This window comes from Lactobacillus ultunensis DSM 16047, from assembly GCF_001436305.1.
Taxonomy (GTDB): Bacteria; Bacillota; Bacilli; order Lactobacillales; family Lactobacillaceae; genus Lactobacillus; species Lactobacillus ultunensis.
Window position 1 is genome coordinate 1 of record NZ_AZFO01000019.1, and the last position, 42,641, is coordinate 42,641.

General features: G+C 34.7%; 36 protein-coding genes, 2 tRNA genes, 5 pseudogenes and 1 other annotated feature. Of the genes and pseudogenes, 17 read left to right on the top strand and 26 right to left on the bottom strand.

Annotated elements, in window-relative coordinates; genetic code table 11:
* Positions 1-40: 40 nt before the first annotated feature.
* The 7 genes from FC57_RS06430 to FC57_RS06460 are packed head-to-tail and all read right to left on the bottom strand — an operon-like array spanning position 41 to position 6,771.
* Positions 41-862, bottom strand: coding sequence for a triphosphoribosyl-dephospho-CoA synthase (locus tag FC57_RS06430; RefSeq protein WP_040529817.1), 822 nt, complete (start codon positions 860-862; stop codon positions 41-43).
* Between the two features lie 8 nt (positions 863-870).
* Complete coding sequence (locus FC57_RS06435) at positions 871-1,671, bottom strand: alpha/beta fold hydrolase (protein ID WP_007126581.1); 801 nt, start codon at positions 1,669-1,671, stop codon at positions 871-873.
* A 1-nt stretch (position 1,672) separates the two neighbouring features.
* Positions 1,673-2,293 carry a malonate decarboxylase holo-ACP synthase gene (locus FC57_RS06440; RefSeq protein WP_236695710.1) on the bottom strand — a complete coding sequence of 207 codons (621 nt, stop codon included), beginning with the start codon at positions 2,291-2,293 and terminating at the stop codon, positions 1,673-1,675.
* Positions 2,271-3,902 (bottom strand): biotin-independent malonate decarboxylase subunit beta, encoded by a 1,632-nt coding sequence (mdcD, locus tag FC57_RS06445; RefSeq protein WP_007126583.1) that lies wholly within the window; start codon positions 3,900-3,902, stop codon positions 2,271-2,273. The genes FC57_RS06440 and mdcD overlap by 23 nt, the downstream gene beginning before the upstream one ends.
* Positions 3,892-4,191 carry a malonate decarboxylase subunit delta gene (locus FC57_RS06450; RefSeq protein ID WP_007126584.1) on the bottom strand — a complete coding sequence of 100 codons (300 nt, stop codon included), beginning with the start codon at positions 4,189-4,191 and terminating at the stop codon, positions 3,892-3,894. The genes mdcD and FC57_RS06450 overlap by 11 nt, the downstream gene beginning before the upstream one ends.
* 19 nt (positions 4,192-4,210) lie before the next feature.
* The gene (mdcA, locus tag FC57_RS06455) at positions 4,211-5,854 is read right to left on the bottom strand and encodes a malonate decarboxylase subunit alpha (protein WP_040529820.1); all 1,644 of its coding nucleotides are present in this window, start codon (positions 5,852-5,854) and stop codon (positions 4,211-4,213) included.
* Between the two features lie 2 nt (positions 5,855-5,856).
* Positions 5,857-6,771, bottom strand: a complete 915-nt coding sequence (locus tag FC57_RS06460; RefSeq protein ID WP_236695711.1) for an acyltransferase domain-containing protein — start codon at positions 6,769-6,771, stop codon at positions 5,857-5,859.
* A 103-nt stretch (positions 6,772-6,874) separates the two neighbouring features.
* On the opposite strand from FC57_RS06460, the gene FC57_RS06465 reads away from it, so the two are divergent.
* On the top strand, positions 6,875-7,750 hold the full coding sequence (locus tag FC57_RS06465; protein WP_007126587.1) for a LysR family transcriptional regulator: 876 nt from the start codon (positions 6,875-6,877) through the stop codon (positions 7,748-7,750).
* 83 nt (positions 7,751-7,833) lie between these two features.
* Positions 7,834-8,943: an acyltransferase family protein gene (locus FC57_RS06470; protein ID WP_007126588.1), complete on the top strand. Its 1,110-nt coding sequence runs from the start codon at positions 7,834-7,836 to the stop codon at positions 8,941-8,943.
* Positions 8,944-9,004: 61 nt separating this feature from the next.
* On the opposite strand, the gene FC57_RS06475 is transcribed toward FC57_RS06470, so the two are convergent.
* Complete coding sequence (locus FC57_RS06475) at positions 9,005-10,309, bottom strand: PTS sugar transporter subunit IIC (protein ID WP_007126589.1); 1,305 nt, start codon at positions 10,307-10,309, stop codon at positions 9,005-9,007.
* A gap of 171 nt (positions 10,310-10,480) precedes the next feature.
* Between FC57_RS06475 and FC57_RS06480 the strand changes: the two genes are divergently transcribed.
* The gene (locus FC57_RS06480) at positions 10,481-11,236 is read left to right on the top strand and encodes a MurR/RpiR family transcriptional regulator (RefSeq protein WP_007126590.1); all 756 of its coding nucleotides are present in this window, start codon (positions 10,481-10,483) and stop codon (positions 11,234-11,236) included.
* A 44-nt stretch (positions 11,237-11,280) separates the two neighbouring features.
* Here the strand turns inward: FC57_RS06480 and FC57_RS06485 are convergent, their stop codons facing one another.
* From FC57_RS06485 to argS, 5 genes are all read right to left on the bottom strand, one after another.
* Complete coding sequence (locus tag FC57_RS06485; protein WP_007126591.1) at positions 11,281-11,907, bottom strand: GyrI-like domain-containing protein; 627 nt, start codon at positions 11,905-11,907, stop codon at positions 11,281-11,283.
* An 11-nt stretch (positions 11,908-11,918) separates the two neighbouring features.
* Positions 11,919-12,122, bottom strand: a complete 204-nt coding sequence (locus FC57_RS06490) for a hypothetical protein (RefSeq protein WP_007126592.1) — start codon at positions 12,120-12,122, stop codon at positions 11,919-11,921.
* A gap of 27 nt (positions 12,123-12,149) precedes the next feature.
* Positions 12,150-12,686: an NUDIX domain-containing protein gene (locus FC57_RS06495; protein ID WP_007126593.1), complete on the bottom strand. Its 537-nt coding sequence runs from the start codon at positions 12,684-12,686 to the stop codon at positions 12,150-12,152.
* Between the two features lie 54 nt (positions 12,687-12,740).
* Positions 12,741-13,658: a class II fructose-bisphosphate aldolase gene (locus FC57_RS06500; protein ID WP_007126594.1), complete on the bottom strand. Its 918-nt coding sequence runs from the start codon at positions 13,656-13,658 to the stop codon at positions 12,741-12,743.
* Between the two features lie 108 nt (positions 13,659-13,766).
* Complete coding sequence (gene argS / locus FC57_RS06505) at positions 13,767-15,452, bottom strand: arginine--tRNA ligase (protein ID WP_007126595.1); 1,686 nt, start codon at positions 15,450-15,452, stop codon at positions 13,767-13,769.
* A gap of 363 nt (positions 15,453-15,815) precedes the next feature.
* On the opposite strand from argS, the gene FC57_RS06510 reads away from it, so the two are divergent.
* Together FC57_RS06510 and FC57_RS06515 are read left to right on the top strand one after the other, a co-directional pair.
* Positions 15,816-16,376, top strand: a complete 561-nt coding sequence (locus FC57_RS06510; RefSeq protein ID WP_040529898.1) for a phenolic acid decarboxylase — start codon at positions 15,816-15,818, stop codon at positions 16,374-16,376.
* A gap of 53 nt (positions 16,377-16,429) precedes the next feature.
* Positions 16,430-16,954, top strand: coding sequence for a PadR family transcriptional regulator (locus FC57_RS06515; RefSeq protein ID WP_040529826.1), 525 nt, complete (start codon positions 16,430-16,432; stop codon positions 16,952-16,954).
* A 48-nt stretch (positions 16,955-17,002) separates the two neighbouring features.
* Here the strand turns inward: FC57_RS06515 and FC57_RS06520 are convergent, their stop codons facing one another.
* From FC57_RS06520 to FC57_RS06530, 3 genes are all read right to left on the bottom strand, one after another.
* On the bottom strand, positions 17,003-17,677 hold the full coding sequence (locus tag FC57_RS06520) for a L,D-transpeptidase (protein ID WP_007126598.1): 675 nt from the start codon (positions 17,675-17,677) through the stop codon (positions 17,003-17,005).
* 122 nt (positions 17,678-17,799) lie between these two features.
* On the bottom strand, positions 17,800-18,648 hold the full coding sequence (locus tag FC57_RS06525; RefSeq protein WP_007126599.1) for an NAD(P)H-hydrate dehydratase: 849 nt from the start codon (positions 18,646-18,648) through the stop codon (positions 17,800-17,802).
* Between the two features lie 2 nt (positions 18,649-18,650).
* Positions 18,651-19,949, bottom strand: coding sequence for a serine hydrolase (locus tag FC57_RS06530; protein WP_007126600.1), 1,299 nt, complete (start codon positions 19,947-19,949; stop codon positions 18,651-18,653).
* Between the two features lie 88 nt (positions 19,950-20,037).
* On the opposite strand from FC57_RS06530, the gene FC57_RS06535 reads away from it, so the two are divergent.
* From FC57_RS06535 to FC57_RS06555, 5 genes are all read left to right on the top strand, one after another.
* A tRNA-Leu gene (locus tag FC57_RS06535) sits at positions 20,038-20,121 on the top strand.
* A 151-nt stretch (positions 20,122-20,272) separates the two neighbouring features.
* Complete coding sequence (locus FC57_RS06540) at positions 20,273-20,590, top strand: PspC domain-containing protein (protein ID WP_007126601.1); 318 nt, start codon at positions 20,273-20,275, stop codon at positions 20,588-20,590.
* A 72-nt stretch (positions 20,591-20,662) separates the two neighbouring features.
* Positions 20,663-21,367, top strand: coding sequence for an NUDIX hydrolase (locus tag FC57_RS06545; protein WP_040529829.1), 705 nt, complete (start codon positions 20,663-20,665; stop codon positions 21,365-21,367).
* Positions 21,368-21,484: 117 nt separating this feature from the next.
* On the top strand, positions 21,485-22,918 hold the full coding sequence (locus tag FC57_RS06550) for a nicotinate phosphoribosyltransferase (RefSeq protein ID WP_007126603.1): 1,434 nt from the start codon (positions 21,485-21,487) through the stop codon (positions 22,916-22,918).
* A 9-nt stretch (positions 22,919-22,927) separates the two neighbouring features.
* Positions 22,928-23,473, top strand: coding sequence for a cysteine hydrolase family protein (locus FC57_RS06555; RefSeq protein WP_007126604.1), 546 nt, complete (start codon positions 22,928-22,930; stop codon positions 23,471-23,473).
* A gap of 339 nt (positions 23,474-23,812) precedes the next feature.
* Here the strand turns inward: FC57_RS06555 and FC57_RS06560 are convergent, their stop codons facing one another.
* Positions 23,813-24,073: a bacteriocin immunity family protein gene (locus FC57_RS06560; RefSeq protein ID WP_040529831.1), complete on the bottom strand. Its 261-nt coding sequence runs from the start codon at positions 24,071-24,073 to the stop codon at positions 23,813-23,815.
* A gap of 487 nt (positions 24,074-24,560) precedes the next feature.
* On the opposite strand from FC57_RS06560, the gene FC57_RS06565 reads away from it, so the two are divergent.
* Positions 24,561-24,649: transfer RNA gene (locus tag FC57_RS06565), tRNA-Ser, on the top strand.
* Positions 24,650-26,020: 1,371 nt separating this feature from the next.
* Here FC57_RS06565 and FC57_RS06570 read toward each other — a convergent pair.
* On the bottom strand, positions 26,021-28,504 hold the full coding sequence (locus FC57_RS06570) for an SEC10/PgrA surface exclusion domain-containing protein (RefSeq protein ID WP_040529833.1): 2,484 nt from the start codon (positions 28,502-28,504) through the stop codon (positions 26,021-26,023).
* Positions 28,505-28,749: 245 nt separating this feature from the next.
* On the opposite strand from FC57_RS06570, the gene FC57_RS06575 reads away from it, so the two are divergent.
* From FC57_RS06575 to FC57_RS06590, 5 genes and pseudogenes are all read left to right on the top strand, one after another.
* A complete protein-coding gene (locus tag FC57_RS06575; protein ID WP_007126608.1) occupies positions 28,750-29,580 on the top strand; it encodes a hypothetical protein in 831 nt (276 codons plus the stop codon).
* A gap of 761 nt (positions 29,581-30,341) precedes the next feature.
* A pseudogene (locus tag FC57_RS11505) lies at positions 30,342-30,685 on the top strand (IS66 family transposase zinc-finger binding domain-containing protein); the annotation flags it as partial.
* Positions 30,686-30,853: 168 nt separating this feature from the next.
* Positions 30,854-31,015, top strand: coding sequence for a hypothetical protein (locus FC57_RS10870; RefSeq protein ID WP_007126610.1), 162 nt, complete (start codon positions 30,854-30,856; stop codon positions 31,013-31,015).
* A 975-nt stretch (positions 31,016-31,990) separates the two neighbouring features.
* Positions 31,991-32,769 (top strand): annotated as a pseudogene (locus tag FC57_RS10680) (IS5 family transposase).
* Positions 32,770-33,305: 536 nt separating this feature from the next.
* Positions 33,306-34,178 (top strand): annotated as a pseudogene (locus FC57_RS06590) (transposase); the annotation flags it as partial.
* Between the two features lie 266 nt (positions 34,179-34,444).
* Here FC57_RS06590 and FC57_RS06595 read toward each other — a convergent pair.
* The 8 genes and pseudogenes from FC57_RS06595 to FC57_RS06630 form a co-directional block, all read right to left on the bottom strand.
* On the bottom strand, positions 34,445-34,711 hold the full coding sequence (locus FC57_RS06595) for a hypothetical protein (RefSeq protein ID WP_007126617.1): 267 nt from the start codon (positions 34,709-34,711) through the stop codon (positions 34,445-34,447).
* Between the two features lie 676 nt (positions 34,712-35,387).
* Positions 35,388-35,543, bottom strand: coding sequence for a hypothetical protein (locus FC57_RS10875; protein ID WP_007126619.1), 156 nt, complete (start codon positions 35,541-35,543; stop codon positions 35,388-35,390).
* A gap of 240 nt (positions 35,544-35,783) precedes the next feature.
* Entirely contained in the window at positions 35,784-36,050 is a 267-nt protein-coding gene (locus FC57_RS06600; RefSeq protein ID WP_007126620.1) for a hypothetical protein, read from the bottom strand.
* An 898-nt stretch (positions 36,051-36,948) separates the two neighbouring features.
* Positions 36,949-38,170, bottom strand: a pseudogene (locus tag FC57_RS06610) (metal-dependent hydrolase family protein).
* Positions 38,171-38,186: 16 nt separating this feature from the next.
* A complete protein-coding gene (locus FC57_RS06615) occupies positions 38,187-39,818 on the bottom strand; it encodes a peptide ABC transporter substrate-binding protein (RefSeq protein WP_040529835.1) in 1,632 nt (543 codons plus the stop codon).
* A gap of 68 nt (positions 39,819-39,886) precedes the next feature.
* Positions 39,887-40,136, bottom strand: a binding site (T-box leader).
* Positions 40,137-40,371: 235 nt separating this feature from the next.
* Positions 40,372-40,659 (bottom strand): hypothetical protein, encoded by a 288-nt coding sequence (locus FC57_RS06620; RefSeq protein WP_148449502.1) that lies wholly within the window; start codon positions 40,657-40,659, stop codon positions 40,372-40,374.
* A 65-nt stretch (positions 40,660-40,724) separates the two neighbouring features.
* Positions 40,725-41,702, bottom strand: a complete 978-nt coding sequence (locus FC57_RS06625; protein WP_007126625.1) for a metallophosphoesterase — start codon at positions 41,700-41,702, stop codon at positions 40,725-40,727.
* A 3-nt stretch (positions 41,703-41,705) separates the two neighbouring features.
* Positions 41,706-41,975, bottom strand: a complete 270-nt coding sequence (locus FC57_RS06630; protein WP_007126626.1) for a hypothetical protein — start codon at positions 41,973-41,975, stop codon at positions 41,706-41,708.
* A 521-nt stretch (positions 41,976-42,496) separates the two neighbouring features.
* On the opposite strand from FC57_RS06630, the pseudogene FC57_RS10685 reads away from it, so the two are divergent.
* Positions 42,497-42,641, top strand: a pseudogene (locus tag FC57_RS10685) (helix-turn-helix domain-containing protein); the annotation flags it as partial.

Consider the following 42,641-nt stretch of genomic DNA (forward strand, 5'->3'; position numbering starts at 1 on the left):
CCACTTTAGTGGGATTGTATCATTTAGAACGACGCTTTTTCTAAATAATATCTTTTTGTAAAGCCATAAAAATAGTAATAATTAATAAGTCAGCACTGCCACCAAGACTATAATTCCTCTTTTTAAATATCTGATTTAAATTTAGAAGAAATTCTTTACCATTTTCAGTTTGATAACCACCTAAAGTTAAATACTTCTCCGCCTGCTTATGTGCCCATTGAATAACTTCGATACCACCGGCACGTTTGATTAAATTTGAATCTTCAATTTGACTAACAATTTTCATCAGCGTATCTAACAAACGCGTATTCAAGTCACCTGTCGTTTGGGCTAAAAACGGCAAAGCAATCTCCTTCACCAACGGGTATCCTGCTTCCGCTTCAGCACGTACTCCACCTTTACCGTATTTCAGAAATTGACGTTCACCTGCGGTTTCATTTTTTTGACCTAAATCGTGTTTAACTAAACCACGTGTCATTGCTTGAATTACGGTAAATTCATCAATATCAGAATGCTTTTGACAATAACTACTTGCACAGACAAACAATCCTAAGGAAAAGATTGCACCTTTGTGCGTGTTAATGTTTTGAGTAGCTTTGAACATACTCTTTTCTGCTTTAATTCCAGCTTGACGTAATAAGATAAACATTTGTCTTAAATCATTATTGTCAAAATTATAACCAATTTTAGCGGCTTCTTCAAAATAATCATCCAAGCTCAAGCTACTATTGATAAATAAATATACATTCATATCAGGATGTGGGCCATTATCTACGGGATCAACCAATCCTGGTTTTGGATTAGTAACAACTTCATATAAAAGTGCTTTTTCAGCATTCTGCGCAATTTCGTGTGGTGCCATACATTCCCTCATTCTCTGGCTAAGTACCGATTTTTTAGTAAAAAGTGACGTATCAATTGATTAGTTCTTTGAGGAACTTCAGCCATAATATCATGACCGGTATTCTCTAATACAACTGTTTCTATCTTATCATTTTGTGCTTTCATCCATTGACCAAAATGCCAATCATAATATGGACTGGACTTGGCTGCAATCACCATCAATGGTCGCTTTTCTCTTTTTATTACCTCACGCCAGTCTAATTGAACATGATCTCTTAATAAATCCAGATTAGACTTACGACTAAAAGGATATTTAACTTTAACAAACGATAGTTTGCCAGCTACTTGGGATGAAATTCCATTGATGGTTTCATGAACCTGGGGAGTTTTCTTGATCTCACTAACAAAATTATCTGGCGTATAATTCATAAAACCATACGGCCAATCAGCAGTATTTAACATATATGGACTCTGATCAATAATTATGCCTAATTTTATCAGTTCTGGTTTAACAGCCAATAAATTATACAATATACTACTACCCATCGAATGAGTAATCAAAGCAACACTTGAAATATCTAAAGCAGCACTTAATTCTAATATATCTTCAGTAAGGCGCTTTAAAGTGTGTCCTTTAGACGTCCGCTCACTTCGTCCCATATTTCTATGATCATAAGTTATTACTTGATATCCCATGTGAGTTAAATAGTCTACTTGAGCAGTCCAAATTTCTTGATAGCCGCCAAAACCTGCAATTAGAATAATTGGTCGTCCTGAACCATAGATATGATAATTAAGTTTAACCCCATCATCCGTTTTAAAAAACATGCTATCCTTCTTCGATATAATGCCATGGATCAGCGCTTAGCTGTGGTCCAGCATTAGTTTTTATTAAGATTTGTGCATCCCTATTCATCGCATATTCCTCAAGAGCAAAACCGCGATCTCGGTTAACAACTTGCATATCCGCATGCACATTAAACTGATTCAACTGCTTGAGTAAAAGCTGAGCTTGCTTGATACTCATCGGCTTTACTTTCCAAGCAATAATGTCTATATCGCTTGTTTGATGAACCATTTCTATTCCAGTGGCCATTTCATACACTAAAGATCCTGACACTCCCCAACGCAACTTAGTCAACAAGGGGACTATTTTAACTAATGCCTGAAAAGCAAGCATTGCTTGTCTATCATGAGGTAAATTTCTCCATGACTGATGTGCAATAAAATAGTCGGGATGATAGTGCTTCAATATTTTGTCTTTTGGTAAAAAACAGCCCCAACGTTGATTCTTTTGCTTTCCTCTAATTCCAATAGGAATCAGGTTATTTTTTAAATTTCCTCGTCTGACTACAACTATTTTTGCTTTAGACAAAGAATCCTTTGCCCATTCAGGTAAAGGATTCTTTTCTAATATTAAGTCATCTTCATGAGCAAAAGTTACGTCCACTCTCAATTGCAATAGGTGTTTCATAGCGGAAATGAAGGTCAGTTGGTTGATCTTTAGTACTTTCAATTGCTTCATCAATCAATTCATGAACTTTCTTAACTGCATCATCATTTGCATCCCAAGAAGAAACATCGTGAACCAATTTATACAAAGCACCTAGTTTTTCATAGTTAAAGATATCATAAGCCATTGCTGGAACATGCTTGGTAGCTTCTTCCAATTCTGAAATTGTTCTTTGAGTAATTCTTGCAGCAGAAGCTTTAGACATAGCTTGAATAGTAATAGACTTATCAGCTAATGCAATCATGCGATTAGATTGCAAACCATGAGCTAAGAAACCACCTGAGACAGCATCCCCAGGGATGAAGTCGATAACGGGATGCCCAGCTTGACGAGCTCTAGCATAAGCTGCTGCACTTGAAGCTAAGCCAATATGGATACCAATCAGCTCTTCTTTATAGCCATATGCTTGACTAGGCACATCAACAATCAGGATAATTGGTCGTTTAACTTTTTTGTCTTGATCCTCGTCTACAATCTTATTCACAATCTTTGAAATGACAAATCCTTCTTGTAGACCTACTTCACCATGTCTAACTCTTGGGAAACGATTATTTTCATCCGGAACAATTGCAATATATTCTTTGCCATCAACTTCAGCAGCTAAAACTGTAGAATACTTTGATGTTGCATTTTTTATTCCGGTTAATTTTTCAAACCATAAGCGTCCTCTACTCTTAGTTCCCGGCTTTTCACCAGATACAGTAGCTGAAATATCATGCTTAACCGCTTGAGTCTCGCTGTATACTTTACGATATTCTTCTGTATTCAATGGTTTGTTAAAATCAATCTTATCAAACAAGGTTAAATAGAAATCTGCTCGATCTGTCCGATGAGCATCCTTTTTCTGATCGATAGCATTTGAAATTGATTCTTTAATAGTAGCGATATTGTCTTTGACAACTTCATCAACAATGCCAGTTTTGACTCTTTGCTTCGTACCTAAAGTATTCCAGATCAAATCCTTATCGCTAGAATCAAACTCGCGGACACCTGCTTCTTGCTCAATAACTTCTGGGCCGTTTAAAGCTACACGTGCCTTGGCAGTAGTAATGAGGTAAGACAACACCGCACTAGTAATTGACATACCACCGAAACTACCAACTCGTCCAGGAACTACCCCAATAACTGGAACATACTTCTTTAAAGCAATAACTGCATTTTGAATCTCAGAGATAGATAACAAGCCATAGTTAGCCTCTTGCAGACGAACACCACCAGTATCGAGAACAATAATTGGATAAATGGTATTGCCATTTTTATTATCTTCTAAGGCCTCTTCAAGAGTGGCGACAATCTTAGCACCTGAGACTTCACCAATACCACCGCCTTGGAATTTGCCTTCAATTGAAATGATGACTACTTGTTTACCATCCAAGGTACCTTTAACAACGATAACACCGTCATCACTTTCAGGAACAATATTTTGTGGTTCTAGGTGTGGTGAAATCATATCATATTCTGGACCAACAATTTCACGACCAGAGTTTGAGTCAACCAATGCAAAAGCACGCTGACGACCATTTAATTCAACAAAACTATCTTTCATCTTTCAATGCCTCCATTGCTTGAGTCAAACGTAAATTTACCACACCCGGAGTTGCGCCAAAGTCATGAATAATGAATTTACCATTTAATGGGTAACGGGCAAAAAAGCGGTCTAACACATTTTGCCAAATTTTCTTAAAGCCATCGCTCCCAGTAACAATATCTAAAGTGGTTTTTTCACCATCTGTCGGATAAACCAAGATTTCAAGGTCACCAGAGGTAACAACGCCAACATGTGCAAACTCCTTAACAGGAGTAGAGTTTTTATATTCAAAGTGTAATTTTTCCATGATTCTTTTCCTCCTCAAATTATGACCAAGATCTAAATTTTGCAGGTGGATTATACAAACCATGTGACCACTCTACAAGATCATCCATAGTTTGAGCAGCAAGCAAGGAACGTTTTGCATCTTCACGGCGAACACCTAAGTCTTCTGGCAAAGCGACAATGCCTCTTTCACGCAAATCCTTCACTTTTTCAGGATTTGAACGCAAACCAACTGGAGTTACACCAGCAATAGCTTCAATAGCGGCTTTTCTTTCTTCCATGCTATCAGTCTTATAGAGGTAAGCTATTCCTTCTTCAGTTACAATATGCGTCGTATCTTCTGAATAAATCATAATTGGAACATTAGCAAGCTTAGCTTCTTTTCTTACTTCTTCTGCATCCAAGTGGTCGACAAAGACAGGTTTCTTGTTTGCACCAAAAGTTTCAACCATTTGAACTACCAGTTTTTGGCCTTTAGCCAATGGATCGTCGTCTGGCTTCAAGCTTTGCCATGCTGGCGTTGAGTGACGACGACCAGTAGGATTAGATCCCATATTAGGCGCACCACCAAAACCAGATAAACGACCGTTGGTTACAGTTGAAGAGTTGCCCCATTGATCAATCTGCAAAGTGGAGCCTACGAACATGTCTAGTGCATATTGGCCAGCTACTTGTCCTAAAGCACGGTTGGAACGCATCGTACCATCTTTACCAACAAAGAAAACATCGGGACGTGCAGCAATATACTTTTCCATTCCTACTTCACCACCAAATGAGTGAATAGATTGAACCCAGCCACTTTCAATAGCAGGAATCAGAGTTGGAGTTGGATTTAATTCCCAGTTGCGACAAATTTTACCCTTTAAGCCCAGTTGTTCACCATAAGTTGGCAACAAAAGTTCAATTGCAGAGGTATTAAAACCAACACCGTGATTCAAAGTTTGTACATGGTGCTTAGCATAAATACCTTTAATTGCCATCATTCCCATTAAAATTTGCAATTCTGTAATAGCTTGTGGATCTCTTGTAAATAATGGCTCCAATTGATATGGCTTATCAGCAGGAATTACAACATCAACCCAGTCACCTGGAATATCAACGCGTGGAACCTTGTCAACAACTTCATTTGCTTGAACAATTACGATACCATCATGGAAAGCTGCAGCTTCAACAATTGTTGGTGTTTCCTCAGTATTAAAGCCTGTGTACAGATTACCTTCTTTATCTACTTTATCTGCAGCTACTAACACTACATTTGGAATCAAGTCAATGAATAGACGACCAAATAATTCCAAATAAGTATGGATATCGCCAACTATCATTGTTCCATCTGCAATCATTTGAGATACTCGAGTACTTTGAGGACCGGCAAATGAAAAATCCATCTTTGAAGCAATACCCAAATCAAAAATATCCAAATGCTCTGGACGTGAAATACTCGACATAATCATATGCAGATCATGAACACGTTCAGGATCGACTTTAGTCAAAGCTTCTGACAAGAAGGATGCTTGTTTCTGATTATCACCCTCAAGTACAACCTTATCGCCAGGTTTGATTAAATTGCTTAAAACTTTAACTACATCTTCGGTTTTAGCAAATTTTCCATCCAACAAAGAACTTATACTTGCTAAGCGAGCATTCTTGGCATCACGATGCGTGTGCCAATTTTTTGTTTCTGCCATTTTTATTTCTCCCATTTATTAAACAAGTAGTCAGCATCATCGATTGATATTTGTGACAATGTGACCATATGTAATTGATCTGTCTTAGCTTTCAACAATTTGGTAAAAGCTGAACCAGGTGAAAACTCACAACTAACTGTAGGTTGATATTCAAGTGCAATTTGCATCATCGTTTCCCACAGCACTGGATAAACTAAGTTGTTGCCTAAATCAAAAACTACTTCTTTCAAATTCCTAACGGCATGACCATTGTAATTAGCTAGGTAAATACAGTTAGGTTGATGTAATTTTAATTGACCAATAAACTGGTTCAATTGCTCAGCCGCTTTTTTCATTAATGGTGAATGAGAAGGATTAGGTACACGCAGCAGCTTAGCCTTAGATGCTCCATTATCTTTAGCTAGTGCTAAAACTTTTTTGATTGCGGTGATTTTCCCTGAAAAGGTATTTTGCAACTCTGAATTTTGATTAGATAAATAAACTGGATCACTTTCTGTAAATACTTGTTCAGCTAATTTCTTAGCTTCTAAACGACTAAGTCCTACGACAACTCCCATCCCATATCCTTCGGGATAAGACTGTTGCATTAACTTAGCTCTAAGAGCAACTAAACGAAAAAGATCTTTTTTCTCAATTACTTCAGCCGCATATGCCGCTGCAAACACTCCTAATGAATGTCCGGCAACTAAAGTTGGCTGCCAGTGCAATTTCTTTAATTGCTCTATTTGATCAATTTGTAAAAGCAAAATACTTAATTGAATTTGCACAGAATCTTGATAGCCTTCTTGAGTATCAAGTAATTTTACTTTGGTCCATTTTTCTACCTGATCTTTTAATTCAGAATCAACATTTTTTAACATCCCAGCCTTTTGTCCACCTTGACCGGGAAATAACCATAAGCTTCGCAAAACAATCACCTCTTTGGACCTCACATTTTTTATGTTTAAAACGTTTTGATGACAATTTATAATATATAAATAGAATAATACTTAACCAAATAGTTATGAGTGAGGAAACAAATTGAATTTAACTACTCTTAAATATTTCATAGAAGTTGCTTCTTTAGGTTCAATCACTAAAGCAGCTAAAGAAGCTTACGTCAGTCAATCTGCCGTTAGTAAAACCATTAAGCAACTAGAAAACGAGATTGGCGTGAAGCTATTCGACCGCGAAGGAAGAACCATTCAGCTGAATCAACAGGGGAAACTTTTCTACTCTTATGTATCGGATAGCCTAAATTTATTAAATCGAGGAATTAAAGCAGTACAAAACTCTAAGAACATTGATGAACAGCCTCTTAATGTTTTATTTACCGTTGCGTCTCCATTAATTTCAAAAATAGTTTTGAGAATGCAAGATGTTTTGCCTAACATTAGTCTTAACATTCACCAAAAAAATAGTTTTGCAAAGGATTTAGAACAATTCGACTTCATTATTTCTACAGAAGAAATCCCCCATTTTAACAGCATCCCGATCATAACTGAAGAAATCATGATCGGTGCTAAAAAGGGACTATTACCTAACAAAGATTTTATTAAAACCAAAGATCTCAACCAATTTGTTTTCATCGGATTAGATAGTGAAACAGAATTACAGCAAACGATTGATCAATTTCTAACTGCACAAAAAATCAAGCTTAATTATCAATATCAATCAGATGAACCGGCTACTGTCCGACAATTGATTGTAAATGGCTTAGGAATTGGGTTCGTACCTGCAATTAGTTGGCATAGTTTTGATTCCAAAAATATTAAAAAAGCTCACATTGTACCTGATCCACCCTATCGAACTATTTATCTAAATACGCCACACAATAATTTAACCGATTCCCAAAGACTTTTTAGTAATGAAATAGCCAATGTCTTTTTGGAAGAACGAAATTCTGAGCCCAAATAATTCATTGCATTTTTCAAAAAATCCATTTAAATTAGAGTTGAACTTCTTTTGGATCTCACAATTCAAAAGAAAAGAGTACTCAAATGAAACAATATAAATCTAAAACATACAATATTGCTGATATCGGCGATTACTTAAAAGTTTTTGCCTGTACAGCAGTTATGTCGCAGCCGATTATGTCGATGATTATGGGACTTAATCAACCCAATCCAACACAGGACATCTTTGGAGTTTTCTACAATTTAGTCAAGTATACGGCTCCCGCCTTCATTTTTGGTATTTTATATACCACGATTCGCAGCAATGATGAACAAGGCAGTTTCTCTTACCAAAAGCATATGCGGGCTAATTGGTCTAACCTGTTTGTACCCACTATTTGGTGGACGTTAATCTACTTATTAGGGATGCCGTGGGTGCAACAAGTCAATCGATTCCACGATTTCGGCTCATTCTGCTGGCACTTTATCAACGGTAATGCAGCACCACACTTGTGGTACAACACAATGATGCTTCAATTCATCATTCTAATGCCGCTTTTTTGGGCTATTAGTCGGTATGTTGGGCAGAATGCTAAACGTGGGATTTTAGTCGCTGTCATTACGTTTATTCTTTATTTTGCCTGGCTATATTTTTACGACTATTACGTTTTCCATGGTATCCACGAACATGATTGGTATTTACTTGACCGTGTGTTTATCTCCTTCTTTATCTATGGAGTTTACGGCGTATTAGCTTGGCAATTAAGAAGCTATTACAATCAACTAGTCACAAAGTTCTGGTGGTTAATCTCTCTTGCATTCATTACCTGTTTTATCTGGACTAATATTGAATTGCAAAAGTTTGGTCATCCTATCAACTTCAACAATGCACCTTACTACAAACCATCAATGACGCTTTACTGTTTAGCTGTAATCGCCCTTGTTTCTGCATTTTGCTTGCATCAAGTAAAGAAAAACTCACAAACTAGTCTAAAAGCATTTCACTTTTTAGCTACATATGCTTATCGTGCATATCTATCCAACGTCTTCTGGAATCAACTGGTTTGGCGCGGACTTAACATGCAATATCACGCTGAATTTCATCCAATCTTAACTTTGTTTGGTACCTCGATTTTAACTTGGATTATGTCATTCACCTCTGCTTACTTCTTACATATCTGGTGGATAAAAATTAAAAATAAAAACTTAATATAACTAAAAAAGCTTGAGATAACTCAAGCTTTTTCTGTAGGAATCAATATTGTATTCTAATTAATTATGCCTTTTTAGTATCTTGTTGTTCTTGTGCAACAGCCTTATTATCAGCAATCTTAAAGAATGGGAACCAAATCAAAGTACTTAAAACTACAACTACTACAGCGATAATAAAGAATGGAATACCACCTGAGAAGAATGCCTGTACAACACCTGGCATAGTCCATGGTAATTGAATGAATGGATTTACCGTGGCATGGAATAAATCAATCAAGCCCCAACTTACTAATCCATTAATAATAGGTTCAAACAACATAGGCAGGAAGAATACTGGGTTCAACATAATTGGCATCCCAAATACCAATGGTTCATTAATGTTAAATAGCGCAGGAATACCAGCCAACTTTAACATTTGTTTATACCGATCAGATTTTGCTCTGAATATTGAAATAATCAAACCAATAGTAGCTCCCTGGTCACCAAATGCACTATTTAAAATTACGGAAAGCATAGCCATTGTTACATATGGCATTGGTTGACCGGCCTTGTAAGCATTTTGGTTAACAATACCATTAGCAATAATAATTGGCATTACAATACCATAAACCATGTTAGGGTGAATACCAAAGAACCATAAAACATTAGCTAAAGTGTAAATAGCAATAATACTGATTGGTGAAGCAGTAAATGTTTGTAGTGGTGTTTGAACCAACTTGGTAATACAATCAAAAACATTTCCAAAGCTAGTGTAAGAAAATGCACCTCTTACCAAAATCATAATTACTAAAATAATTCCAGCAATTAATGATGGTTGGAGTGAAGCCGCAACATTAGGTGGAACACTCTCTGGCAATTTAATTACGATGTTCTTCTTATTTAAAAAGACATACAACATGCCTACTACCCAACCAACTAGAATGGCTACGACCATACCAGATGAGCCAAGATAATTTGTACCAAAAGCGGTTATTTGAGTTAATTTAGCATGCGTGCCAAAAGCTCTAGCCATATAATCTTGTGGTGCCAGAATCATAAAGCTTGAAGCAGCTAATAAACCAGCAGGTAATGGATTATATTTACATTTTTCCGCATATACATAAGCAAAGTTAAAGACAACGAATAAAGCCAATACATTCATCGTTGCATTTTGAGCAGCATTGAACTGAACAGCCCAACCAATCTTTTGTAAGAAATTTGTCCATGCAGGTATTGGAAAATTACCAATCAACAGTACAAAGGCACCACCTAAAGTAATAGGCGTAACCTTCATAAAGGCATCAGCTAATGATGAAAAGAACAGGTTGTTCCCCATCCATTTAGCAACGGGTGCCAAGAATTTATCTAAAAACTTTTGAAGACTATTCACGATTTTTCCCCCTCGTATCTCAAATCACTTTCTATTTTATGTAAGCGCTTAAAGGAGGGCAATAGTTTCAAGCCTATCTGGTAATAACTAAGAATTAAGGTGCGTGTTCTTTTCATCGAACACATTGTTCTTTATAATAAAAGTATATATTTATGAGAAAAGGTAATAATCATGGCTCTTTTTAATTTCACTGACCTTTCGTCATTATCTGATGTTGAATTAACAGTTTATCGTTTTGTTGTCAATAATCCAGAAAAAGTAGTTTATATGCGCGTGCGTGACATAGCTAATCAAACTCACGTTGCCAATTCTTCTGTTATGCGTTTTATTCATAAATTAGGATTTGGTAGTTTTCCTGAATTCAAAGCCTACTTGAAGAATATTAATCAAACAGTAGCTACTCGTCATATTTTTACTTTCGTGAATCAAAATAATTTTCTTCCAGATATTGAAAATAAGATTCGCCTTGTTGCCGATCTGCTTTATCAATCAGATAATATCCCTCTACTAGGGATTGGCAATTCTGCCTCAACTGCTATGTACGCTGCAAGAATATTGGCTTTATTAGGCTTTAACGCCTTTCCTATTACTGACCCATTTTATCCGTTAAATAAACAACTCGAAAATACCAGTAATAACACTATTTTATGTTTTTCAGTATCTGGCGAAACTGAGGAGTTAATTGAACAACTAAACTATTGTACCAAGCGGCCAGATAACCAAGTAGTTGCAATCACCAGTAATCCTACCAGTACTATCGCCAATATTAGTAAATATGTGTTGGCCTACAAAGAACAAAAACAACGTCTCTTCAAATATTGTGATCTGTCTTCACAGATACCTGCAATGTACATCGTTGAAGCGTTAGCACAAGTATTAATCAGCAAGAATCAAGATTTAACAAACGAAAATAAAGCTCAGCAATAAAAATCACTGAGCTTAACAATAAATTAATATATCTTTTTACATCTTCATCTAACTGGCAAGCGAATAATTGTCTTTAAATTTTCTCGTTTAGTCCGTCGTGGATCAGACAGATAAATTTCATGATGTCTACGACTAGCAGAAAAGTCTAATTTTAGACCTTCCTTAGCAATAAATTGATGCATTTTTTTAATAGTAGCAGGCTCACTATCATAATCGCCAACATGCATAATCTGGACGCATTTTCCTTCATTGACTGTAATTAACTTAACCTTTGAAAAATCCATCTTCTTCTTAGCTGTTGCTTCCTCTTTAGCCCATTCAAATACTTCCGGAGTTACAAAATCTGGCATTCTAATACAAGATACAAATCTAAATTTTTCTTTATGAGCATAATCAATGCCTTCTACACCCTCTTGCCACCAAAAGCCTTCAAGAGGTGGAACAACAAAGTCAAAATAACCAGAAATCTTATGAGTTCCCATTTTGCTCATCTTTATGGTATAAGCAATACCGTAAAGTAATTGTATTGCCTGCTTATACTCACTGCCTTCAATATTAGGATTTCCTTTACCCTCAACCGCAATATAGTTCATTTGAGGCACATCGATTATAGTTGGCTTTTTACCTGGACGATAAAGTTCTTTTTCTTCTTTTTTAAAATCGTAAGCCATGCTTTTTTCTCCTAAATTTGGTGAAATTTTACTGTTTTATTTTTAAGTGAAATCTTTTTTACTTCAAAACCGTAGTCTGACAATTCTTTTTTATACCGTAAAAAAGAGTGATCCAATGCTACACCAGCAATTTTTCCTATTTCATCAAAAGATAATTCAAAATCGCCAGTCTTATTATCTTTTATGTATTGCCACAGTTGATTATATTTACTCATTAAAACTACTCTTTCTTTACTTTAAAGCTAAAGATTATCAATTAATTTTTTAGCATACTTAAGTACTGGTAACTCTCGTGCTCCAATTAATTTTCCAACTTTAGTAGTAGCGCACTTTTTATATTCAGTAACCGCTTTTTCATATTTCATTTTTAAAGTCGACAAATGAAAATCTTCAATCTCTTGCTTCGTTAAATGTTTATTGCCAAAAGACAAAATTTCACACAAATAATAATTGTTAATATTATGCCGATGAATCAAATTATAATAGTCGCTAACTACACCAATTTTGCAAATAATTTTAACCTTAGCACCTAATTCCTCTTTAAGTTCACGTTTTAGTGCCGTTTCTAAATTCTCCCCAGCTTCAACACCGCCACCTGAAGTTTCGATCAATGTTGCTTTTCCAAAATCGTCATCACGTTTTGCTCTAACAAAATAATAATTGTACTTTTTATCAATTACTATTGCTCGTACTATTTTTCGATCATGATCAATATAGGTCATTGGCCATTCATTATCCTGCAATTTAAGATTTAATTGTTGCACGATATTACCTTTCATAAAAAAATAAAGCTCAGCACATGCTGAGCTTTATTTTAATTGATAATCAAATGATTATTCTTCGTTTAATGATGAACGATCGAATGAAGCATCCTTAAGTTCGTCATCAATAGTCTTGGTACCTAACCAGCCAATCATTTCCTTCATAGCTGCAGTGATAGCTTCAGTACCTGGAAGCAATAACTTACGTGGGTCATAACCCTTGTTACCCTTGTCCAAGTCCTTCTTAGCTTCGATGTATTCACGAGTAGCCTTTTGGAATGCTAATTGGAATTCAGTGTTGATGTTAACCTTAGCAATACCAAGTTGAATAGCCTTCTTAACTTGGTCTTCAGGAATACCTGAACCACCGTGCAATACAAGTGGTTCGTTAGGAACAGCTTCAGCAATTTCCTTAAGACGGTCAAAGTTCAAGCCCTTCCAACCTGCTGGGTATACACCGTGGATGTTACCAATACCACAAGCAAGCTTGTCAACACCAGCAGCAACGAAAGTCTTAGCGTCTTCAACTGATGCTAATTCACCGCCGTCAGCACCTTGGTTTTCACCAATCTTACCGATTTCAGCTTCAACTGAAATACCACGTTCGTGAGCTAACTTAATGATTTCCTTAGTCTTAGCCAAGTTTTCTTCAGTATCAAGCTTGTGACCATCAAACATAACTGATGAGTAACCAAGTGCGATACATTCCTTAGCTGATTCAAAGTCACCGTGGTCCAAGTTCAAAATAACTGGAACTGAGATGTTCATTGAATCCATTTGGTCAGCTACCATGTCCTTAACGAACTTGTAACCACCCATGTACTTAGCAGCACCAGTTGATACTTGGATCAATAATGGAGTTCTAGTTTCTTCAGCAGCACGTAATTCTGCACGAGTCCATTCCAAGTTGTTAGTGTTGTAAGCACCTACAGCGTAGTGGTTCTTACGAGCGTCTTTAAAGATTTGATTACCGTTGTCAAAATAAGCCATTAAAAAATACCTCCTAAATATCTTACAAACATATTGTACCCTAATAATTTGATTATGAACAATTTTTCACAAAATGTAAGCGCTATTTTTTATTTTTCACGTTTTTCATTACATTTCTTTAGGAGCATTGACACCTAATAGTCTCAAAGATTCAGTCAAGACAATTGATGTGGCTTCTACTAAAGCAAGACGTGCACCAATTTTATCGTCTTTAGTTAAAATCTTCACGTTAGCGTAGTACTTGTTAAATTTCTTAGCCAAATCAAGAGCAAACTTAGCAATTACTGATGGTTCAAACTTATCAGCACTTCTAGCAATAATTCTTGGGAAATCGGCTAAGTCCTTGGCTACAGCAAATGCCCAATCATCATCAAGGACTAAGTCTTTTTCACTAGGTTTTTCGCCCATTGCAGCTGCTTTTCTAAAAACACTTTGAGCACGAGCGTTAGTGTATTGTACATAAGGACCAGTATCACCTTCAAAGCGAACTACTTCATCCAAATTAAAGTCAAAGTTGTCTAAACGATCATTCTTTAAATCGTGGAAGACCACGGCACCAACACCAACATCATGAGCAACTTGATCTTGGTTAGCCAAATCTGGATTCTTCTCTTGAATTTGCTTCTTAGCAAGAGAAACAGCATCCTTTAATACTTGATCAAGGAAAACAACGTTACCTTTTCTAGTTGATAACTTCTTACCGCCTTGAGTAATCAAACCAAATGGAACATGATGAATTTCATCGGCCCAGTCATAGCCCATTTTCTTCAAAACAGTTTTAAGTTCAACAAAGTGTTGTGCTTGTTCGTTACCAACAACGTAAAGCATCTTCACAAAGTTGTACTCTTTCATTCTCCATTCAGCGGCAGCTAAATCACGAGTTAAGTAAATTGAAGTACCATCTGATTTAACAATAATTGCTGGATTTTCATCAGGTCCCATATCTACAACTTGAGCACCTTGAGATTCATGAAGCAGGCCTTTATCTTTTAATTCATCAATTACTGGTTGCATCTTATCATTGAAGAAAGCTTCACCATTGTATGAATCAAAAGTTACGCCTAATTCTTTATAAATGCGTTTGAAATCTTTAAGTGAAACTTCACGGAACCATTTCCATAACTTAACTGCTTCTGGATCGCCATCTTCAAGCTTCTTGAACCATTCCCGACCTTCATCATCAAGTTCTGGATTCTTTTCAGCTTCTTTGTGGAATCTTACATAGTAATGGAAAAGATTCATGATAGGATCTTTCTTAACATCTTCTTCATTACCCCAGTGCTTGTAAGCAGCAATCAATTTACCAAATTGCGTACCATAGTCGCCTAAATAATTAATCTTGATTGGAGTATAGCCAACCTTTTCCATAGTTTTGGCAATAGAATTACCAATAACTGTAGAACGAAGGTGACCCATTGACATTGGTTTAGCAATGTTAGGTGAAGACATATCAATTGGGACATTGCCCTTGCCCAACTTTTGATCACCATAATGTTCTTTTTCTGTTAAAACAGTCTTCAAAGTTGATGAAACTAACTTTTCATGATTAATAGCAAAGTTAACATAAGGACCGACAGCCTTGATGCTTGCAAAATCATCGCTACTTAAATTTGCAGCGATATCTTGGGCAATCATAGCAGGATTCTTATGCATAGTTTTAGCCAAAATAAATGCTGGGAAAGCATAGTCACCCATTTTTGCATTCTTTGGACGTTCAATTAATGCAGTAATTTTTTCTTTAGGCAAATCAACTTGGCTTGAAACTAAATCAACTACTTCGTTTTTAAAGTCCATTTTCTTCCTCTTTCCAAATAAAAAAGTCTCTTTCTAATGTATAGAAAGAGACGAGTTACTAACCCGCGGTACCACTCAGATTGATACAAAGTATCCGCTTATTTAAATTCATTATTTTTATCAGTTAAACACGCCTTCATTATTTCTTGATATCCAACTTCCACCAACTTGGACTCGCTTAAAAAAGAAAATAATTACTACTTTTAACCTACTAGCAAAGATGATTATAACAGGAAAGAATGCGGCTTGCCATATATTTTATTGAAAAAGATTTGCATTTTATGTTTATATCGACATATAATTATTTATGTCGATAACAACAAAAGCAAATTTAGGAGGAAAATAATGGCAAATTTAAACAATATGAATAAAAAATTTCACACTCTGGATGATTTTGTAGGTACCCATTTTATCTATACTTACGACAACGGCTGGGAATATGAATGGTACTGTAAAAATGACCATACCGTAGATTACCGTATTCATGGAGGTATGGTTGCTGGACGTTGGGTAAAGGACCAAGAAGCTCACATCAATCTTTTAACTGATGGAGTTTACAAGATCGCTTGGACTGAACCAACTGGTACTGACGTAGCTCTTGATTTTGTACCAAATGAACACAAATTAAACGGGACCATCTTCTTCCCTAAATGGGTTCAAGACCATCCTGAAATTACAGTTTGCTATCAAAATGAACACATTGATTTAATGCATAAGTCTCGTGAAAAGTATGAAACTTATCCTAAGATGGTTGTACCAGAATTCGCCAAGATCACTTATATTGGAAATGCCGGTATTAATAATGAACAAGCAATTGCGGAAGCACCTTACGAAGGTATGACAGACGATATCAGAAATGGCAATTATTTCGATGAAAACTATCATATCATTAAAAAAGATGGTCACTCATACATAGAAAAATAATTTTTTCTCTTTTCTGATAAAATGAACTTATCAAATACAGAAAAGATGATTTTGTGCCAAAGAAACGTGTACTTCCCTACATCATTATGGGAATTTTAAAACAAAATCCTGATTCAACAGGTAAAGAACTTACTAATCAATTTAATAATGAAATTGGTGAATTTTGGCGAGCTTCACATAGCCAAATTTATCCAGAACTCAAAAAAATGCTTACAGATCAATGGATTGAAGGCAAACAAAAAGAGAATAATGAAAAAGAAATTCATTATTCTCTAACTAGTAAAGGTTCAACTATCTTAGAACGTTGGATTGATCAACCTTTAACTGAATTACCTGTTAATCATGACTTGTTTTCGTTAAAATTATTTTTCATTAATGATCAGAAAGATCCTCGAATAAAGCAATTAATAAAAAACGAAAGAGAATTAATAGAAAATCAGCTTTCCCACTTATATTCTAGAAGAAAGTTATTGTTCAATAATCCTCATAATATTCAAGAAAATTATGGTCATTATTTGATTCTCATGCGAGCTATTTCTCGTAATGAGGGACAACTTGAATGGTTAAATTCTCTATAATTAAGAAAGCAGATACGTTATGTATCTGTTTTTTTAATATGCTAAAAACTAATGGTTCTTAATAACGACTTTCGTACCATCAGGGATCTTTTCCATGATCCACCTAGAATCGGGCACACTTAACCGTATACAGCCATGTGAGCCTTGTGTACGCCCTAACTTAGTAGCTTCCTTTAAGTTATAACTACCATCACCTAATGTAGGAACAGAGTGGAACAAATAAACATTATCTGGACTCCAACTAGTCCAATTATTAGCTCCTTCATTCAAATTGTAGTTAAAGAAACTGTCACCACGACCATTTTGAATAGAATACGTACCAGTTGGCGTTAAAGATTTTCCTTTCTTAAAAATACCACCAGTAGAAAGCATCGTATAAATTACTTTACCCTTTCTCAATAAGTAAGTACGATTGCCTTCCAATGATACTCGTAATGTTAAATCCTTTTCATTTGGATTGATCTTAGGGTGTTTCTTCTTTTCACTTTTTTCTTTCCACGTTCCTTCCTTTCTTAAATCCTTAGGATCTTTGTAAGGACGAAAAATTTCATTATTTGGTGTACTTTTCTTCTTAGTTGATTTTTTGACCTTGCTACTTTGTGTTTGATTAGAAACCGCATCCTGTGAAGGATCAGCCTTAGGTGCGCAGGCCTTAGCCAAACCAATAATCGCACCAAATGCAATTACAATACATGCAATTCCAACAATAATATTTTTTCTCATAAATATGTTAATCTTCTTTTTATTAATAATTATTTTAAATTACTCTGCGTCATTCAGAGTAACGTATTAAAAAGCATCCCTCATCGGGATGCTATTTAATTACAAGTAAGATTTTAACATTTTTAGCTGAGTTCTGAATACTTTTTCATCAATTTAGGCAATACTTTAGAAATTTCTGTTGGTCGAACCACATAATTTTCCTTATTGATCATGTCGCCAGCCAAAGAATGAATATAAACAGCAGCTAATACTGTATCCACACTTGGTCCAAATTGAGCAACAAAGCCACCAATAATTCCTGCCAAGGTATCACCCATACCCCCGGTAGCCATGCCTGGATTACCAATCGGGTTAACAAAGATCTGTCCTTTGCCATCATAAACATGAGTATGATTGGACTTCAAAACCAGCATAGCATTACTGTCAGGAATTAATTGATTCAGTGCATCAATATTAGCACCATCAGTTTGAAATGGAATTCTAATTTGACTAACCCTTTGCCATTCCATTTGGTGAGGCGTCAAAATCAAGTGACCCGCATTCACAGGCAAATAAGATCTATCTTGACCAATCAAATCAAGCGCACTAGCGTCCAAAACCACCGTTTGTTTTTCTGACGTACATCTTCTCAAAATTACCATAATCTGCTTAGCCAAATCAGACATGCCTAATCCGGGTCCACAAACAACCACATCCATTTTTTTAATCAGATCAGCAAGTTGAGCATCACGCCAGTCAATAAACATAGCCTCAGGCAAACGTGCGTGTAAAGCTGTTAAATTAAGCGGATGAGTAGCAACAGCAGTTAAACCTGCACCACTATTTACTGCAGCTGTGGTAGCCATAATAATGGCACCACCATAGTTTTCACTGCCACCAATTAATAGAATCCGACCATAATTACCTTTATAAGTGTCACTTTCTCTTTTAACAATCACTTTTTTTAATACATCTTCAGTAATTTCAGTCATTTTTATCTGCCTCCGAAAAGCCAACGCCAAATTCTAACGAAGAAGTTTACCTTACCGTTAGCTGATAAAGCCTTGGCTTTAACGTTCATACCATTTGGATTAGATAATGAAACAATTTTTTCATTTCCAGACTTGAATTGGTAGTCTCCAACAGTTTGATCCTTGACAATTGGAGCTTCAATTGACTTCTTGTCTAACTTAGCTACCAATGTCTTGCCATCTGCTGGATCCCAGATAGTGGTCTTATTCTTCAAACCTAAGTTAGTAGTAGCATTATCACCATCTGTTACTTCAATCGTCTTAGCACCATTCATTTGGCTACCAGCGGTCATTGTAATTGGACGGTATTGATTAAAAATGAAGTTCATTAACTTCTTAGTTTGAATAAAACGTGATGGGTCTGTACCATCGCGGTGGCGTGCACCCATAACTACCGTGATCAAACGTGCACCACTGTGTTCAACAGTACCAATAAAACAAGCACCAGCTGCATCAGTAGTACCAGTTTTTAAGCCATCAACAGGATATGCTTTGTCATATTGTGAAAGACCTTTAAGCATCCAATTAAAGTTGGCCATCTTAGTAGTTTTACCATTATCCTTGAAGTCTAAGTGAGCAAGCTTAGTAGTGTTCAAAACTTCTGGGAAGTCCTTAATTAAGTTTTGACCAATAATTGCCATATCTTTTGCTGACATGGTATTTTCAGCATTCTTATTAATGCCAGGATATGCATCTTTGCCTAGATTGCCGTTAGGCAAACCACAAGCGGTATAAATTTTAGCATCTTCAATGCCCCACTTTTTCACTTGTTGACGCATTTGATCAATAAATGCTTTTTGTGAGCCGGCAATAGTTTGCCCTAAAAGCATAGCAGCCCCATTTGCGGATTCAATCAAGGTTGCTTGATAAAGTTGCTTAATTGTATATGAATGACCCATTTTAAGAGGTACATTTGAATATTCCGTATTGTTGGCTACTTTTACAATTGGAGCAGTTGGCTTTACTTTTTGATCCCAAGATAATTTCTTATTTTTGATTGCTTGCAAAGTTAAGTAGACAGTCACTAATTTAGTCATTGAAGCAATTGGTAAAGTCTTATCCGCATTTTTAGCATATAAGATTTGACCAGAATTACTATCAATGGCAATCGCAGATTTAACGTCCAAGTTCAACTGATCAGCATGATAGCTACTCGTTGCATCTGCATGAACTGGTGTAGTAAATGCCACACCACATGAAGCCAGCGAAATTACAGCAACCAAACTAATAAAAGCTCGTTTTACTTTTTTACTAAAAAACATGAAATTCCACCCTTTTGAAATAATAAGTATATTTATGCTTACATTTTACCAAATATTTGGTATGATTATTCATGTACGAAATAAAAATGCCCGCTTGGCGGAATTGGCAGACGCGCAGCGTTCAGGTCGCTGTTCAGGTGACTGAGTGAAGGTTCGAATCCTTTAGCGGGCATAAAGGTAGGTCTAGCAAATGCTAGACTTTTTATTTTACAAAATATTTCTTACATAAAGCTTTATATTTTAATCCTGCAAATGCCTTTCGCATCCCTTATGCTGTATAATTATAAGTAACCAATAGCAAGATTAGAAATGAGGCTATTATTATGCAAAAAAGATTAACTAAATCACAAGACAAAATTTTAGCTGGTGTTTTCGGTGGAATTGCTAACTACTTCAATGTAGATCCAGCTTGGGTAAGAATCATCGGTGCTGCTTTAATTATCTTCACTGGTTTCTTCCCTGGCACTGCACTTTATATTATTGCAGCAATGGTAATGCCTGAAGCCAATGAAGTTGCACCTAGAGCTGAAAAACATGAAACCGACTATCAAACAGGTCGTCCTAATACCATGGATGGCGATTTTACCAAATCAGATAATGATGGCGAAAAGTCAGACGATAATCAAGACGATAAAAACTAATTTTTAATAAAAATTTGATCATTCAATTTACGTAGTTACGTATTTGAATGATCTTTTTTCGAGGTGATTTATTTGGATGAAGAAATTGTTGCTCGTCCTTTAATTACGATTACGAATATCATTTGGAGTTTCAATCCTAACACTCATTTGCCTCAAATTTTGTTAATTAAACGAGCTAATGAACCTTTTAAAAATAAATGGGCATTGCCTGAAACTCTGTTACGTAGAAATGAAAGTGCAGATGCTGCTTGTATCCGACTAATTAAAGATAAAATTGGCATTGCCATCCCCCACGGTGCCACTGAACAGTTGGCTACTTTTACTGACCCTAATCGAGTTAGTGGTGAGCGTGCACTAGCCTTAGCTTACATGACTTTTTTACCTGCTATGCCACAGCTTAAGCCTGGCTATGGTGCAACAGAGGCAAGATGGTTTGCATTTAATTTTAAGGACCAACATTTTTACTTAAAAAACGATGTCATCGATCTAACCTTAACTGAAAAATCTAAACTTGCCTTTGACCATCATCTAATCGTAATTGCAGCTATCAAGCGAATTAAGAACAAGCTAGATTACCAGCCAACAGTACTTCAAATCCTAGGACCCACATTTACTCTACGCCAAGCACGTGAAGTTTATGCTATTTTCCTAAAAACCACAGTCGACAAAATTGATAATTCTAACTTTAAGAAAACTCACAAAAATATTTTTGAAGAAGTAGGAACCGCTTCTACTAAGCGCTCTGGTCGACCACCTAAGATCTTTAAATTACGCTAAAACTTGCACTCACTAAATAACGTGTTACAATCGACACTAATAAAAGTTAAATATACTTTTATTTTTTGAACTAATTAAAGTAAATTATACTTAAAAGATAGGAAGCAAATAAACAAAATGTATCATGAACTTTTAACAGATATGTACGAATTTTCAATGGCCAACGGCTATTTTCAAACTCTGCCACATAACAAGCAAGCACGGTTTGATGTCTTCTACCGTAACGTTCCTGACCATGGTAGTTTCGTAGTTAGTGCTGGTTTAATGCAAGCACTAGATGAAATCAAGCACTGGCACTTTACTGCCGATGACATCGCCTACCTGCGCTCATTGAAGCACTTCTCTGCTGACTTTCTCGATTATCTTGAACATACTAAAAATCAATGTACCGTTAAAGCTATCCCTGAAGGTACACCAGTTATGCCACAAGAACCAATTCTTTCTATTTCTGGTCCATTAATGGAAGTTCAATTACTGGAAACATTGGTATTAAACATTATTAACCATCAATCACTAATCGCTACTAAAGCTTGGCAAATTACAAATGCAGCTGATGGTCGCGCAGTCATGGAATTTGGTGCTCGCCGCGCTCAAGGCCCTGACGCTGCAACTTATGGTGCTCGTGCCGCAATCATCGGGGGATGCAGCAGTACCTCTAATGTTTTAGCTGCTAAACTTTTCCACGTACCAGCTGTCGGCACAATGGCTCATGCTTGGATTGAAAGTTTTCCGGATGAATTAACTGCTTTTAGAGCTTGGGCCAAAATTTATCCTGACACAGCCGCATTATTAGTTGATACCTACGATGTGGTAAATTCTGGTGTTCCAAACGCTATCAAAGTATTCAAAGAATTACGTGCTGCTGGTCATGAACCAGTTGGCATCAGAATTGACTCCGGTGATATTACTCAATTGGCCAAAAAGGCTAGAAAGATGTTAGATGATGCAGGCTTCCCTAACGCTAAGATTACTGCATCCAATGCTTTAGACGCTCACATCGTTAAAGCTTTACTTGAAGATGGTGCACCACTTGATAACTTTGGTATCGGTGAACGTTTGATTACGAGTTCATCTAGCCCAGTTTTAAGCGGTGTCTACAAAATGTCCGAACTTGAAAACAACGGCAAATGGGAACCTAAGATCAAGATTAGTAACAGTCGTGAAAAGATCACTTTGCCAGGCAATAAACAAGTTTACCGTCTCTATAAGAAAGATGAACCTAGCAAAGCTTTTGCCGATGTCATTGCATTAAATGATGAACAAATTGGTGACACCATTTCTGCAGTCAATGCGGATGTATATGCTACTCATGACAAAGTTGAATTAAAAGACTTTGTAGCTAAACCACTTTTGAGTGAAATTTTAACTCCTGACCATGAAAAAGATATTGAAACTGACACTTTTGCCATTCAAAAATTCGCTCATCAAAAAGTCGCAGAATTACCAACAGCTACTAAGCGTCTAGTTAACCCTGATCGTTATCCTGTCTTTTTGACAAAGAATTTAGCCGACTTACAACAAAAACTGATTTCAGAATACAGAAACATATAGAGGTAAATTATGACTAAAGCGTTACTGATTATCGACTACACTAATGATTTCATCGCTGATGATGGTGCACTAACTTGTGGTAAACCTGGTCAAGCAATTGAGGATCATATTCTAGAATTAGCCGATGAATTTTATCAAAATGGTGATTATGTGATCTTTCCTACAGACGGTCACACTCACGATAAATTTAGTCCCGAATACAAACTTTTCCCACCACACAATATTATTGGCACTCCTGGACAAGAATTGTATGGCAAAATCAAGACTTGGTATGACGCTCACAAAGATAGCGACAGAGTTTACAAGTTCAACAAAAATCGTTATTCTTCTTTCCAAAACACTAATCTAGATAATTACTTAAGAGAAAGAAAAATTGACGATCTTTGGTTAACAGGTGATTGTACCGATATTTGTGTCTTGCACACCGCTATTGCAGCTTATAACCTGAATTACCATATTACGATTCCAACCGATGCAGTTGCTACCTTCACTAAGTATGGGCAACAATGGGCACTGGATCATTTCAAGAATTCATTAGGTGCTAAGTTGGTTTAAATTGTGAATAACTAACCCGAAAAGTCCACACTATGTGTGGATTTTTGCTTTATTTTGCCAAAAAGCTTGATATGACGGGCTTTATGGCTATGTTTCACAAGTGAGATTTTCTTTAATATTGATTTTTCAATCATGTAAGCGCATAGTAGTGTAAATTTATATTTGTATTTTTGTTTCATTAGCTGATTTTATAAATAACTAAAATTTATCACTCCCAATCATTAAAGATCATTTTTTGGATTACTTACTCAATACAGAAAAAATTAACTAAAAAATCAGACTAATTATCAAAATTAGCCTGATTTTTCTTTAGAATTAATAATAACTTTTCATAAGTTCCTAAATTTCCGACAACTTCTGCATCTCTTTATGCAAATCTAGGACGCTGTCTGGGGTCTCGCCTGGACCATGACTAGTAATGTAGCCAGCCAATGATTTATCAAGTGCTAAAGCTACTACTTGCATTGGCTTGCCTGCATCCCTCCTGCCATAAGCAACTCTAAAAATATCCATCAACTCAGGATTATTCTTAACTTCTTGATCGTGGTTAACGATCTCTTCGATTTTATTTCTAATAATTCTTTCTTCATTTTCAGCCATAATCATGACCTTCTTTCTATCTACTTCTATTATAGCTTTATTCGAATCCGCTTACATTAATTTCTAACAAAACATACTAATTTAATGTTAAATTATAAATCACTACAAATTAGTTACTTGTTATTATTGAATATTTAAACTAATCACCTTATACAGAATGGGTTATCTCCTACGTACTTTATATATTACACACATGGCGCTAGTTAAATTATCCTAGATAATGAAGTTCTCAATTGAGTTTGAAAATTAGCTAAACTACGAACACAATTGTTTTCAGCATTATAATAATAAAATACTTTCAATTGTCCTTCGGATAACCATCAATTAATACTTATTATGCTTTTTAGGGTTTGCAATATTTTTGCGACAAGGCGTTCAAAGTTTATTAATATATACAAAATCAGTAAATTATGTTAACCTATTGTTAGTGTTAACAAGATAGATATTATATTACTTGTTACTACTAACTCTCTTTAATTTACAAACTGGAGCTGTGCCAGAGTGGTTGATCGGGGCGCCCTGCTAAGGCGTTAAAGGTTTTTATATCTTTCGATGGTTCGAATCCATTCAGCTCCGTAGATTTTGTGCTTTTGCATTTTGACGTACTTGTAAAAACAATATTTTTGTCTTTAACATCAAGTTCAAATTTAATACAATAATTAAGAGAAGACATAGAATTACCTTTGTTTAGAAGAATTTGGGTGGAAATAATTTTTATTAGCGAAGGTTATGTTTTCCTTTTTTAATGCAATAAAAAACCTATTGATGACTTATCATACAGATAAGTCATCAATAGGAAAAATTATAGAGCCATTTTATTATGATATAAGCTTAAATTAGCTTTTAAAAGATTAATGATGATATAAAGTTTTAATACTATCTCAATTTACAAAGAAGAAAAATGTTATATAATAAAAAGGTGGTTGCACGTTTTGAATCAAAAAAGATAAATATTTTGCTTTGCTGAATATTCTCTATCCCTAAGTAATGTCTCCTTTGATTCGAGAAGTGCAATTTTTTATAAAAATTTAAATAGAATATGAACTTATAAAATTGGAATTATTCATTTGTTTTACTAAAAATTATTTACAGTCATAATTTTTGAATGATATCATCTTTTGTTTTAGCCTTATTCATGAGAATCTCTCTTATTTTTTGATAATGTAAAGCATATTAGAAACGCACGCAAAATCAATAGAAATTGCGTGCGTTTATTATTTTTATTCCCGGTTCAATAGCCTTTCATTAGCCAGTCTACTTATTCATTGGATAAGGCTTTGACCTCGTCCTAATTGTTGGGCCAGCTCATCTTGCCATTTTCGAATCTTTTATAAAGCAGCTAGTCTCATGTCAGCACGACCACAAGCGAGATAGACTTGTTCTAGATCATAGAGGTTAATCATGGCAAGACTTTGCTCACAATCTCGTTCAGGAATCAAGATCCAGAGAGCTATAAAGTTTCAATTCAAGATTATCCTTCTTTAAAATGAGCATCAGGTTATTGCGTGGCGGACGTGCCTTTTTAGGCCTTTACGGATAATCCAAAGCCATGATTTTTTTGCCCCTCCTTAAGTTTATGAAACACATGGATAACCGAGAAATTAAGGTTAAGAAAGATACTTCACTTTTTGACACTTACGATTAAATCACTAAAAAAGGATATGAGAGAAAAATACTTAATCTTTCTCTCATATCCTTATATATACAATTCATTTAGATACATACAATAATACATTATTTCTAGACATATTACAGCAGAAAAAAGAATACATAACTAATATTAAAATTTCTTTTTAAGCATTCCGTTTACTTTTTTTATTACTGTTACTATATAAATAGATAAATATGTATAGAATACCATTAATGTCAAAACACTATAAGTGCTTTACCTACAAAATAAATTAAAAATACTATTTGTAAAGTAAATCAATTCTATAGTATTCTTTTCTAAAACTTACTATGTTTTAAAACTCGCATATGAGAAGCAAGAGCCCACTGCTTTTGAGTACCTAATCGATAATAAAGCTTACCTCTAATCTTCTTTTTAGCAAAGACTTTCCAATTAGTACCTACTCTTAAAGTCCGTTTAGTCTTATTTCCTTTTTGAGTAACTAAAACAACTTTTTTGGTTACTTGCGCTATTCTTCTAAACTTATGTTCTAAATTACGAGTATGAGATCTTCTTGTTTTCTTAATATTCTTTGGAGCCTCTGGAGTAATAGATGGTTCAGGAGTTACTTTGGATTTTAAATCAAGATCAGATGAACTTATCCATTGATCACTGTTTTTTAATTGATAGAAAACTTTATCGGCACGTGTTAATTTATTAATTAAATGTACACTTTGATTACCTTCAATTTGACCAATAACCGTTCCCCCTTGGTTATAAACAGTAATTGATCCGTCATGTAGAATAGCGTTCAAATTCACTGCAGTTATTTGTGAATTATTTTGATTATTCACAATATTTGATACATCGTTATTTTCAAATGCAACATTTTGATTATTTGGAGTGACTACTACACCATTATCTCCGAAAGTTACATTAGGATGCTTTAAATTGTTCAAGGTCGATTGAGCAGCAAATAATTTATTTTGAGCAGTATTAAGTATGGACTTAGCTTGATCAAGTGCAGATTGTGCTGCATTAATTTTGCTTTGAGCAATATCTTTAGCTGATTTAAGTGCTGTTAACCGATTTTGTTCAGATTGTAGTGCTGACTGAGCAGTCGCCAATGCCCTCTGTGCTGCATTTACAGCACTTCGTGGATTACGTAAATTATATAACTCAGTTGTCAAATTATTAATTTTTGTCTGATCAACATCAAGCGCAGATTGAATATCAGATACAGCTTTTTTAGCAGAAGCCAAAGCTGTTTTGGCTTGATCTTCCGCGGACTGTTTAGCATGTTGGTCATTTACAGCACTTTCATAATTACTTTGAGCTGAGGCAACTGCCGTAATAGCATTATTTAAAGCTGTTCGAGCAGCATTAACAGCATTACGTAAATCTGTCGAATGATCGTCGCTCAAAGACAGGTTATCATTCTGATTAAATTTACTTGTATCTTCAATTTGACTCGGGTCCACCGGATTCATATGAAAAGCTAAGTTATTATCATATTTTGAAATAGCTAATCCCATAAATTTACTGCCTGGGTGAGTCAAACTCATAGCATGACCCCAATGAGATGCGGCATCGTTAAAAAGCATATTAATAACTATACCATAAAGATTATTCTTAATATCATCCATTGTAACTTTACTTGGATCATCGCTTGATACAAGAGGATAAGCACTGGTATCTTGTTGAACATTATTATTATAATCTGGAACTAATCCAGGTTGTAAGAAACCCATTGCTTCTTCATAGCTATTCATTCCCACATTATGATAAGCCTGTCTAAGAGCAGAAATATCATGTCCTCGTGTTTCAGGATTCCAATTATCGTTTTCGTAAATATGTGCTACTTCGTCAGACATTTTCATTGCTGACCTATTGTATTTTAATGGGGCATAACCTAATTGTGAACGTAATCCGTTAAGTAAATTTAGATAAAATTCACGTATATTATTCAATTGACTATTACTAATATTAGCAATATCAACAACCTCATTCTTATCTGAATTACTAGATTGATAATGATTACGAGTTAAAAGAGATGCCCCAGCATTTTTAACTTCTGTTTGTAAACTACTTGATAATGTTCCTTCCATTTCATGCTCAGACAAATAATTTTGAGCATTATTAATTGCTGTTTTAAATGCTGAATCAATAATAATTTTATTAGGATCAACACTTTCTTGAGCATTATTTAAATTTGCTTGAGCAGTATCTAAAGCGGCTTGTTTATTAGCTCTATCAGCTTTAGCTGCATTTAATGTTGCCTTCGCATTATTAACATTGGTATCTGCTGTTTGAGTCGCTCTTTTAGCTTCATCATACGCAGTTTGCTTGCTATTACTTTCGGTATTTGCGTTAGTCAAAGCAACATGATCCCTACTATACTGAACATTTGCTGTATCAAGACTACGTTGTGTTTGTGCTATCTTATCAGGTGTGGCTTGCTTAGCATCAACTTGAGCTTGAGTTAATGCGGCTTGTTTATCAGTTACTACTTTTTGAGCATCTACAACTTTTTTCGCTTGATTATCATAAGCTCTAATTGAAGCTTGATTTGCTTCTTGAACTTGAGCTAAATTTTGTTCCTTATTATTTACTTCTACTTTCGCCTTATTTACTTCATCTTGAGCATTTTGAACATTAGATTGAGCACGTGCTTCAGAATCAGCACCTTTTTGTTCTTGACCTGCACTTTCATTATTAGTACCATCACTTGCAGCCTGAACTTTAGACCCATGAATGTTGACCAATAATAATGCAGATAATGCAGTAGCACTAAGACTACTAATTAAAAATCTTTTATTCATTATTTTTAACTTTCCCTTTCTTTTTGCTATTTCCACTTAATAATATCAGGGTTTAGAATTGATGTATACAAAATACGGTATATTTTTATATAATTTTGTAACTCAATTCAAATATGGACAGTTTTAGACTAACCTTTTCTGCCTAAATCTTTAATTATATTTCACTTCTAGATAAGTTTTCTTTTACAAATGACATGAGTTACGTTATTATATATTAAAAATTGTTTCAAAAGGATGTTATATACATGAAAAAAAATAAATTATTTACTGTACTTGCTGCAATTACTTTATTCACGAGTACAAGTGTTATTGTTGAAAATAATAATTTTAATACAACTGTATTAGCCGCTAAGAAAACTACTACAGCTAAAGTAAAGGTAAAGAGTGGTGCTCGTCTTTACCATATTACCTTTAACAAAAAAGGTACTAAAGTCATTAGAATTAATCTCCTTAAGAATAAAGGCCGTGTGCAAGCTCTAAGAGGAGGGACATTTAATGCTATCTGGTCCAAGAAGTATAAGGGCACTAACTACTACTATATTGGTAATAATGGCAAAACTGCATGGGCTGTTAGAACAAAAGATGCCAAAGTAATTGGTAAGAAGAGGGTACCAACTATTACTACTTTTGTTAAGCTTAATAAAGCTAAAGCAGCTAAAGCTCAAGCAAAGCAAAAAGCTAAGGTAGATGCTCGTAAAGCATTAGCTAAACAATGGCAAGACAAGATTGATGCTGCTAAACCAAAGAGCTTCACTGGCAAAGTAAACACAGAAACTATTTACGGTACTGTAGGTTCAGACAATAAAATTCAACAAGCCAATGATAAATTAAGTATGGGTACCAATTTAACCATAATTTATAAGATTAATGACGTCTTTAAGGGTAGTAGCAATAACTCCAACGGTTATATTGCTTACGATAACGATGATAAAAAGACTGTTCTTGTACCTGCAGCTGCTGTTTCGTTAGATAATGGCTCTGATGCAGATGTCTTGACACAAGATCAATATTCTACTGCTCAAAAGAATGTAGACTCTCTTTACCAACAAGCTAAAAAGGCTTTGAACATTAAATAATAACTGAAACTTGAAAGCACTAGAATTAGCCGGATTCCTTATCGGATCTGGCTTTTTGTTTTTCTAATTAGTTCTTGAGCTGTCATCTTAAGTTGGTTTTGAATGAAAACCGGCAATAGCTTAATAAAGTTGTCTAATATTTGTTCAACTATGGCTGAAATTTTGGCTTTTGCTTTTTTACGGCTGTGAGCAGGTAGACCTTAGCAAAAGCAGAAATTAAAGATTCAGTGTCCTTTTCTTGGTCGAATTGCGTTATACTTTTCATTGCATAGGATTTCCTTTGCTTTGAATTTGACACTTAAAGTATAACGCGGAGAAATCCTGCGTTTTTATTTTTACGCGAAAAAACTAGGAACCATGCCGGAAGAGCATAATTTCTAGTTTTCAAGTTTTAGAGACTAATAAAAATAAGTTTAAGTCTATTTCTGACGCTGATATTTTTAATATTAAAAATATAATTTTCAAAAATTGCTTAGTAAATTATTAAGTCCCTTGTACCACCTGCTAAATAGAAGATATGTAAGTGTCAAAAGAATATCAATTTAGGAGGAAGTTTGAATTATATTACAAGAAAATTTGAAAAAGATTATTAACGAACAGGCAACCATAATTCAAAACTTAACTGATGAGATCAAACTCTTCCATGAACCAGTGGCTTATTTAACACAAAAGCGTACGGTAAGTCATCAGAGCAGATATCTCTGAATGGACAAATATGATCCGGATGCTCAAGATAACAGAGAGCCGTCTCCGACTAGACTATTACTTATCAAAGACAAGCTTCCAGAGAAAACAAGTTGATCTGCCAGCAGCCTTTTCAGCTGAATAAGTTCATTATGAATTAAGCGATAAGCATTGTCCTAACTGTCATCATGAACTGCTTGAAATTGGAAACTATTCTGTCAGACAAGAATTGCTTTTCATTCCTGCTCAGCTTAAGTACTTAGATCACATCCAGCATGCTTATAAGTGCCAATACTGCAACCAAAGAAATCCTAGCAATAAGATTATTAAAGCCGCGGTGCCCAAAGCACTATTCAATCCTGGCTTAGGCTTGGCTTCACTCATTGCTCATACTTTATATCCAAAGTATGAACTGAAGATCCAGACTGTCGGCATGAAAGCTAGAAAAGATTTTACTATATTTATTGCTCAAGCCAGAGACGTGACTACCGTGGTCATAACAGTCCTAATAGTTATTCAGTTAGTTAAACCATTCCACATTATCAGGGATGCACTTGATAAACAGAATGGTAGAAAGAAGTTAAAATGAATGTTCTCAAGAATAAAGTTGCCTTCTATGATTCAAGACTGGCTGAGGAAATTAGAATACAGCTACATTGATATTCGTGCTAAACGATCCAAAGCATTTGACAATTGTGAGAATGCTACCGCCTTAGATTTAGCTGGACCGTTGACGACGAAAAAATTCTAAAGAAAACTACAATCGAAGATTGCTGAAATAGGCTCTATCTGCTTAATAAAAAAGAATGCATCCCTCATTTTAAGAGATGCACCCTTCTTGTGTTGTACGTTAATACCCAATTAGCCTAAATTTCTTCTAAATCTAAAGGAAGAAGGCAACCGAATAATCAGTTGTCTTCTTTATTTTATAATAAAATGATTTTCTTTACTAGTCTTATGCACATTTATTATATAAAAACATCTCTTGTTGACAGTTAGCTATTATTTACTAATTAGCCTAAAGAGATGCTTTTGTTTATTTGATAGGTTTTCTAATAATTATGAATGGCAAAACCCGTCTGATTAAGACCATTACTTCGTTAACTCCAATAATTGCAAGCACGATGTAAATCACGTTGGTACTCATAAAGCTAGCGCTAAATAAGTAAATAACCATTACACTGGTACTCACAATTAATATTAAAGTCAGAATCAGCAAATTTCTCATATTGATTATGTACTACTTCTCACCTAAAGACAAATAGTAGTCTACTGTGAGCGCAATAACACCTAATTTGATACCATTATCATAGGCAATAAGATCAAAATAAAGGCATATAAGCCAACTAATTCGCGTAAAGCCAAAGTTAGTAATAACATAGTGTCCCCCTCACACAATTAATTTTAGTGTGAACCTGAAATCTAACTAGGAATCACAGAATTTGATCAAAAATGATTGAAATAAGCCAGAAAAAGTAATTGACTACAACAATGGCTTTATAGAGCTTAACAAATTTTGTATTTTAGACGTGACACAAATAATCTGTTAACAGAATGTATAATTTTGATAAATACTTTGTAGTTCAATGTCCAAAACCAAAAAAGCAAATTATTATTTGATCTGAATAGCATTTTAGATAAGTGTAAATTAGATCTACTGTATATATTTAATAATTTTTAGATAAATATTAGAGTTACTGCGAAACATCTGCTATAATCTTAAATTATGAAATACGAAACAGCTAAAAATTTAAACAATACCAGATTCAAGCGCCTGATCGGCGTTGCCAAGCCTGTCTTTGACGAAATGGTCAAAGTATTAAAAGCCGAATATCAAGTCAAGCATGCCCGAGGCGGCAGAAAGCCCAAGCTGGTAATTGAAGACCTGCTTCTGGCTACTTTGCAGTACCTCGCTGCCGATTATGGCGTGCATGACAGCAACCTGATCAGAAGAAGCCACTGGGCCGAAGAGACTTTGGTTAAGCATGGCTTTAACATTGGCAAGCAAGAAATCGAGCCAGACGATGTTGTCTTAATCGATGCCATTGAAGTAAAGATTCAACGCCCAAAAAAAGACAAGCAGCTTATTATTCCAGCAAGAAAAAGCAGCACGTTTTTAAAACCCAGGCGATTGCAGACACTACCGGCAGAATTATTCATTTAGACAGCTGCCAAGCATACCGGCATGACATGTGGCTGCTGCGTGAGTCCAGGCGCAGTCTGCACCGATCCGGTTTGATTTTAGCGGATAGCGGTTATCAAGGATTGGACAAGATTTACTTTCAGGCAAAAACACCGGTCAAATCCAGCAAGAAGAAACCACTGAATCAACAGGACAGAGAGCTGAATCATTTAATTTCTTCAATTCGAATCAAAGTAGAGCATGTATTTGGCAAGGTCAAAGCATACAAAATATTTTCTACTACGTATCGCAATTATCGCCGACGTTTTAATTTAAGAATGAATTTAATCTGCGGGATCATCAACCAAGAACTGGCTATCTAGTTTCGCAGTAACTCTATTTTTATAACACACAGAGAAATCGCTTACTAAAATAAAATTATTGTGTCATGTACGAAAATGTGTTATATACTAAACATTGAATTGCACATAATTGAATCAATTAAAAAAGGATTTACTTGCTACAGTTTAGCTTACTACCCTATTGTAATGTCCCATTGATTCAAGGAGTGCAATTTTTTGTAAAAAATAAAAGCCAATAGATATTAGCAAAGTTGAATTCTCATATTAGACGTATTTGTTATAAATAACCAAGCATAAGGGTTAATTTCTAATGAGTGATTGGCTCTTAATTTGATATTAGAACTAAGACGTAAGAGACTAATAGATGATAAGCTCCAAATTAATTTTGGATATAAAGAACCAGAACCAACGAATGGTAGACACTAAAATATACTGATGAGGATGAGTTTACATATGAGTGTGAGTTCATTTTTACGCATAAGTAAACTTGACATAATAAAAAGTTGGTAAAATTTCAATTCATTATACTTTCATCAATGCTTACCGGTTAGTTGTGATTCAATGCACCACAAAAGCTACGTACTCCTCAATTTAAGGAATATTATGAACTACAAAATGCGAGTCGCTATTATGAAGAACTAACCAGAGCTTTAGTTATTAATAACAACCAGTTGCATCATACCTTATAATCTACTTTTTTTAGTTAAAAAAGTGCTGTAAGTCTACAGGAAAAATCTGTCAGACGTTTGTCAGCTTATTTTCACATACTCAATATGTCTTAAACCACAATGAAATCCAAGTCTTTCAAAGTCTGTTAATTATTTTAGGCATTGACAGGCAAAGAACGCATTATTTAATAGCCAACCCCCATGCTTTAGCTAGACAAGTTTACCTGTATGACACTGATAGCGGTATTACTATTTGAGCAATTCAACGCAATACTGCTAACCTACTTTCTTTAAATACGGAAAGAGAAAGTATAGTTTATGAAAAAACTTGCGAAGCAAGTAAATGATCAGTCTTTGATTATCTATGAAAATATTCCCGGTATTGCTAAAACTACTGCAGTTAGATTAGCAATAGAATTAAGAGATTTGAGACGCTTTGAAACTTTAGCTCAAATTGATGCCTTTGCCGGTATTGATCAGGCCACTATGTGAAAAAGACAGTAATTTAGGAATAATCAAACACAGCAATCACCTAGCTAGAAATATTCTATATCGGACAATTACGCAAATGGAAACTATAAAAGCTACTCAACCTTGTTATATTACTGATTATTACGATAAGAAAAAACGATCTTCAAATAGCCAAGGCTATAAGAAGATCATCATTACCTCAGTCCACAAACTGATCGCACAATGTTTGCACTTGTCAAATATGATCAATTATATGATTACAACGTAGTTACAGACAATAAAAGACTTTAGTTGAAATCAAATAATCAACTTTAGTATAACCACCCATGAAAGTCTTACAAGTACCCATACGTTTATTTGTAAGACTTTCAATATTTACTTTCTTTGACCCTAACCCTATTCGCACTATTAAATAAGTAATATTTTCGTCTTAAATCACTGATAATACTTGACTTAAGGTAGAAAACAAAGGCAGATCATTTTTGATCTGCCTTCGTTATTAATAGATTGAATGAATAATAAAATATTAGCAGAAATCTACAAGTTTGACAAGCTTTTTAGTCTTTAATTCGATGAGCTTCTAGCCCTTCAAGCTTGTTAAGCAGATCGCTGAATTCGGTTAAATTTTTAGAAATAGCGTTAATATAATAATTTTCATATCTCAAGTCTTCAATTTCGGATGCATGCTGCGTCTTCTCTTTGCCCAAATCCTTATGATCAATCAGAATTTGGAACAACCGCGTAAAGTCCGCAGTATTGGCGATAGTCCGATCTTGCATTTGGTCAAATATTGGCTTGATTTCAGCGAAGCTTTGTTGATCCATCCTACAATCTTTCTATTAAACATCTATCTTTATTTATTATAACAAATCATCATCTAAAATAGTCATTGAAAGGACTAAAAAAGCAGATATTTTGCGTTAACCTCGAGCTAGGGCGAAACATCTGCTTTTCCCGATATAATTGATGTTACTATAAAAATTGTCTCATATCAAATTTAACTACATGTAAACTGTTTAAAATTTTCAAACAAGTAAATAAAATAAAGCAATTTGATCAAACCTTATTTTAGATGCTTCAGCTTACAGACAATTCGATTATGCTTTTGAAGAGTATAGTAAACGGTTGCTGGTGTTATTGTCTTTTCTTCAGTGTCAGCCTGATTGTTGTCCAAAGTAACCAAGATTTTATTGAATAAAATTAGTACCTAAGTAGTATATTGATTTTTACCAGGTAAATTACTGATACTCAATTCAAATTTGGATTGAACATTTGGTTCATGTAATCCATAATTAGCTACATTAAGTAAAGCACAAGTATGTCACCATTCAAAATCATTAAGAAATAACAATTTTGTTCCAACATAAATTTGACATTTAAGGGCATCCATGTTTGTAATATGATTGATATGTTGATTATCAATATTTACGAGATATTCTTCTGAATCTTTATGAGCTAGCTGACTTGTTGGAACAGCTACTGGATCGTCATTAATATATACTAAATTGATTTATTTTCATAGTATTGAGCAGTGTAATTTTCATCATCATCAATTTTTGCAGTTTCTAACCCATATTGTTGTGCTATTTTGTTGATAGCATTATTATCATCTGTATCTTGGTTTACAGTTAAAGGCATAATACCTACGCGCACCATTTATTAAACCCGCTGCAAATTGACTCAAGCGAGTTTGTTGATTTTCAGTAATATAATCTACTTTTTCTTATGCCAATTTGTCATTATGCTGATAACAGGCTAAGTCCTATAATTCATCACTTGTACTTTATGCATAGTAGTTTCAAAATTAGGTTCATCCATACCTCAATGAGTAATAAGCTTGCTTGGTCATAACGTTTATAATAGCATTAACGTATTACGCCAATATGGTTAGTATCTTCACTTTTTAGCGTCGTTAAGTTTATTTTGAGCTTGATCAACAGCTTGATTAGCCTCATTTGGAGTTTGTGTTATCCATTGTTGATCAATAGCAACTTTCGTTTGAGCATCGGTTACGTCCTGATCACTCACTGCTTGCTTAGAGGTGTTATTAATAGCTTCATTTGGGTCAATACTGTCGGCTTTAACAGTATGATTATTGTTTACTATTGTTGTGCTTAAAGCTTCCAGAGTAGCAGCGACTAAAAATGCAAATTGTTTATTCATATCAATTCCTCGCAAAAAATAAATTATTTTATGAAGAAATGATAGTATTTTTTTTAATCACTATATATATTGTTTAGTTGTTTTGTTAGCTACATTTTTAATTGCAATTTTATAAGAAACAAAGGGCAAGTTTAAGCTAGTCCACTCCCATGGCGCATAAGTTTTATCGGAAGTGTTTTCTACATTTTGTTAGCTTATCTATACATCACTTTCCCACTTTCTTTCTGTTAACTTTACGAATTTACAACGATGATTCCTACTTCTTTTTCCACTTGTTTTATTTATTGTGTGATACTGGTTTGAACTATGTAATTAAGCTTCCCAAGTTTTAACTATTTTGGACTTAATAAACTAAGTATAGGTGTATCTCCAGTCCTTAATAATGAAACAGTATAAGTCAATTGCATACGCACAGTACTTAAAATAGATGATAACTCAACACGCAAGAAAATCTATATTATATAAAATTATTAAAGATCTATTACCACTATTATATATTACTTTATATAAAGTCTTACATCTCAATATATTGAAAGAAGCACAGAATATTTTATTGCTCTATGGTATTGATGTAACAACAGGAATCAGAATGTATTTTAAAGTAATTGTCTGCAATAAAGGAATTCTTTTAGAATTAAGACCTAGAACCGGACTAGAGCAAGCTAACTATGAAGCAAATCCTCAAATGTCTTATAAATTTGAGGATTACAAGAAAACAATGCATCAATGATTCAGCTATTAATACTACTATTCGTTACTCACGTTCTTATAAGAAATATAATAGATCGTCAAAAAGGAAAAGAGCTAAATTTACTTCCTCACTAATAGATAAGGAGTATTTTTTAGCCCTGCTCCTTATTTACTTTATTCTTTTCAGATAAATAGTAATGTAGAAAAATTAAAATTTTCTAACTCCATGTTGATATACTTTTTTGTCCTCTTGCTCTACAGCAGCAACATTCACTAATGGATTTTCTTTTAATACTAAGAAATCTGCAAATTTACCTTCTTCAAGAGAGCCATATTCTTTATCGATTTGGAGTAATTCCGCAGAGCCTAGTCCAGCTGCATGTAGAGCCTGATAGTTGGTAGCACCTGCTCGAACTAATTCGGTTAGTTCTTTAGCTGTATTTTTAAGTGGATTTTTAAAAGTCCCAGCATCCTGTTCCTAAAGCTAGCTTAACTCCTGCTTTAATAGCCTTACCAACATGTTTATAAAAGGCTTCTACGTGCTGACACATCTTATTGTAAGAAAAATCAGTCATTTTACCTTTACCATAAACTGCAATTTGATGTCCTGCAATTAGAGTAGGAGATAAGAATGTCCCCTGTTTTTTCATTAGATCAATATCTTCATCACTCGTATAAAATCCATGTTCAACTGAATCAACACCAGCTACTACAGCATAATGAATGCCTAGTCTACCTTCTGCATGAGCACATACTGTCATGTGTTTAGAATGTGCTTCTTGCACTGCTACTTTCATTTCTTCTAATGAAAGTTCAGTATCATCGATTTGATCCCCTTGAGACATAATACCGCCAGTCGCCATTAGTTTAACGTTTTCAGCACCCTTTTTAAATTGTTCACGTACTGCTTTTCGTACATCATCTCCTGAATTCACTAAATGAGAATAATTAGGTGTCCCTCTGTCATATAATGGATTTCCTAATGGTCGATCAGAATGTCCACCTAAAATTGAAATAGGCATCCCTGTAGGTTTAATTCGAGGTCCATCAAAAGGAAAATCCTTACGAATGTTGTTCAATTTAACATCAACATCAAATGGTGAACCACATCCTCGTAAATAGGTAACGCCACCTTTTAAACCACTCTTTAAATCCTTTAATGCTTTATAAGTAGTTAAAGTTTCAGTTTCGGGATAATGAACTTTGCTTACGTTAATATAGCCAATATGAGTATGAGCGTTGATTAACCCCGACATAACATACTGACCTTTTAAATCTACAGTTTTATCGATATCAGGAAAAGTAAATTTCCCAGTTCCTTTGACTTCTAATTTTCCGGTTTCATTATTTACAACAAACCACGCATTTTCTAATAAGTTATCTTCAGTCCCTACAAACAGATTGCAATTTACGAAAGCTGTTTTAGTCATCTTTATTTCTCCCTAACTATCTAGTTACGTATGCACTTCTAAAATTGAATTTACCTAATGAGAAACCAAGATTATGAACAGAACTTCTTACCATCCATGCTTGCCCATCATGGAATAATGGAGATAATGGTTGTTCAGAATCTAATACTTTTTCTGCATTCATTAAATCCTTTAAACGTTTATTAACATTCATTTCTTTGCTAGAAGCATCCAAGTAGTTGTCATATTGTTTATTGGACCATTTACCAAAGTTGTAATTTTGTCCTGTTGCCATAACGCTGAGCATTGCATATGGATCAGTAAATGCTGGATTTAATCCAGTGTAATCAACATCATATTTACCATTTAACATGTTGCTTACTCTTGTAGTTTTGGGCATTGTTCTCACATGAACTTCTACTTTTTTACCAAAGGTGCTTTCAAATTGACTTTGAACATATTCCAAAACCTTCTTAGAAACATCGTCATCGTCTCCACCTAAAGTAAATTCCATTTTGGATTTTCCTAATTCTTTAAGCCCTTTGTTGAATAATACGTTGGCTTCCTGCTTGTTAAACTTGGTGTACTTACTTGTAGCACCTTGTTCAGCAAAATATTTATTAAAGTTAACTCCGTTTACAGTTTCTTGCGGACCTGTAAATGTGGTTGCTACTGTATTTGCACCACCAACTGTTTTGGCTAATTCTGCTCTATCCAGGGCCATTGAAAAAGCTCTTCTTACATTAGCATTAGCCATATCCTTATTTTTAGAAACGTTATAAGTTAAATATTCAGTTCTATCTAGTTTGAAAACCCTGTAGCCATCTTGATGCTTTAGTTGTTTAGAAGCTTGTGTATCAAGGAATGCTCCATCTAGCTTACCAGATTGATAAAGGTTGTAATCCGTTGAAGGAGTCTTGACAACTGTATAATTTACGGTTTTAAGCCTTACATCTTTTTTATCCCAATATTGATTATTCTTTTTAAGCTTCCAACTCAAATTAGAACCAGTCCACCCACTGCTTACAAATGGACCGTTATATACCATGTATTTAGAAGCGGTACCATACTTTTTGCCATATTTTTGTACGGTATCCTTATTTACAGGATTCCAGCTAGAAGCTGTCAAAGTTTTGAAGTAAGGAACGGGATGAATAAGGTGAACCACTAAAGTGTGTGCATCTTTTGCTTCAACACCCAACGTATTCGGTGATTTCTTACCGGCTACTACTTGGCTTGCATTCTTTACCGCTTGATAATTATTCTGTTGTTGAGATTGAGTATTAGGATCCATCATTCTTTGTAAAGAATATACAAAATCTTGAGCAGTAACTGGTTGACCATTACTCCATTTGGCATTTTTTCGTAATTTAAATGTCCACGTTAGTCCATCTTTACTAGAAGTAGATGTAGTAGCCACGCCAGGTGAAACTTTACCATCTTTATCCATTCTGTTAAGTCCCTCAAAAACATTGGCAGCTTGTTCTCCGCTAGAAGTATCTACCATTTTATTTTGATCTAGTGTTTGAACTTCGGATGTAGTCATCCAAGTTAAAGAACTTTCATACTTTTGGGTTGATGCGTTTTTTCCACTTGAACATGCTGTCAATACAGCTACTGCACTAGTAGTTAACAACCCACTTGCTAAAAATCTCATCCGTTTTTTCATAAAATTTCTCCCCATGTTTATTCTTTAGCCTGGATAAACAAAAAACGCCCTACTAGATCAATTTGATCTAATAGGGCGTCTATAACGCGGTACCACCTATTTATTCGTTAATAATATTAAATATTAACCTCATGCACGTGCGGCCAATCTAAATGATTGGCGATACGTCGCCGCTATAAAGGGCGGACCCTGAAAATACTAAATATCGTATTTTCTGCTCAAAGGTGATTTTCGCTAAAAATATTGTTGTCTTCTTTCACCAACCGAAGACTCTCTGAAAACTCTATTTTATGTTACTTTCCTTATCGAAGCTAAGTATTATTTTTATTGTTGAACATAATAATATCAGGATTTAATTTTATGTCAATAGATCTTAAAAAATAATTAATAAAGTAACTAATTTAGATTTTAGTACATTGATTTAAAAGAAAATACTTAAAAATTTTCTATTTAATTATATTATCAGATCAAACCCAAGTATTAGTAGTCTTAATTTTATCTTTTCTTGCATTAAGATCAAAATTCTGAAGATACTACAAGATAATGTAGCTTTTTATTCCATATTTATATAGCCTTTAGTATATTCAGCTACTTGGTCATTAAATTGAATTTTGTCTCCTGAATGCAATAAGTCTAAATTGGTAAAATTTTTTGTTAGGTTTAGCCACGGATGATCAGTAACCAATCTAGTTTTTTCAGGATCATCAATTATCTCAACTTGTTTGACAACCATTGTCGGGCTGTATAATTCACCTCGAAGCTTATCGTAATATCGTTTATAGCTGTATTTACCAAAAATCGCTCTAAAAGTATGACGCTCCTCGGATCCGATTTTATTCAAAAACTGTCTCATTTTTATAATCCCTTTATATTGCTAATTTTAGTTTTATAGTTCTTTTATAATTTTTATGCTTGATACTTACCATATTTTTTCTTATAGGTATTCCAATCAAGTCCTTGAGGATCGTCATGATCGTATACCACTAAGATTTCACCTTTATTATTCAAGACTGTTACATTGCCATCATGTCCTGGATAACGAGAATGACAGCCATTATCAGTGAAAATTCTAGCCGGTTCTCCTTTGTATTGAACTGGACGTACACAACAATCTGTGAAGGGAGTATCTTCCATAATACGACCATCATCAAACACACCATGCAAAAGAGCAGTCGGAGTATGGCCAGTCACGATTGTTTTTCCTGTTTTATTATGAGCAAAATAAGTTGCTTCCTGTACTGATACCCCTAGGTTACTCTGATGATAGAAGTATTCATCTCTAGCCCACAACCGGTATTCATCATATTTAGATAGGCCAGTTACTCCCCACCCTTTCCCATACTGGTTTGGATCATTGTAGTTTTTGATAGGCATAACACCGCCATGTACAAAGATAAAATTAGGTGTTTCAAACATAATAGGCAAAGACAAATAGAAGTCATAGAAAGAACTATTTCTTAGTTGTTCCTGGCTTTCTCGATAATTGATCTTCTTAGAGCCAAAGAACGAGCGTAAAGTGGTTTTGCCACCATTGTAGAACCATAAGCGATCAGGATCTCCACCTTGAGCAAAATCCAGCATCATTTCTTCATGATTTCCTTTGAGGATTACAGCATTATTTTCTGTAGCAAGCTTCATAAGATCCTCGGTAACCATCTTGGAGTCTTTACGGCCATCAATATAATCTCCGCCACCTACTAACTGTGCATCCCCATAGTCAGAATAAGCCTGTTTAATCAATGCGATTGTTTTAGCGTTGCCATGAATATCTGAAAAGAAGATATAATATTTAGCATCTTTATTAGAGGTTATTGTTTGCGTATCAAGGTCTACCTGATAGTTTTTTGGAAGTAAGCTAACATACTTATTATTTGATTTTTTCATGTTTTATCTCCCATCGTGACTTCCATACTCAAGCATTTTTCTAAATATAAGAGTACCAAGTGTCCCAACTACAATAACAATTAAGTTAAAAAATATAACCACAATAAAAAATGGCGTAATTACCTTAATAGTTTTAAATCCTGAAGTTAATGAACCATTATCCACTACAGCAAAGAAAAATGGAATGATGATAGTTCCAATAAAGCAGGTTAATCCAACAGCAAGTATGTCCTTAAAGAAAGATAATTGTAGTTGTCGTTCTTTTTCTTTCATTGATTTACTCCTTGAAAAATTTAGCACCAGAAATAAGCTTTACTAGCAAATTTTCCTGGTATTATCTTCGGCTTAGTTATCTTTATTACGGCTTAAGTATATTTTAGTATGTCTTGTTAAACTAAACTATTTTTATTATTAACAAGTCAAACTAAAAGACAAAGAAAAATTGCTCTAGTTAGAGAGCTAAGACGGTTTCAAGAATTCTATGTCAGCGCTCTAATATTATTAAAATTGATGATATTACTATCAATTGAACTGGTAACTCTTTTTTAAAGAATGTCCCCAATAGTCTTTTTTATAAAATACTCTGTACACCGGTGATCAGTATTCTTTTCTACGTAAAGTCAAGCATCATTATATGTTAAGCTTTATTATTTTGTATAAATCAAAAAGTTAATTAAATTTTTATTATTTTATTTTTCCCAGATTTAAAATTGAAGTGCAACACTAAGTGTTAAACAAAAAGGCCATGAAGACCTAAACTTGAAGTGACCAAAAATCAAGAAAGGTGAATCTCCATGACCAATTCAAATTCTAGCATCTCTAGACACTATCATCAATTAAATAGTGAGCAGCGAGGACAAATACAAGCTCTGCTTGATTCAGGCATAACTTCCGCTCCGTAATTGCCCGAGAAGTTGGCTGTCACAAATCGACAATCAG

Coding starts and splice junctions, on each gene's coding strand:
- FC57_RS06575 (WP_007126608.1), top strand. CDS start 28,750: ATGAAAAAAAATAAATTATTTACTGTACTTGCTGCAATTACTTTATTC.
- FC57_RS06490 (WP_007126592.1), bottom strand. CDS start 12,122: ATGAGTAAATATAATCAACTGTGGCAATACATAAAAGATAATAAGACT.
- argS (WP_007126595.1), bottom strand. CDS start 15,452: ATGGACTTTAAAAACGAAGTAGTTGATTTAGTTTCAAGCCAAGTTGAT.
- FC57_RS06510 (WP_040529898.1), top strand. CDS start 15,816: ATGAATAAAAAATTTCACACTCTGGATGATTTTGTAGGTACCCATTTT.
- FC57_RS06600 (WP_007126620.1), bottom strand. CDS start 36,050: ATGAATAAACAATTTGCATTTTTAGTCGCTGCTACTCTGGAAGCTTTA.
- FC57_RS06485 (WP_007126591.1), bottom strand. CDS start 11,907: ATGGCTTACGATTTTAAAAAAGAAGAAAAAGAACTTTATCGTCCAGGT.
- FC57_RS06430 (WP_040529817.1), bottom strand. CDS start 862: ATGGCACCACACGAAATTGCGCAGAATGCTGAAAAAGCACTTTTATAT.
- FC57_RS06550 (WP_007126603.1), top strand. CDS start 21,485: ATGTATCATGAACTTTTAACAGATATGTACGAATTTTCAATGGCCAAC.
- mdcD (WP_007126583.1), bottom strand. CDS start 3,902: ATGAAAGATAGTTTTGTTGAATTAAATGGTCGTCAGCGTGCTTTTGCA.
- FC57_RS10870 (WP_007126610.1), top strand. CDS start 30,854: ATGTTCTCAAGAATAAAGTTGCCTTCTATGATTCAAGACTGGCTGAGG.
- mdcA (WP_040529820.1), bottom strand. CDS start 5,854: ATGGCAGAAACAAAAAATTGGCACACGCATCGTGATGCCAAGAATGCT.
- FC57_RS06595 (WP_007126617.1), bottom strand. CDS start 34,711: ATGGATCAACAAAGCTTCGCTGAAATCAAGCCAATATTTGACCAAATG.
- FC57_RS06470 (WP_007126588.1), top strand. CDS start 7,834: ATGAAACAATATAAATCTAAAACATACAATATTGCTGATATCGGCGAT.
- FC57_RS06615 (WP_040529835.1), bottom strand. CDS start 39,818: ATGAAAAAACGGATGAGATTTTTAGCAAGTGGGTTGTTAACTACTAGT.
- FC57_RS06625 (WP_007126625.1), bottom strand. CDS start 41,702: ATGAAAAAATCAAATAATAAGTATGTTAGCTTACTTCCAAAAAACTAT.
- FC57_RS06540 (WP_007126601.1), top strand. CDS start 20,273: ATGCAAAAAAGATTAACTAAATCACAAGACAAAATTTTAGCTGGTGTT.
- FC57_RS06500 (WP_007126594.1), bottom strand. CDS start 13,658: ATGGCTTATTTTGACAACGGTAATCAAATCTTTAAAGACGCTCGTAAG.
- FC57_RS06450 (WP_007126584.1), bottom strand. CDS start 4,191: ATGGAAAAATTACACTTTGAATATAAAAACTCTACTCCTGTTAAGGAG.
- FC57_RS06630 (WP_007126626.1), bottom strand. CDS start 41,975: ATGAAAGAAAAAGAACGACAACTACAATTATCTTTCTTTAAGGACATA.
- FC57_RS06525 (WP_007126599.1), bottom strand. CDS start 18,648: ATGACTGAAATTACTGAAGATGTATTAAAAAAAGTGATTGTTAAAAGA.
- FC57_RS06435 (WP_007126581.1), bottom strand. CDS start 1,671: ATGTTTTTTAAAACGGATGATGGGGTTAAACTTAATTATCATATCTAT.
- FC57_RS06530 (WP_007126600.1), bottom strand. CDS start 19,949: ATGTTTTTTAGTAAAAAAGTAAAACGAGCTTTTATTAGTTTGGTTGCT.
- FC57_RS06560 (WP_040529831.1), bottom strand. CDS start 24,073: ATGGCTGAAAATGAAGAAAGAATTATTAGAAATAAAATCGAAGAGATC.
- FC57_RS06570 (WP_040529833.1), bottom strand. CDS start 28,504: ATGAATAAAAGATTTTTAATTAGTAGTCTTAGTGCTACTGCATTATCT.
- FC57_RS10875 (WP_007126619.1), bottom strand. CDS start 35,543: ATGGTGCGCGTAGGTATTATGCCTTTAACTGTAAACCAAGATACAGAT.
- FC57_RS06520 (WP_007126598.1), bottom strand. CDS start 17,677: ATGAGAAAAAATATTATTGTTGGAATTGCATGTATTGTAATTGCATTT.
- FC57_RS06555 (WP_007126604.1), top strand. CDS start 22,928: ATGACTAAAGCGTTACTGATTATCGACTACACTAATGATTTCATCGCT.
- FC57_RS06495 (WP_007126593.1), bottom strand. CDS start 12,686: ATGAAAGGTAATATCGTGCAACAATTAAATCTTAAATTGCAGGATAAT.
- FC57_RS06480 (WP_007126590.1), top strand. CDS start 10,481: ATGGCTCTTTTTAATTTCACTGACCTTTCGTCATTATCTGATGTTGAA.